General features: G+C 66.3%; 51 protein-coding genes and 1 other RNA gene (1 of these 52 cut by a window edge). 22 read left to right on the top strand and 30 right to left on the bottom strand.

The genetic code is table 11. The features are described from left to right. A protein-coding gene (locus D4Q52_RS03690; protein WP_119855204.1) for a DNA recombination protein RmuC crosses the window boundary here: on the top strand, positions 1–592 show its 3' end. The gene continues 632 nt to the left of window position 1, outside the view; 592 of the gene's 1,224 nt are visible here — the last part of the coding sequence; its start codon lies off the left edge, out of view; the stop codon is at positions 590–592. Positions 593–834: 242 nt separating this feature from the next. After that, positions 835–2,205 carry an AmpG family muropeptide MFS transporter gene (locus D4Q52_RS03685; RefSeq protein WP_119855203.1) on the top strand — a complete coding sequence of 457 codons (1,371 nt, stop codon included), beginning with the start codon at positions 835–837 and terminating at the stop codon, positions 2,203–2,205. 161 nt (positions 2,206–2,366) lie between these two features. On the opposite strand, the gene D4Q52_RS03680 is transcribed toward D4Q52_RS03685, so the two are convergent. From D4Q52_RS03680 to ffs, 5 genes are all read right to left on the bottom strand, one after another. Further along, entirely contained in the window at positions 2,367–2,786 is a 420-nt protein-coding gene (locus D4Q52_RS03680) for a hypothetical protein (RefSeq protein WP_119855202.1), read from the bottom strand. A gap of 21 nt (positions 2,787–2,807) precedes the next feature. Then, a complete protein-coding gene (gene recR / locus D4Q52_RS03675) occupies positions 2,808–3,413 on the bottom strand; it encodes a recombination mediator RecR (RefSeq protein ID WP_119855201.1) in 606 nt (201 codons plus the stop codon). 98 nt (positions 3,414–3,511) lie between these two features. Then, positions 3,512–3,832 (bottom strand): YbaB/EbfC family nucleoid-associated protein, encoded by a 321-nt coding sequence (locus D4Q52_RS03670; protein WP_119855200.1) that lies wholly within the window; start codon positions 3,830–3,832, stop codon positions 3,512–3,514. Positions 3,833–3,862: 30 nt separating this feature from the next. Further along, positions 3,863–5,701, bottom strand: a complete 1,839-nt coding sequence (locus tag D4Q52_RS03665; protein ID WP_119855199.1) for a DNA polymerase III subunit gamma/tau — start codon at positions 5,699–5,701, stop codon at positions 3,863–3,865. A 158-nt stretch (positions 5,702–5,859) separates the two neighbouring features. Beyond that, positions 5,860–5,956, bottom strand: an RNA gene (gene ffs, locus D4Q52_RS03660) — signal recognition particle sRNA small type. Positions 5,957–6,186: 230 nt separating this feature from the next. Between ffs and D4Q52_RS03655 the strand changes: the two genes are divergently transcribed. The 3 genes from D4Q52_RS03655 to D4Q52_RS03645 are packed head-to-tail and all read left to right on the top strand — an operon-like array spanning position 6,187 to position 8,466. Then, entirely contained in the window at positions 6,187–6,603 is a 417-nt protein-coding gene (locus D4Q52_RS03655; protein WP_119855198.1) for an HIT domain-containing protein, read from the top strand. A 4-nt stretch (positions 6,604–6,607) separates the two neighbouring features. Then, the gene (gene nudC, locus D4Q52_RS03650; protein WP_119855197.1) at positions 6,608–7,540 is read left to right on the top strand and encodes an NAD(+) diphosphatase; all 933 of its coding nucleotides are present in this window, start codon (positions 6,608–6,610) and stop codon (positions 7,538–7,540) included. Continuing rightward, positions 7,537–8,466, top strand: coding sequence for a sugar kinase (locus D4Q52_RS03645; RefSeq protein ID WP_119855196.1), 930 nt, complete (start codon positions 7,537–7,539; stop codon positions 8,464–8,466). The genes nudC and D4Q52_RS03645 overlap by 4 nt, the downstream gene beginning before the upstream one ends. A gap of 586 nt (positions 8,467–9,052) precedes the next feature. On the opposite strand, the gene D4Q52_RS03640 is transcribed toward D4Q52_RS03645, so the two are convergent. Next, a complete protein-coding gene (locus tag D4Q52_RS03640) occupies positions 9,053–9,490 on the bottom strand; it encodes a cupin domain-containing protein (RefSeq protein ID WP_119855419.1) in 438 nt (145 codons plus the stop codon). Next, positions 9,490–10,257 carry a hydroxyacylglutathione hydrolase gene (gene gloB / locus D4Q52_RS03635; RefSeq protein ID WP_119855195.1) on the bottom strand — a complete coding sequence of 256 codons (768 nt, stop codon included), beginning with the start codon at positions 10,255–10,257 and terminating at the stop codon, positions 9,490–9,492. Before gloB ends, D4Q52_RS03640 begins: the two co-directional genes overlap by 1 nt. A 173-nt stretch (positions 10,258–10,430) precedes the next feature. Here gloB and D4Q52_RS03630 point away from each other — a divergent pair, with 173 nt between their 5' ends. Beyond that, positions 10,431–11,195 (top strand): class I SAM-dependent methyltransferase, encoded by a 765-nt coding sequence (locus D4Q52_RS03630; protein ID WP_119855194.1) that lies wholly within the window; start codon positions 10,431–10,433, stop codon positions 11,193–11,195. Between the two features lie 66 nt (positions 11,196–11,261). On the opposite strand, the gene D4Q52_RS03625 is transcribed toward D4Q52_RS03630, so the two are convergent. From D4Q52_RS03625 to D4Q52_RS03605, 5 genes are all read right to left on the bottom strand, one after another. Then, complete coding sequence (locus tag D4Q52_RS03625) at positions 11,262–11,978, bottom strand: DUF4167 domain-containing protein (RefSeq protein ID WP_119855193.1); 717 nt, start codon at positions 11,976–11,978, stop codon at positions 11,262–11,264. A 550-nt stretch (positions 11,979–12,528) separates the two neighbouring features. Beyond that, entirely contained in the window at positions 12,529–13,407 is an 879-nt protein-coding gene (gene prmC, locus D4Q52_RS03620) for a peptide chain release factor N(5)-glutamine methyltransferase (RefSeq protein WP_425328449.1), read from the bottom strand. A 35-nt stretch (positions 13,408–13,442) separates the two neighbouring features. Next, the gene (gene prfA, locus D4Q52_RS03615) at positions 13,443–14,531 is read right to left on the bottom strand and encodes a peptide chain release factor 1 (protein WP_119855192.1); all 1,089 of its coding nucleotides are present in this window, start codon (positions 14,529–14,531) and stop codon (positions 13,443–13,445) included. Between the two features lie 68 nt (positions 14,532–14,599). Then, the gene (gene ptsP / locus D4Q52_RS03610) at positions 14,600–16,867 is read right to left on the bottom strand and encodes a phosphoenolpyruvate--protein phosphotransferase (protein WP_119855191.1); all 2,268 of its coding nucleotides are present in this window, start codon (positions 16,865–16,867) and stop codon (positions 14,600–14,602) included. 280 nt (positions 16,868–17,147) lie between these two features. Then, positions 17,148–18,401: an aspartate kinase gene (locus D4Q52_RS03605; protein ID WP_119855190.1), complete on the bottom strand. Its 1,254-nt coding sequence runs from the start codon at positions 18,399–18,401 to the stop codon at positions 17,148–17,150. 190 nt (positions 18,402–18,591) lie between these two features. Here D4Q52_RS03605 and ubiG point away from each other — a divergent pair, with 190 nt between their 5' ends. Then, complete coding sequence (gene ubiG, locus D4Q52_RS03600; RefSeq protein ID WP_119855189.1) at positions 18,592–19,353, top strand: bifunctional 2-polyprenyl-6-hydroxyphenol methylase/3-demethylubiquinol 3-O-methyltransferase UbiG; 762 nt, start codon at positions 18,592–18,594, stop codon at positions 19,351–19,353. 195 nt (positions 19,354–19,548) lie between these two features. Here ubiG and D4Q52_RS03595 read toward each other — a convergent pair whose 3' ends face one another. Beyond that, positions 19,549–20,361: an MBL fold metallo-hydrolase gene (locus D4Q52_RS03595; RefSeq protein WP_119855188.1), complete on the bottom strand. Its 813-nt coding sequence runs from the start codon at positions 20,359–20,361 to the stop codon at positions 19,549–19,551. Positions 20,362–20,515: 154 nt separating this feature from the next. On the opposite strand from D4Q52_RS03595, the gene D4Q52_RS03590 reads away from it, so the two are divergent. Continuing rightward, on the top strand, positions 20,516–21,415 hold the full coding sequence (locus tag D4Q52_RS03590; protein WP_119855187.1) for an EamA family transporter: 900 nt from the start codon (positions 20,516–20,518) through the stop codon (positions 21,413–21,415). Between the two features lie 238 nt (positions 21,416–21,653). Here the strand turns inward: D4Q52_RS03590 and D4Q52_RS03585 are convergent, their stop codons facing one another. Genes D4Q52_RS03585 through D4Q52_RS03570 form a run of 4 tightly spaced genes read right to left on the bottom strand, consistent with a single transcriptional unit; the run spans position 21,654 to position 24,165 of the window. Beyond that, entirely contained in the window at positions 21,654–22,148 is a 495-nt protein-coding gene (locus D4Q52_RS03585; protein WP_119855186.1) for a DUF1178 family protein, read from the bottom strand. After that, entirely contained in the window at positions 22,145–23,023 is an 879-nt protein-coding gene (locus tag D4Q52_RS03580; RefSeq protein WP_119855185.1) for a carbon-nitrogen hydrolase family protein, read from the bottom strand. Before D4Q52_RS03580 ends, D4Q52_RS03585 begins: the two co-directional genes overlap by 4 nt. Next, complete coding sequence (grxC, locus tag D4Q52_RS03575; protein WP_119855184.1) at positions 23,020–23,295, bottom strand: glutaredoxin 3; 276 nt, start codon at positions 23,293–23,295, stop codon at positions 23,020–23,022. The genes D4Q52_RS03580 and grxC overlap by 4 nt, the downstream gene beginning before the upstream one ends. Before the next feature lie 51 nt (positions 23,296–23,346). After that, positions 23,347–24,165: a ComF family protein gene (locus tag D4Q52_RS03570; RefSeq protein WP_119855183.1), complete on the bottom strand. Its 819-nt coding sequence runs from the start codon at positions 24,163–24,165 to the stop codon at positions 23,347–23,349. Positions 24,166–24,272: 107 nt separating this feature from the next. Between D4Q52_RS03570 and D4Q52_RS03565 the strand changes: the two genes are divergently transcribed. Then, complete coding sequence (locus tag D4Q52_RS03565; protein WP_119855182.1) at positions 24,273–24,572, top strand: hypothetical protein; 300 nt, start codon at positions 24,273–24,275, stop codon at positions 24,570–24,572. Between the two features lie 43 nt (positions 24,573–24,615). After that, positions 24,616–25,449 carry a methyltransferase domain-containing protein gene (locus tag D4Q52_RS03560; RefSeq protein ID WP_119855181.1) on the top strand — a complete coding sequence of 278 codons (834 nt, stop codon included), beginning with the start codon at positions 24,616–24,618 and terminating at the stop codon, positions 25,447–25,449. Positions 25,450–25,569: 120 nt separating this feature from the next. Here the strand turns inward: D4Q52_RS03560 and mutT are convergent, their stop codons facing one another. The 3 genes from mutT to D4Q52_RS03545 form a co-directional block, all read right to left on the bottom strand. Next, positions 25,570–25,983: an 8-oxo-dGTP diphosphatase MutT gene (mutT, locus tag D4Q52_RS03555; RefSeq protein WP_182915224.1), complete on the bottom strand. Its 414-nt coding sequence runs from the start codon at positions 25,981–25,983 to the stop codon at positions 25,570–25,572. 91 nt (positions 25,984–26,074) lie between these two features. Continuing rightward, a complete protein-coding gene (gene argJ, locus D4Q52_RS03550; protein ID WP_119855180.1) occupies positions 26,075–27,316 on the bottom strand; it encodes a bifunctional glutamate N-acetyltransferase/amino-acid acetyltransferase ArgJ in 1,242 nt (413 codons plus the stop codon). Positions 27,317–27,584: 268 nt separating this feature from the next. Then, positions 27,585–28,094 carry an OsmC family protein gene (locus D4Q52_RS03545; protein WP_119855179.1) on the bottom strand — a complete coding sequence of 170 codons (510 nt, stop codon included), beginning with the start codon at positions 28,092–28,094 and terminating at the stop codon, positions 27,585–27,587. 159 nt (positions 28,095–28,253) lie between these two features. On the opposite strand from D4Q52_RS03545, the gene D4Q52_RS03540 reads away from it, so the two are divergent. After that, positions 28,254–31,052, top strand: a complete 2,799-nt coding sequence (locus tag D4Q52_RS03540; RefSeq protein ID WP_119855178.1) for a [protein-PII] uridylyltransferase — start codon at positions 28,254–28,256, stop codon at positions 31,050–31,052. A gap of 312 nt (positions 31,053–31,364) precedes the next feature. Here D4Q52_RS03540 and D4Q52_RS03535 read toward each other — a convergent pair whose 3' ends face one another. After that, complete coding sequence (locus D4Q52_RS03535; protein ID WP_119855177.1) at positions 31,365–32,981, bottom strand: sensor histidine kinase; 1,617 nt, start codon at positions 32,979–32,981, stop codon at positions 31,365–31,367. Between the two features lie 309 nt (positions 32,982–33,290). Between D4Q52_RS03535 and D4Q52_RS03530 the strand changes: the two genes are divergently transcribed. From D4Q52_RS03530 to D4Q52_RS03520, 3 genes are read left to right on the top strand one after another with little or no spacing between them, the layout of a single operon-like run. Further along, positions 33,291–33,767, top strand: a complete 477-nt coding sequence (locus tag D4Q52_RS03530) for a MarR family winged helix-turn-helix transcriptional regulator (protein WP_119855176.1) — start codon at positions 33,291–33,293, stop codon at positions 33,765–33,767. After that, on the top strand, positions 33,764–34,210 hold the full coding sequence (locus D4Q52_RS03525) for a hypothetical protein (protein ID WP_119855175.1): 447 nt from the start codon (positions 33,764–33,766) through the stop codon (positions 34,208–34,210). The genes D4Q52_RS03530 and D4Q52_RS03525 overlap by 4 nt, the downstream gene beginning before the upstream one ends. Positions 34,211–34,238: 28 nt before the next feature. After that, a complete protein-coding gene (locus D4Q52_RS03520; RefSeq protein WP_119855174.1) occupies positions 34,239–34,778 on the top strand; it encodes a cytochrome b in 540 nt (179 codons plus the stop codon). Between the two features lie 15 nt (positions 34,779–34,793). Here D4Q52_RS03520 and D4Q52_RS03515 read toward each other — a convergent pair whose 3' ends face one another. Then, positions 34,794–37,523: a hybrid sensor histidine kinase/response regulator gene (locus tag D4Q52_RS03515; protein WP_119855173.1), complete on the bottom strand. Its 2,730-nt coding sequence runs from the start codon at positions 37,521–37,523 to the stop codon at positions 34,794–34,796. Positions 37,524–37,647: 124 nt separating this feature from the next. Continuing rightward, positions 37,648–38,076, bottom strand: coding sequence for a DUF1330 domain-containing protein (locus D4Q52_RS03510; protein ID WP_119855172.1), 429 nt, complete (start codon positions 38,074–38,076; stop codon positions 37,648–37,650). Positions 38,077–38,157: 81 nt separating this feature from the next. Between D4Q52_RS03510 and D4Q52_RS03505 the strand changes: the two genes are divergently transcribed. From D4Q52_RS03505 to D4Q52_RS03495, 3 genes are all read left to right on the top strand, one after another. Further along, the gene (locus D4Q52_RS03505) at positions 38,158–38,520 is read left to right on the top strand and encodes a DUF1304 domain-containing protein (protein ID WP_119855171.1); all 363 of its coding nucleotides are present in this window, start codon (positions 38,158–38,160) and stop codon (positions 38,518–38,520) included. Positions 38,521–38,667: 147 nt separating this feature from the next. Next, positions 38,668–39,888 (top strand): ABC transporter substrate-binding protein, encoded by a 1,221-nt coding sequence (locus D4Q52_RS03500; RefSeq protein WP_119855170.1) that lies wholly within the window; start codon positions 38,668–38,670, stop codon positions 39,886–39,888. 268 nt (positions 39,889–40,156) lie between these two features. Then, positions 40,157–40,363, top strand: coding sequence for a hypothetical protein (locus D4Q52_RS03495; protein ID WP_119855169.1), 207 nt, complete (start codon positions 40,157–40,159; stop codon positions 40,361–40,363). A gap of 465 nt (positions 40,364–40,828) precedes the next feature. Here D4Q52_RS03495 and D4Q52_RS03490 read toward each other — a convergent pair whose 3' ends face one another. Beyond that, entirely contained in the window at positions 40,829–41,080 is a 252-nt protein-coding gene (locus D4Q52_RS03490) for a hypothetical protein (protein ID WP_119855168.1), read from the bottom strand. A gap of 188 nt (positions 41,081–41,268) precedes the next feature. On the opposite strand from D4Q52_RS03490, the gene D4Q52_RS03485 reads away from it, so the two are divergent. Continuing rightward, positions 41,269–43,521 carry a transglycosylase domain-containing protein gene (locus D4Q52_RS03485; RefSeq protein WP_119855167.1) on the top strand — a complete coding sequence of 751 codons (2,253 nt, stop codon included), beginning with the start codon at positions 41,269–41,271 and terminating at the stop codon, positions 43,519–43,521. 221 nt (positions 43,522–43,742) lie between these two features. Here D4Q52_RS03485 and D4Q52_RS03480 read toward each other — a convergent pair whose 3' ends face one another. From D4Q52_RS03480 to D4Q52_RS03465, 4 genes are all read right to left on the bottom strand, one after another. Next, positions 43,743–44,579: a M48 family metallopeptidase gene (locus D4Q52_RS03480; RefSeq protein ID WP_119855166.1), complete on the bottom strand. Its 837-nt coding sequence runs from the start codon at positions 44,577–44,579 to the stop codon at positions 43,743–43,745. Between the two features lie 250 nt (positions 44,580–44,829). Next, positions 44,830–46,158: a polyhydroxyalkanoate depolymerase gene (locus D4Q52_RS03475; protein WP_119855165.1), complete on the bottom strand. Its 1,329-nt coding sequence runs from the start codon at positions 46,156–46,158 to the stop codon at positions 44,830–44,832. Positions 46,159–46,275: 117 nt separating this feature from the next. Continuing rightward, entirely contained in the window at positions 46,276–47,106 is an 831-nt protein-coding gene (locus tag D4Q52_RS03470) for an ABC transporter permease (RefSeq protein WP_119855164.1), read from the bottom strand. A 231-nt stretch (positions 47,107–47,337) separates the two neighbouring features. Further along, positions 47,338–48,132, bottom strand: a complete 795-nt coding sequence (locus D4Q52_RS03465) for an ABC transporter ATP-binding protein (RefSeq protein ID WP_119855416.1) — start codon at positions 48,130–48,132, stop codon at positions 47,338–47,340. Positions 48,133–48,234: 102 nt separating this feature from the next. Here D4Q52_RS03465 and D4Q52_RS03460 point away from each other — a divergent pair, with 102 nt between their 5' ends. Together D4Q52_RS03460 and D4Q52_RS03455 are read left to right on the top strand one after the other, a co-directional pair. Beyond that, a complete protein-coding gene (locus D4Q52_RS03460) occupies positions 48,235–49,560 on the top strand; it encodes an ActS/PrrB/RegB family redox-sensitive histidine kinase (RefSeq protein WP_119855163.1) in 1,326 nt (441 codons plus the stop codon). Between the two features lie 106 nt (positions 49,561–49,666). Continuing rightward, positions 49,667–50,221, top strand: coding sequence for an ActR/PrrA/RegA family redox response regulator transcription factor (locus D4Q52_RS03455; RefSeq protein WP_119855162.1), 555 nt, complete (start codon positions 49,667–49,669; stop codon positions 50,219–50,221). A gap of 186 nt (positions 50,222–50,407) precedes the next feature. Here D4Q52_RS03455 and D4Q52_RS03450 read toward each other — a convergent pair whose 3' ends face one another. Continuing rightward, entirely contained in the window at positions 50,408–50,887 is a 480-nt protein-coding gene (locus D4Q52_RS03450; RefSeq protein WP_119855161.1) for an MmcB family DNA repair protein, read from the bottom strand. Positions 50,888–51,010: 123 nt separating this feature from the next. Here D4Q52_RS03450 and D4Q52_RS03445 point away from each other — a divergent pair, with 123 nt between their 5' ends. Beyond that, positions 51,011–52,129 (top strand): vWA domain-containing protein, encoded by a 1,119-nt coding sequence (locus D4Q52_RS03445; RefSeq protein WP_119855160.1) that lies wholly within the window; start codon positions 51,011–51,013, stop codon positions 52,127–52,129. Positions 52,130–52,181: 52 nt separating this feature from the next. Here the strand turns inward: D4Q52_RS03445 and pcaF are convergent, their stop codons facing one another. Next, complete coding sequence (gene pcaF, locus D4Q52_RS03440; protein WP_119855159.1) at positions 52,182–53,393, bottom strand: 3-oxoadipyl-CoA thiolase; 1,212 nt, start codon at positions 53,391–53,393, stop codon at positions 52,182–52,184. Between the two features lie 168 nt (positions 53,394–53,561). On the opposite strand from pcaF, the gene mutS reads away from it, so the two are divergent. Beyond that, on the top strand, positions 53,562–56,404 hold a 2,843-nt coding region (gene mutS / locus D4Q52_RS03435), incomplete at its 3' end, for a DNA mismatch repair protein MutS (RefSeq protein WP_234831053.1).

Below are 56,404 nucleotides of genomic sequence, written 5' to 3'. Positions count from 1 at the left end.
GGCGGTGACGGCGCTGCGCGAGGCCCGCAGCGATGCGGAGAAGAAAGCCGCCGCCCAACAGCTACGTACCGACGTGATGCGGCATGTCGACGACATCGCCGGCAAGTACCTGATCCCGGGCGAGACCCAGGACACCGCGCTGATGTTCGTGCCGTCGGAGTCCGTCTACGCGGAGATTCACGACGGCTTCGACGACGTCATCCAGAAGGCCTATCGGGCCCGCGTCGTGCTGGTGTCGCCGTCACTGTTGATGCTGGCGATCCAGGTGATGCAGCAGATCCTCAAGGACGCGCGGATGCGCGACGCCGCCGACCAGATCCGCACCGAGGTGCTGCACCTCAGCGACGACCTCGCCCGGCTGCGCGAGCGCGTCAGCAAGCTGCAGACGCATTTCGGACAGGTGAATGATGACGTCCGCCAAATCCTGGTCTCAGCCGACAAGATCGAACGCCGCGCGGCACGGATCGAGGAACTGGATTTTGCAGCGCCCGAGACGCCGGCGCCGCCATCGAACCCCGAGGCGCCACTCGCGCAGGAGCGCGACCTGTTCGCCTCCCGCGCCTTCAAGATCGACGAAGTTTCTGCAGGCTGAGGCCGTTCCCGTTGGGAGCAGCGGCGCATCTGCGATTTTCGGCCTTCCTCTCCACACGTCGTCCCCGCGCAGGCGGGGACCCATACGCCGCAGCGTTTCGATTGAAGCTGTGCGGCTGAGGCTTCCGCGGACGATCCGGGACAAGGGGTTATGGGTCCCCGCCTGCGCGGGGACGACTCGTTGGTGGCGCAGCAGCACCGCGCCTGAATGACCGGCTGCCCTCGAATCTGCTACGAATCGGCATGGCCTCAGCGAAAAACCCGCCCACTCCCGTCACATCGAGCGACGCGCCCAAGCCGAGCTGGCGCGAAGCCTTCGCTGTGTATTTGCAGCCGCGCGTGCTGATCGTGTTGTTTCTCGGTTTTGCTTCGGGGCTGCCGCTGGCGCTGTCGGGCTCGACGCTGCTGGTGTGGATGCGGGAGTCGGGTGTCGATCTCGGCACCATCGGGCTATTCGCGCTGGTCGGCACGCCCTACACGCTGAAATTCATCTGGGCCCCGGTGGTCGATGCGCTGCATGTGCCGGTGCTTTCGCGACTGTTCGGCCGCCGCCGCGGCTGGCTGGTGGCCACGCAGCTGCTGCTGATCGCCGCGATCCTGCTGTTGGCGCTGACCGATCCGGCGCGCGCGCCGGTGTTCGTCGCGCTCGGGGCGCTGTTGGTCGCGGCCGCGTCGGCGACGCAGGACATCGTGGTCGATGCGTTTCGCGTCGAGAGCCTGCCGGAGAACGAGCAGGCCGCCGGCATGGCGTCGTATGTTGCGGCGTATCGGATCGGCATGCTGATCTCGACCGCCGGCGTGCTGTTCCTGGTTAGCGCTTACGAAGGCGCGGGCGTGACGCGCGCCACCGCCTGGATGTGGGGCTACGTCACCATGGCGGCGATGGTGCTGATCGGCACCGTCACGGCGCTGCTGGCGACCGAGCCGGAAGCCTCGGTTCGTGCCGAGGCCGCGACCAGCGCCGACAGCGCTTTTACCCGGGTGATGCGCGCCGCAGTCGGCGCGTTCTCGGAATTTCTCGGCCGCAAGGACGCGCTCGCGGCGCTCGCCTTCGTGGTGCTGTTCAAATTCACCGACGCGTTCTCCGGTACGATGACGGCGCCGTTCGTGATCGACCTCGGCTTCAGCCGCAACGACTACGCGGCGATCGTCAAAGGCGTCGGCCTCGCCGCGACGCTGATCGGCGGTTTCGCTGGCGGCTATCTGGCGCGGCGCTATTCGCTGGTGACGAGCCTGTGGATCGGCGCGGTGCTGCAGGCTATCTCGAACCTCGCATTCGCTTGGCTGTCGACGGTCGGCGTCAATCAATGGGCGCTGGCGCTGGCGATCTCGGTCGAGAATTTCACCGGCGCGATCGGCACCGTGATCTTCGTCGCGTATCTGTCGGCGCTGTGCCAGAACCCGCTGCACACCGCGACGCAATACGCTTTGCTCACGGCTCTCTCAGCAGTGGGGCGGACCTATCTGTCGGCCGGCGCCGGCTATGTGGCACAGGCCACCGGCTGGCCGCTGTTCTTCATGATCAGCGTCGCAGTCGCCGCGCCGAGCCTCGTGCTCCTCGCCTGGCTGCAACGCCGCGACCATTTTTCGGCGCTCGGGCCGGTGAGGGTGTGATCGGTGAGATTGTCAACAAGACGCCCTCCGCGCGTCATTGCGAGCGAAGCGAAGCAATCCAGAAGCACAGTGCACTACGCTGGATTGCTTCGTCGCTACGCTCCTCGCAATGACGGCTTACACGGACGCCTGATGACGGCCATCATTGACGCCGCGCCCACTTAGTTCGCCAGCGTCCACTTCGTCACCACGGCTTCGCTGTACTGCCCGGCCTCTTCGGCGCAGGCGACGGCTTCGACCTTGAGCGACACATGTTTGCCGAGATACTTCTTGAGCTGCGCCGCCTGGCTGTCGCCAGCCGGCACGATCTGGAAGGTCTCGGGGCCGTTCTCGAGATTGCACAGCCCGGCCGGCGGCGGCAGGCGGCGTGGCTCGCTGACCAGCTGATACACCGGGCCTTTCTTGCCCTTGGCCTTCGAGCGCATCGCGGTGAGTTCGCCGCTGAGCACGTCGCCGACTTTCATCGCCGTGGGCTTGGGTAGCGCCGCCTGACTGTCGCTGCCCTGCGCCGCCGCGGGCGGGATGGACAAACAGGCGAACGCAGCGAGAATCAGCGAGGGCTTGAGCAGTCGGTCGATCATCGGGTCCACTTCCGGATTCGTTCAGAACAAGGTGCGCTGCCGCATCGCGGCCGACAGCGTGCCTTCGTCGAGATAGTCGAGTTCGCCGCCGACCGGCACGCCATGGGCGAGCCGCGTCACTTTCACGTTGGCGTCCTGCAGGAGGTCGGTGACGTAATGTGCTGTGGTCTGGCCGTCGACGGTGGCGTTGAGCGCCAGGATGATCTCGCTGACCGCGGGATCATGGGCGCGCGCCACCAGCGCGTCGATGGTCAGATCGTCGGGACCGACGCCGTCGAGGGGAGACAGCGTGGCGCCGAGCACGTGATAGCGGCCGTTCGTGGCGGAAGCGCGTTCGAGCGCCCACAGATCTGCGACGTCGGCCACCACCACGATGATCGCCGGATCACGCCGCGGATCGGTGCACACCGTGCAGGGATTCTGCGTATCGATATTGCCGCAGGTCTTGCACACCTGAATCTTGTCGATCGCGACCTGCAACGCGGCGGCGAGCGGTCCCATCAGCGCGTCACGCTTCTTGATCAGATGCAGCGCGGCGCGCCGCGCCGAGCGCGGCCCCAATCCTGGCAGGCGCGCCAGCAACTGGATCAGACGTTCGATCTCGGGGCCTGCGACCGCAATTGCCATCGGGACGGCACCATTCGTAGAGGTGAATCAAAGCACCGGCAGACGCTGCGGCGACTGCCGGTCGGCGAGTGAGATTGCGAATCGGTATTGAGGGAAGACTAGCCCAGACCGAGCCCGGGCGGCAGGCCGAGCCCGCCGGTCAGCGCCTTCATCTTCTCCTGCATGGCCGCTTCTGCCTTGCGATGCGCGTCGCCGAGCGCCGCCATCACCAGGTCTTCCAGCACGCCGACTTCGTCCGGCTTCACCAGCGACGGATCGATCGAGATTCCGCGCACTTCCATCTTGGCGGTCATGCGCACCTTGACGAGGCCGCCGCCGGACAGGCCCTCGACCTCGATCTGGTCGAGCTCGTCCTGCATCGCTTTCATCTTCGATTGCAGCTGCGCGGCCTGCTTCATCATGCCGAGGAAATCAGCCATGATCGGATTCCTTCTTGAGAGAGCTTGAACCTAAAGGTCGTCGTCTTCGTCGGCCGGCTCGACAGCGCCTTCGATAGCAGCATCGGCCGCGGCCGGCTCGGCGGCGAGCCGCCGCACCTCCATCACCTTGGCGCCGGGAAAGCGCGCCAGCACCTCTTGCACCCGGGGGTCGTTCTCGGCGGCGCGTTCGCGCTCGTTCTTGATCGCCTCGTTCTGCGAGCGCAGCGTCGGCTGGCCCGGCTCGTTGGAGATCACCACGGTCCAGCGCCGGCCGGTCCATTGCTCGAGCTTGCGGCCGAGGTCGCTGACCAGCGCCCGCGAGGCGGTGCGCTCCAAAGCGATCTCGAGCCGGCCGTCTTCGATCCGCACCAGCCGGACGTCGGCTTCCAGCGCCATCCGGGTCATCACGTCGCGTTTTTCGGAAGCGAGCGCGACGAGTTGCGGGAAGCTGGTGATCTTGAGGACGCCGGGATCGGGCTGCGCGGGCGCGCTCGGCTGCGGCCGCGCCATCGACGGCTGGTTCATGGTCGCGCCGCGCGACGACATTGCGACCGGCGCAGAGTAGTTCGACGTTGCTGACGTCATTGCGGAAGGCGCAGCGGGCGACGCCCCGCGCGGCGCACTGCCGCCGGACGGGAGCGATCCGCCGCCGCCCTGCTCGATCATCCGAATCGCCTCATCCGGTGTCGGCAGATCGGCCGCGTAGGCGATCCGCACCAGCACCATCTCGGCGGCCGCGGCCGGACGCGTCGCGCCCTGCACCTCGGCGATGCCCTTCAGCAGCATCTGCCACATTCGCGACAGCACCCGCATCGACAGCTTGGTGGCGAACTCACGCCCGCGCAGCCGCTCGGTCTCGCCGAACGCGACGTTGTCGGCGATCGCCGGCACGATCTTCACGCGGGTGACGAAATTGACGAATTCGGCGAGATCGCTGAGCACCACCACCGGATCGGCGCCGGTGTCGTACTGATCGCGGAATTCGGCGAAGGCCGCCGCGATATCGCCGCGCGCCAGCGCGTCGAACAGTTCGATCACGCGGGTGCGGTCGGCAAGGCCGAGCATCTGCCGCACCGCGTCGGCGCGCACGAGGCCAGCCGCATGCGCGATCGCCTGGTCGAACAGCGACAGCGAATCACGCACCGAGCCTTCGGCGGCGCGGGCGATGATGCCGAGCGCTTCCGGCTCGACCTCAACGCCTTCCTTCTGGGCGATATTGCCGAGATGCGTCATCAGTACGTCGGCCTCGACCCGGCGCAGGTCGAAGCGCTGGCAGCGCGACAGCACCGTCACCGGCACCTTGCGGATTTCGGTGGTGGCGAACACGAATTTGGCGTGTTCCGGCGGCTCCTCCAGCGTCTTCAGGAAGGCGTTGAACGCCGCCGTCGACAGCATGTGGACTTCGTCGATGATGTAGACCTTGTAGCGCGCGCTGGACGGCGCATAGCGCACGCTGTCGTTGATCTGGCGGACGTCGTCGACGCCGGTGTGCGACGCGGCGTCCATTTCCAGCACGTCCATGTGCCGGCTTTCCATGATCGCCTTGCAGTGCACGCCGTGCACCGGCATGTGGATGCTCGGCCCCTTCACCGAGCCGTCCGGCATCTCGTAGTTCAGCGCCCGCGCCAGGATGCGGGCGGTCGTCGTCTTGCCGACGCCGCGGACGCCGGTGAGGATCCAGGCCTGCGGAATCCGGCCGGTGTCGAACGCGTTGGAGACGGTGCGCACCACCGCTTCCTGGCCGATCAGATCCTCGAAACTGTTGGGACGATATTTGCGCGCCAGCACCCGATAGGCGCCGGCCGGCGCGGCCATCTCGGTCGAAGCTGCAGACGCCGGATTATCGGCGGGAACGCCAGAATCGCTCATCGGTCAGTCCGCAATGCTGTGCGTGTCGGGGCCGGATTGCGGAACGCAGCGGGGTGACGGCGGGGCAGGTTCATGCGGCTGACCGGATCACCCCACGCAGACCCGGCTTCCGCCGGGAACCACCACCTTCGAACGGCCGGCGCACGGCCGAAAAACAGGTAGGAGACTGACGAGCGACCCGATCCGGACCTCGTTAGGGCTGCTTCCTTCCGGACCTGACCCGGTTGGCGAGTGGCTCGTCCACCGCCAATCTCCCGGTCCCTATGTGGCGCCAAATTTGCGCGAATGCAAGCGGCCGTAGCCGGCTTTGAACCTTCGGCTAGGCCGAGGCAAAAAAGCCCGGAGCTGCGCGCAGCCGGCATGCGTCAGGCGACGCGTCGGGCGCGTGCCGCCGCTTCCGCCGCCGCGGCCGGCTTGATATGGATGCATTCGGACGCGCCTCACCGCAAGCAAGAGCCCGCCCATACGGGCCGATGGAACCCCCAATGCCTTCCGACTGGTCGCTCAGCTCGCAGCTCGAGAAAGACACCATCAATATCGGCGATCTGCCGCTCAGCCGCGTCCTGGTGATCAAGGACGCGCATTACCCCTGGCTGCTGCTGGTGCCGCGCCGCGCCGGCGCGGTCGAGATCATCGACCTCGACGAGGTCCAGCAGGCGCAGCTGATGACCGAGATCTCCCGGGTCAGTCGCGCGCTGAAGGAGATCACCAAATGCGACAAGCTGAACATCGCCGCGCTCGGCAACATGGTGCCGCAGCTGCACGTCCACATCATTGCGCGACGCTCCGGCGATGCGGCCTGGCCGCGCCCGGTGTGGGGCGTAATGCCGCCGCTGCCGCACGACCCGGAAGAGGTGCAGCAATTCATCAGCGCGTTGCGGCGCAAGATCTGGCTGGGGTGAACCGATGAGCAGCGCATTCCCTCTCGGCCAGCCGGCCTTCGTCAGCAACGGACTCGACCGCGCCGCGCATCTGCGCATGAACGACGCCAAGCTGATGGCGATGGAGGACAAGCCCGACACCCGCGCCTATGTGGTGCATCGCGATTCGCTGCTGGTGAAGCATGAGGACGGCGGCACGCGCGCGCTGTTGACCATCAAGGAAGCGATTTCGCTCGGCGCCAATGCGGGCACGATCTTCCTCGGCCTGCGCGACGGCGCCGCGGTGTTCGGCATGGGCATCGGCGCGCCGGCAGCCGAGAAGCTGATCGGCCGGCCCGACGCCGGCCTTGCCGAATTGCGCGGCATGGCGATGCAGGGCGTGCTGCCACCCGACCAGCTCGCCGCCATCGCGGTGGCGAAGTCGCTGGTCAACTGGCATCAGCGCCACGGCTTTTGCGCCAATTGCGGCACCCGCACGTCGATGTCGCAAGGCGGATGGAAGCGCGACTGCCCGAACTGCAAGGCCGAGCACTTCCCGCGCACCGATCCGGTGGTGATCATGCTGGTGACGGCCGGCGAGAAGTGCCTGCTCGGCCGGCAGAAGCAGTTTCCGCCGGGGATGTATTCGTGCCTCGCCGGCTTTGTCGAAGCGGCCGAGACGATCGAGGACGCGGTGCGCCGCGAGATCTTGGAGGAATCCGGCATCCGCTGCAGCGACGTGCGCTACTACATGACGCAGCCCTGGCCCTATCCCTCGTCGCTGATGATCGGTTGTACTGCGATCGCCACCAGCGAGAACATCACCGTCGATCTCACCGAACTCGAAGACGCCCGCTGGTTCTCGCGCGACGAAGCCGCGCTGATGCTGAGGCGCGAGCATCCGGACGGACTGGCAGGACCGCACCCGTTCGCGATCGCGCATCATCTCGTCGGCCGTTGGCTGGAAGGACATTCATGACCCAAACCGCCAAGCCCCATCCGCGCGTGCTGTGCATCGGCATTCCGGTGCGGGACCTCACCTTCCGGATCGAGGCCGTGCCCGGCCGCGGCTACAAGGTGCCGGCCAGCGCCTATCAGGAAATCTGCGGCGGCAACGCGCTGAATGCGGCGATCGGCATCGCCCGGCTCGGCGGCACCGCGCGGATGTGCGGCCCGATGGGCGACAAGGACGAAGCAGCCGCCACCTTCATCTTCGACAAGCTCGCCGAGGAAGGCATCGCCACCTCCGAGCTGGTGCACATGCCGGGCCTGGTGACGCCGATCTCCGCCGTGCTGGTCGATCCGACCGGCGAGCGCACCATCGTCACTTTCCGCGATCCGAAGCTGTGGGATGTCGAGCTGCCGTCGGCTGACGAGCTATTAGCCGACTGCGACGCCATCATGATCGAGAGCCGCTGCGCCAGCTTCGCCACGCCGCTTTGCGCCGAAGCGCGCAAGCGCGACATTCCGGTGGTGGTCGATATCGACAGCGCGATGTCGCTCAACCAGGGCCTGCTCACCGCCTCGTCGCATCTGATTTTCTCGGCCGAAGCGCTGCACGCCACCGCCGGCATCGAGGACGACGAAGCTTCGCTAAAGAAAGTCGCGGCGCTGACTCACGCCTTCGTCGCCGTCACCCGCGGCCCCAAGGGCACGCTGTGGCTCGACGACAAGCAGCAATTCCAGGAAACACCGGCCTACCCGGTGCACGTCGTCGACACCCTCGGCGCCGGCGACATCTTCCACGGCGGCTTCGCGGTCGCGTTCAGCGAAGGCCAGGACATCCCCAGCGCGCTGCGCTTCGCCTCCGCCGCCGCCGCGCTGAAATGCACCAGGCCCGGCGGCGCCTTTGCGTGCCCGAGCCGCGCCGAAGTCGAGGCGTTTCTGGCTGAGAAGGCGAAGTAATCTTTTTGCGCGCCTGTTAGTCCGGCCGCGCGTTCTCACCACCTCCGTCGTCATTGCCGGGCTTGACCCGGCAATCCAACGTTCTTCGCAAAGACGCGCGCGCGCGCGATGGATGCGCGGGTCAAGCCCGCGCATGACGACGGTGAGTGTGGCAAGGCAGTGCCCGCAAACACGGACTCGTAGGATGGGTTAGGCGCCCTTGCGCCGTAACCCATCACTTCGCACACCGCGCTTGCGGCGATGGGTTACGCGCTTCGCGCTAACCCATCCTACGGGCCTACGATGAGTTCGGCTCACACGCTCTCACCATCACCGTCGTCATTGCCGGGCTTGACCCGGCAATCCATCGTTCTTCGCAAAGACGCGCTGCCGCGCACGATGGATGCGCGGGCCTTCGCCGCGCCGAAGGGGCTACGGCCCCGCAGGCGGGTCAAGCCCGCGCATGACGGCAGTCATGGTGGCAAGGCAGTGGCCGCAAGCACGGACTCGTAGGATGGGTTAGGCGCCCTTGCGCCGTAACCCATCACTTCGCACACCGCGCTTGCGGCGATGGGTTACGCGCTGCGCGCTACCCCATCCCACGGGCCTACGTCTGCGGCGGCGTCCAGCCCGGCGGGGCCAGTTCGAACTTGGCGAAATCGAAACCCGGCGCGACCGTGCAGCCGACCAGCGTCCAGTCGCCAGTTGCCGAGGCGGCCTGCCAGGCGTGCGGCGGCACGATCGCCTGCGGCAGTTGGCCAGCCGTGATGTCCGGCCCGAGCACGAGCGTGCGCGGGCCGTCGTCATCGGCGATCTCCAATGTCAGCGGCGCACCCGCATAGTAGTGCCAGATCTCGACCGCATCGATGCGGTGCCAATGCGAGCGCTCGCCGCGCGCCAGCAGGAAGTAGATCGCGGTCGAGAAGCTGCGGCCGGCGGGGTCGCAGCGCGGATCGCGAAAGCTTTCGCGATAATGACCGCCTTCGGGATGCGGCTTCAGATCAAGCCGCGCGATCACCTCGGCGGCGGTCAGCGACGGACGGATCACGAGTTATTCTTGCGCTCGCGGATCTCGCCGAACACGTCCGCCGCGCTTTCGCCGGCGAGGCCGACCGCGGCCGCGACCGACGGCACGTCGGCGCGCAGGAACACGTTGGCCTGCTTCTCTTCGCCGAGCGTCACCGGAATGGTCGGCTGACCGGCCGCGCGCTGCTGCTCGACCTGTTTGGCGCGCGCCTGCAGCGCGGCGTTGTCGGGCTCGATAGTCAGCGCAAATTCGACGTTGGAGGCGGTGTATTCGTGGCCGCAATAAAGTTTGAAGTCATCCGGCAATTCGCGCAGTTTGAGCAGCGATTCCCACATCATCGGATAAGTACCCTCGAACACCCGGCCGCAGCCGATCGAGAACAGCGTATCGGCGGCAAACAGCGCGCGGTCGTCATCGAATACGTAAGAGATATGATCGAGGGTGTGGCCCGGCGTTTCCAACACTCGCGCCGACAGACCGCCGACCCCAACAACGTCACCTTCCTGCACGCGCAGATCGACATCCGCGATCTTGGCGTTGGCATCGTGCGGCGCGACGACGCGGCAGTGATACTTCTGCTTCAACTCGGCGATGCCGCCGACGTGGTCGGCATGGTGATGGGTGACCAGGATATCCGTCAGCTTCCAGCCTTCCTTTTCCAGTGCGGCGATCAGCGGCGCGGCTTCCGGCGCGTCGATCGACGCGGTGGCACCGGTCGCGGTGTCGTGAACCAGATAGCCGAAATTATCGGACAGGCAGGGGATGATGCGGATGTCGGCAGCCATGAATTCTCCTGGGGATTTCGATAGACCGGCACGGGACGCGAAAGGCGTCAGCCAGTGTCACGACGATAGTCTACCACGGACCGCCGAACGGATGAACCGCGGCGACGCACGGTAGCCACCGCTGCACAAGGCCGCTTTGCCGGAGGCGCTGCCGGCGTGATAAAAGCCGCCCCATGACGATGGATGTGGTCAATCTGCGTGAATTCTACTCCAGCCAGCTCGGCGTGGTCGCGCGGCGCCTCATCAATCGCGGTATCCAGAAACGATGGCAGGATGCGCAAGGCCAGCGCGTGCTGGGATTCGGCTATCCGACCCCGTATCTCGGCCTGTTTCGCGACAGATGCGAGCGCTGCATCGCCTTCATGCCGGCCGCCCAGGGCGTGCTGAAATGGCCGACCGCGCGTGCAACGCTGTCGACGCTGGTCGAGGAGCGCGCGTTGCCTCTTCCTGACGCCGCGGTCGACCGCATCCTGCTGGTGCATGCGCTGGAGATGTCAGACGACCCCGAGGCGCTGCTGCGGGAGGTCTGGCGCATATTGGCGCCGTCGGGACGCTTGCTGGCGGTCGTACCAAATCGCCGCGGTGTCTGGGCGCGCACCGACGCCACCCCGTTCGGCCATGGCCGCCCCTATTCGCGCTCGCAGATTTCCGATCTGCTGCGGCGGACCTGGTTCACGCCGGTGAGTTGGAGCGAGGCGCTGTTCGTGCCGCCGCTGCAGCAGGGCTGGCTGATGCGCTCGGCGCCGGCCTGGGAGCGGATCGGCGGCGCGACTTCGCTGCCGCTGGCCGGCGTGCATGTTGTCGAGGCCACCAAGCAGGTGGTGCGGCCGATCTCCGCCAAACGCGAGCGCATCCGGCTGATTCCGTCGCTCGAGCCGTCGCTGGTGCCGTCGCCGATGCAGGCGGACGATCCCGACCTGCCGGCACGGCCGCGCTGAAACAAACAAGGGCCGCGCCAAGCGCGACCCTTGATATCATCATCCTATCAGACGACAGGCCCGCGCTTATTCGCCGCGCGAGACGTCCTCGGCCGGGGCAGGCGCTGCGGCGGCGGCTTCGCCACGCGGCGTATGTGGACGCCGACGGCGGCGCGGCGGGAAGCGTTCACCGCCACCCGCGCCTTCGAACGCGGCCGGCGGAACCTGCGGCTGCGGGCCGGTGATGAACGACGGCAGGCGATCAACGCCGGCATCGACGGTCGGCTGCGGCTGCTCGGCACGCGGGGTGAACTGCGGCTGCGGACGATGTTCACGCGGCTGCGGCTGTTCGCGCGGCTCCCGGGGCTGATACTGCGGCTGTTCGCGCGGCTGATATTGCGGCTGCGGCTGCACCGGGACGAGGCCCGGCTCCGCACCGAAGTTCGAGTAGTCGGTCTCGTCGTCGTCGCCGTCCGACATGTCGTTGTCGATGCGCGGCTGCTGTTGCTGCGGCTGATTCTGCCGGAATTGCTCCTGCGCCGCCGCGATCAGACGGAAGTAATGTTCGGCGTGCTGATAATAATTCTCAGCCGCAACCGGGTCGCCGGATGAGCGCGCATCTCGGGCAAGCTGAACGTATTTCTCGGCAACGTGAGAAGCAGTGCCGCGGATTTTGATATCAGGGCCGTTGGATTCGAACACCCGGGTCATCGGATTTTGGCCGCGCCGGTTGTTGTTGTTATTATTGCCGCCGCCACCATTGTTCCGATTGCGCAGCCGCTTGTTGTTCTGCCCGTTTCTCATGTCTTACCTTTTTACCGAGTCCCGTACGTCCCGATGGTGGATGTTTGATCGTTGTGGCGCCTGATCGTTCTGGTGCACGCCACGGTCGCGCGCGATGCCGCCGGCGCGCATGGCAGGCCAAAGCCGACTGCGGGCGACAGCCGCCCATCCGCAAAAATTGACCCGTTTGATACCGTCAGCGCCGCATGTCGCGTTCAACAAAGACGCGTTCCCCAACTCCGGAGCGCACCATGCCGCGCTGGCCGGACCCAACCACGAGCCCGCCAAAGCAGGCTCAGCTTCGCTTGCGTGAGTTCTTCAAGCGTAAAATCAGGCTTTCGTTTGCTCCGCGGTCGAGAGCAGCGCGGCTCTGTCCAAGCCCTCGCGCTCAACCGGACCCGCTGCCTGGAACCCTTCGAGCCGGGTTCTCGACAAGACTCGACAAGAACTGTGTTCTTTTCCGGCCTTCGACTACAGATCCGAGGGGCCAGTCACCCTGGCCCGATATCCTGGCCGGAACGTAGTCGCTCTTCTCCGATTTTCCAAGCGTTTTTTGCAATCTATTCCGACGTTAAGCCGGCAAATTGCAACCGAGCGCCACGCGCAGAACACCAGCCAGATCGGCACGCGGCGGCGACGCGACCGTCAGTCCGGCCGCCCGCATGAGGCCAACCACAGCCTCGCTCTGGCCCTGCCCGAACTCCACCACCAGCGCACCTCCTGGACGCAGCAGCCGGAGCGCCTCGGGCACGATCCGGCGATAGGCGTCGAGACCGTCCGCACCGCCGTCGAGCGCGCGGCGCGGATCGTGCTCGCGCACCTCGACGTCGAGCGCCGCGATATCGCCGGCCGGAATATAGGGCGGGTTGGATACGACGAGATCGAACGGGCCGGCGAGCGCCGCCGCATAGTCGCAGGCGACGAAGCGCGCGCGATCCGAAAGGCCGAGTTCTGCCGCATTGACGCGGGCGATCTTTAAAGTTTCAAGGTTGATATCAGTCGCGATGCCGGTGGCGTCACGGCACTCGCTGAGCAGCGCCAGCAGGATCGCGCCGGAGCCAGTACCGATATCGAGAACGCGAGGTTGCGGGCACGCATCAGCGCGAAGATATTCCAGCGCCACCTCGACCACCGTCTCGGTGTCCGGCCGCGGCACCAGCGTGTCGGCGCCGAGCCGCAGCAGCAGCCCCCAGAATTCGCGCGTTCCGAGGATCCGCGCCACCGGCTCGCCGGCGAGCCGCCGCTCCGCAAAGGCGGCGAGCCGCCCGGCTTCGTCCACGGTGAGCGACCGCTCGGCCTGCGACACCAATCCGGTGAGATCGAGACCGGTGACCTCGCCGATCAGCAGCCGCGCGTCGAGATCCGGCGAATCGAGGCCCGCCTCCTTAAATAGTTTGCTGACGGCGCGGCGTGCGGCCCCCACGGGGAAGCCGCACAGCGCCTCTATCACCGAGGCCGCACCCCGCGGCACATCGGCGGCGCTGGTCACGCGGCGTCGCTCTGTGCCGCAAGCTGCGCGGCCTGATGCTCGGTGGTGAGCGCATCGATCAGTTCGCCGAGCGCTTCGCCGGCGATCACTTGCGGCAGCTTGTACAGCGTCAGGTTGATCCGGTGATCGGTGACGCGGCCCTGCGGAAAATTGTAGGTGCGGATCCGCTCCGAACGATCGCCCGACCCGACCTTCTCCTTGCGCTCGGCGGAGCGCGCGGCATCGACGCGCTGGCGCTCGGCGTCGTAGATTCGCGAGCGCAGGATGTTCATCGCGGACGCGCGGTTCTTATGCTGCGAGCGGCTGTCCTGCATCATCACCACGATGCCGGTCGGCAGATGGGTGATGCGGATCGCCGATTCGGTCTTGTTGACGTGCTGACCGCCGGCGCCCTGCGCCCGCATAGTGTCGATCTTCAGATCGTCCGGCTTGATATCGACGTCGACCTCCTCGACCTCGGGCAGCACCGCGACGGTCGCGGCCGAGGTGTGAATGCGGCCCTGCGTTTCGGTGTCGGGCACGCGCTGGACGCGGTGCACGCCGGACTCGAATTTCAGCTTGGCAAAGGCGCCGCGGCCTTTCACTTCGGCGATGATTTCCTTGTAGCCGCCCACCGTGCCTTCGCTGGCCGAGATCACCTCGACGCTCCAACCCTGCAACGCGGCGAATTTCTCGTACATCCGGAACAGATCGCCGGCGAACAGCGAGGCTTCGTCACCGCCGGTGCCGGCGCGGATTTCCAGCATGACGTTGCGCTCGTCCATCGCGTCCTTGGGCAGCAGCGCGACGCGGATCTGCTGGATCAGTTCCTCAAGATGGCCGTCGAGCGCGGAGCGCTCGGCCTCCGCCATCGCACGCAGTTCCGGGTCGGCGCCCGGATCCTCGAGCAGTTCCTCGATCCCGCCCATCTCGTCGCGCACCTGCCGATATGCCTTCACGGCTTCGATCAGTGGGTTGAGTTCGGACAATTCGCGGGTGATCCGCACATAGTCGGCGGCGCCGACATTGCCGCCGACGAGTTGGGCTTCGAGCGAGGCGTGATGCGCGAGCAGAACGTCGAGCTTGGCTTCGGGCAGATTGGACATGGATGATCTCGAACAACGAAAAACGGCAGAACGGCGGGCGGGCGTAGCGCCGGCAGCAACGACAATCGCTACAACGACAACCGATGCGCCTCGGCAAAGTCCGCCAGCTTCTGCCGGATCGACACGCTACCGGACGGCAGATCGAGCAGCGGCGAGATCGCAGCCTCGGCCTTGGCGGCATCGAGTTCGAGGATCATCGCCTTGACCGGGCCGTGTGACAGCGCCGACACCGACAGCGAACGATAGCCGATCGCGATCAGCGCCAATGCCGCGAGCGGCTGCGACGCCATCTCGCCGCACAGCGACACCGAGCGTTTCGCCGCCTTGGCTTTGCGGACGATGTCGCGCAGCGCCCGCAGGATCGGGGCCGACAGCGTGTCGAACCGCTCCGACACTTTGGAATTGCCGCGATCGACTGCGAACAAAAACTGGAACAGATCGTTGGAGCCGACCGAAACGAAGTCGACCTTCTTGAGCAGTTCGTCGAGCTGATACAGCAGCGCCGGCACCTCGACCATGGTGCCGACATCGACGCGTTCCGGCAGTGTGTGGCCGTGCTGGCGCAAGTAAGTCAGCTCGCGCTCGACGATCGATTTGGCGGCGTCGAATTCGGCGACTTCGGACACCATCGGAAACATGATGCGCAGATAGCGTCCGCCGCCGGCGCGCAGCAGCGCGCGGATCTGGCTGCGTAGCAGGCCGGGGCGATCGAGCCCGAGCCGGATCGCCCGCCAGCCGAGCGCCGGGTTCTCCTCGACCACGGTTTCCATATAGGGCAGCGCCTTGTCGCCGCCGATGTCGAGTGTGCGGAACGTCACCGGCTTGCTGCCGGCGGCGTCGAGCACCGCGCGGTACAACGCCAGCTGATCGCTCGACCGCGGCAGGCTCTGGCCGATCATGAACTGCAGTTCGGTGCGGAACAGGCCGATGCCCGACGAGCCGGTGTCCTCGATATGCGGCAGGTCAATGGCGAGACCCGCATTGATCATCAGATCGACCGGCTGGCCGTCCTTGGTAACGCAGGGCCGATCGCGCAGCGCCGAATATTGCGCCTGCCGCCGCGCGCGGAAGCGGACCCGCTCTGCATAGGCGGCTTCGATTTCGGCAGATGGCCGCACATAGATCGAACCTGAAGTCGCATCGACGATGATCGCGTCGCCCGGATCGGCGATCCCCGGCGCGTTCGGCACTTCGCCGACCGCGGCGATGCCGAGCGCGCGCGCCACGATGGCGACGTGCGAATTCGCGGTGCCTTCTTCGAGCACCAGGCCGCGCAGCCGCTTACGGTCGTAATCCAGCAGTGCGGCCGGCCCCATCGAACGCGCGATCAGGATCGCGTTCTCGGGCAGGTGCTCGCGCGACGGCGCGTGGTTCTGGCCGACGAGCTGGCGCATCAGCCGGTGGCCGAGGTCTTCCAGATCGTGCAGCCGCTCGCGCAAGTAAGGATCCGTCGAGCGCAGCATCCGGGCGCGGGTGTCCGACTGCACGCGCTCGACCGCGGCTTCGGCGGTGAGACCGGTGGCCACCGCCTCGTGCAGCTTGTGCGACCAGCCGTGGTCGTTGGCGAACATTCGGTAGGCCTCGAGCACGTCGCGATGCTCGCCGCCGTCGGCGACATCGCCGCGCTCGAGCATGCGGTCGAGGTCGGAGCGGAGATTGGCCAGCGCGGTGTCGAGCCGCTTGATCTCCTTCGGCAGATCCTCGGCGATGTAGTTCGTGATCACCACGCGCGGCTCGTGCAGCACGACGTGGCCGAGCGCGATGCCGTCCGACAGCACCGCGCCGGTCTTGTGGATCGAGTGCCGCGCCGCCGGCTCGGCGCCGGGCTGCGCCAGCGCCGACAATTCACCCGAGGCGATCATCTCGGCCAGCACCATCGCGGTGGTCTGCAGCGCCTCGACTTCTTCCTCGACATAGGTGCGCTTGGCGCGGTTCTGCACCACCAGCACGCCGAGCGTGTTGCCGGCGCGCAAGATCGGCACGCCGAGGAACGAGTGATAGATTTCTTCGCCGGTCTCCGGGCGGAACGAGAATGCCGGATGGCTCTGCGCGTCGGACAGGTTCAGCGGCGTCGCTTCGGAAGCCACCAGACCGACCAGACCCTCGTGCGCGTTGAGCACGGTCTGGTGCACGGCTTCGCGGTTGAGGCCTTCGGTGGCGTAGAGTTCGAGCGTGTTGTCGACGCGCAGCACGTAGGTGGAGCACACCTCCGCCACCATGTTGGCGGCGATCAGAACGACGATCTTGTCCAGCCGTTCCTGCGCGGAGACTTGCTCCGCCATGGTTTCACGGAGCCGTCTCAGCAAGACGCGGGGGCCGCCCGACGTGCTCCGCATGTGCCGACATCTCCCCTGAAATCATCGCCGCCGCCGACCTACACGCCGGCGGCAGAAACCTTCGTCTCAAACATCATCGGGCAGCGGCGGTCCCGCACCCGACGTCAATACTCGATCCGCCCTTCGCATCGCAGCAGAAGGCGGCCGTTCGACCGCCCTGCCGATGCGCAACGCGCTTCTGGCCGTATAGCGAATTGAGGCTTGATTTGCCAAGCAAAACGCCTGCCATCGACGACGCGGACGATGCACGCCCGCCGCGTTCGATCACGCCAAAATTGTTCTAAACTTGATCCAATCCGTACAAAGTATGCAGCGTGCGAACCGCGAGCTCCGTATAGGCCGCGTCGATCAGCACCGAGAATTTGATTTCCGACGTCGTGATCGCCCGAATGTTGATGTTGCGGGCGGCGAGCGCCGCGAACGCCTGGGCGGCGACGCCGGCGTGGCTGCGCATGCCCGAGCCGATCACCGACACCTTGGCGACGTCGGTCTCTGAGTCGAACCGGGCGTAGCCGATCTTGTCCTGCGCCGACGTGATGGTCTGCTTGGCGCGGGCGAAATCGGCCGCCGGCACCGTGAAGGTCAGGTCGGTGGTCTTGCCGTCTTCCGACACGTTCTGAACAATCATGTCGACGTTGATGTTGGCCTCGGCCAGCGGCCCGAAGATCGACGCCGCCACCCCCGGCTTGTCCTCGATCCGGCGGACCGAGATCTGGGCTTCGTCCTTCGAGAAGGCGATGCCGGTGACGACGTGGTTCTCCATGATTTTCTCCTCGCTGCAGATCAGCGTGCCCGGCGGCGTGCCGTGCGGATCGATGTCTTCGGGTTTGTCGAACGAGGACCGCACGAAGATCGGCACGTTGTAGACCATGCCGAGCTCGACCGAGCGGACCTGCAGCACCTTGGCGCCCTGCGAGGCCAGTTCCAGCATCTCCTCGAACGCCACCTTGTCGAGCCGTTTCGCCTTCGGCACCACGCGGGGATCAGTGGTGTAGACGCCGTCGACGTCGGTGTAGATGTCGCAGCGATCGGCCTTCAGCGCCGCCGCGATCGCCACCGCCGAGGTGTCGGAGCCGCCGCGGCCGAGCGTGGTGATGCGGCCGGTTTCGGGATTGATGCCCTGGAAGCCGGCGATCACCGCGACTTCCTTGCGGTCGCCGAACCGCTTGATGATTTCGCCGCCGTCGATATCGACGATGCGGGCCGACGCATGGGCGTCGCTGGTGCGGATCGGCAGCTGCCAGCCCTGCCAGGACCGTGCCTGAATACCAAGCGCCTGCAGGGCGATCGCCAGCAAGCCTGACGTCACCTGCTCGCCGGACGCCACCACCGCGTCGTATTCGCGGGCATCGTGCATCGGCGAAGCCTCTGTGCACCAGGCGACCAGCTCGTTGGTCTTGCCGGCCATCGCCGACACCACCACGGCGACCTCATGGCCGGCGTCGACCTCGCGTTTGACATGGCGCGCGACGTTCTGGATGCGCTCGATATTGGCGACGGACGTGCCGCCGAATTTCATCACCAGCCGGGCCATGACGAATAGTGCAATCCTTGCAGACAACGGATATGGATGGCGCGGAATCCGCCAGTCGGCAGCCGCGTGGCGCGTATACACAGCGCCGCGGTTTCGGGCAAGCAACCGAGCGGCCCCGGACGGAACCGGGGCAAGGTTCAGCTGCCCGCGACGGCGCGAACACGCGAATCTGGGAGCACGGCGAACCGCCATGGCATTGCAACACGAGACCCCCGGCGCGCCGGCGTCGACCGTCGACCCCGCCGAGATCGCCAAATTCTCCAAACTCTCGGCCGAATGGTGGGACCCGACCGGCAAGATGGCGCCGCTCCATCGGATCAATCCGCTGCGCATCAGTTTCATCCGCGACGCCGCCTGCCGGAAATTCGACCGCAACGCCAAGAGCCTGAGCTGCCTGTCCGGGCTGCGGATGCTGGATATCGGCTGCGGCGCCGGCCTGCTCTGCGAGCCGTTCACCCGGCTCGGCGCCCAGGTGATCGGCATCGACCCCTCGGCCACCAACATAGCGGCCGCCAAGCTGCACGCCGACAAGTCGCATCTGGCGATCGACTATCGCAACGTCATGGTCGAGGAGATCGACCCGCGCGAGCGATTCGACATCGTGCTGGCGATGGAAGTGATCGAGCACGTCACCGACGTCGGCGCCTTCCTGTCGCGCTGCGCCGCGCTGATGAAGCCGACCGGCATCATGGTGGTGGCCACCCTCAACCGCAACTGGAAGAGCTTTGCGCTGGCGATCGTCGGCGCCGAATATGTGATGCGCTGGCTGCCGCGCGGCACCCATCAGTGGGACAAGTTCGTCACCCCCGCCGAACTCGAACAGCACCTGAACGGCATGAAGCTGGTCGTCACCGAACAGTCCGGCATGGTCTACAACCCGCTCGCCGACCGCTGGAAGCTCTCGCCCGACATGGACGTGAACTACATGGTGGTGGCCGAGACGGCGCCGTAACATCGCCGTAGGGTGGGTTAGCGCGCAGCGCGTAACCCACCGCCCCCCCGTCAACGCAAAGATGGTGGGTTACGGCGCAAGCGCGCCTAACCCACCCTACGGCGCACGTCCTATCCGTCATTGCGAGCGAAGCGAAGCAATCCAGCTCAGTGCACCGCGCTGGATTGCTTCGCTTCGCTCGCAATGACGCCCCGACTACACCCCTCGCAAAATAATCACCGTCGGCGTCCCCGGCAGCGTGTCGCGCGAGATGCGCAGGCTGCTGTCACTGCGCTGGTCGATTGCGAAGTCCTGGCCGATGCGGCGCATGAAATCGTCGAGCGGGGTCATGAAGCGGTGCATCGGCAGCACCACTGAGGCGCGCAGCCGCTTGGTGATGTCGGAGATGCCGGCGAGCGACATCGTGTAGCTGCCGTCGATCGGCACCATCAGGATGTCGATTCGGCCGATCGCCGCGATATGGCTGTCGTCGAGCGTGGTGTGCAGATGGCCGAGATGGCCGATGCACAGCCCGGCGACCTCGAAGATGAAGATCGAATTGCCGTCCTTGATCATGCCGCCATTGCCGTCGTCGAACATGTAGCGGCGGATGTCGGTGGTGACGTTGCGGATCAGCACGTCGCCGACCCGCTCGTAGATCTTCGCCGGTTGTCCGTCCGTACCCCAGCCGTGCAGCACATGCGCGATCTTCGGATCCGGCGCCAGCGTGTAGTGGGTCGAGTGCGCGCGGTTCATCGTGACGACGTCCGGCGTGCGCCCGGTGTCGTAGGTGCCGCTGTAATCGGTCGCCACCATCACGCCGCCGGGGCTTTCGATCGTGTAGGTGGCGTGGCCCCGATAGGTGATCAGCACCTGCTCGGCGGCTGCCGTGCGCCGCAGGCTGACCGGGATCGCACGCGGCCCCTGCGCCATCGCCAGACATTCACTGCCGCGAAACCCGTCCGCGGCACGCGCTGGTGCGGCGAACAGCGTGACCAGGGCGGCGAGGACGGCAAGGCAGCGCAGCATGGCGGTGTCGCTCCGTTCGAGGTGAACGAAGTGTAGCGGTAAAATCTGCCCGCGCCAGCGCGACAGGGTCGCGCAACGCTGGCATGAGCCTGCTCCGGTTGACCGCGACGGGCCGCGCCGTCACGGTGCCCGGCCCTCCAGCCTCAATCATCGCATGCTCACCCTCGCCTCACTCTGGATTCCGTTCACGCTGATCGCCGCGCTCGGCCAGGTCGCGCGCAACGCGATGCAGCGCTCGCTGACCGGGCCGCTCGGCACCTGGGGCGCCACCAATATCCGCTTCCTGTTCGGGTTTCCGTTCTCGATCCTGTTCTTCGGGCTGGTGATCGCCATGACCGGCGATCCCATCCCATGGCCAAGCGCAGCGTTCTGGCCGTGGCTGCTGGTCGGCGCGCTGGCGCAGATCCTCGCCACCGGCCTGATGCTGGCGGCGATGAACGAACGCTCCTTCGTGGTCACCACCGCGTATTTGAAAACCGAGGCGATCCAGACCGCGATCTTCGGTTTCGTGTTCCTGGGCGATCATCTCAATCTGTGGAAGGTCGTGGCGATCCTGATCGCCACCGTCGGCGTGGTTGTTACCGCGCTCCGCCCCGGTAGCGAGCGCAACCTCGCCAGCCTGCGGCCGACTCTGCTCGGCCTCGCCGCGGCCGCAGCGTTCGCGCTGTCGGCGGTCGGGTTTCGCGGCGCTATCATCGTGGTGCCGGGGGTGACGTTCGTCACCGCCGCGAGCTTCACGCTGGTGTTCGCACTCGGCGTGCAGACGCTGGTGCTGTCGATCTATCTGCTGGCGCGGGCGCCGAATGTGCTGCGCGACATTCTGCGGCTGTGGAAGCCGTCGATGCTGGCCGGATTCGTCGGCGCGTTCTCGTCGCAGTTCTGGTTTCTGGCGTTCGCGCTGACCGCCGCCGCCAATGTGCGGACGCTGGCGCTGGTCGAGGTGCTGTTCGCCCAGGCGGTGGCTTACTATTCGTTCAAGCAGCCGCTGTCGGCACGCGAACTCGGCGGCACCGCGCTGATCGTACTCGGGGTGGCGCTCCTGGTCGCGGCGTGATCACTTCATCACCTTCGTCGCTAAGCCACGCGATGATACAAAGAGTTCGTCATTCCGGGGCGCGAGCGCAAGCTCGCGAGCCCGGAATCCATACTCCGCAGCGTGAGCGGAGAAGACCCGTGCGGGAATCACTTCGGCGATATCGAGAGCGCGGGGGATACGGATTCCGGGCTCGCGCTTCGCGCGGCCCGGAATGACGAATGGGAGGTTTTGCTTAACTAGACTAGCGGCTCCAGCGTCAGTTCCGGTCGTCCGGCAGCACCGGCAGCGGCGCCACTTCGATGCCTTCTTCGATCAGCGCCTTGGCCTCGGTCGGCGAGGCCTCGCCGTAGATCGGGCGGTGTTCGATGTCGCCGTAATGCATCTTGCGCGCCTCCTCGGGGAAGCTGTCGCCGACATTGTCGGCGGTCTTGACGATGTGGTCGCGCAGTTCCTTGAGCTTGGCGCGCAGCTCGCGCTCCTGTGCCATCAGCAGCGGCGTCGGCGACACCTCGGCGCTCGCGGCCGCCTCGGGCGCAGCAGCCGGCGACGGCGCTTCGACCGGCTCCGGCGCCCGACCACGGCCCTTCTTCCCGACGATACGCGGCGCCATGATGGCCTTCTCGACCTTGGTCGAATCGCACGTCGGGCAGTTCACCAGCTTGCGCCGGACCTGCGAGTCATAGGCCGAGGAGCTTTGAAACCAGCTCTCGAACTCATGCCCACCGTCGCAGCGCAGACTGTAACGGATCATGGCTGGCTCCGGACCAGATGCAGATAGTCCGGGCCGGCGTTCGGATCGGCGAGGGTGAAGCGGCGGCCGTGCTGCAGCGACGGGATCTTGCCGCGCGCCTTGGTCACCTCGGCCGGATCGATCCGCGCCATGATGAAGCCGGGGTCGATGCCGCCCTCGGCCAGCACCTTGCCCCACGGATCGATGATCAGCGAATGGCCGTAGGTCTCGCGCTTGTTTTCGTGCAGGCCGCCTTGCGCGGCGGCGAACACGAAGCAGCCGTTCTCGATGGCGCGGGCGCGCAGCAGCACGTGCCAATGCGCCTCGCCGGTCGGCTTGGTGAACGCCGCCGGCACCGCCAGGAACGACGCGCCGGCCTCGGCGAGCGCGCGGTACAGCGCCGGGAAGCGCACGTCGTAGCAGATCGTCAGCCCGATCCGGCCCCACGGCAGGTCGGAGATCACCGCGGTTTCGCCGGGCTGGTAGTTCGCCGACTCGCGATAGCTCTCGCCATTGCCGAGATCGATGTCGAACATGTGGATCTTGTCGTAGCTCGCCAGGATGCTGCCGTCGGGCGCGATCAGGAACGAGCGGTTGACGGCGCGGTCTGGCGAGGCGCGCAGTGCCAGAGAGCCGATATGCAGATGAATGCTAAGCTCACGCGCCAGCTCGCGATAGGCCTTCAGCGACGCGTCGCTGTCCTGCTCGGCGAGGTGCTCGAACAGCTTTTCGCGATTGAGCTGCATCATGTTGCTCACCTCGGGGGTGAGCACATAGTCGGCGCCTGCGGCTGCCGCCTCGCGGATCAGCGCGGTGCCCTGCTCCAGACTCGGCCCAGGCTCGAGGCCGGTGCGCATCTGCACCAGCGCAGCATTGAACGGCGCGGCTTCGCTCATGAGGTGGCCGTTTCGCCGGCGAGCATCGCGTCGAGCTTGCCCTCGCGGTCGAGTGCGTAAAGGTCGTCGCAGCCGCCCACATGGATGCCGCCGATGAAGATCTGCGGATAGGTCGAGCCCGGATGGGTGCGCTCGTCCATTTGCTGGCGATAGGCCGGATCGACCGCGACGTCGTACTCCGTGAACGCCGCCTTCTTTCGGTTCAGCAGCGACTTGGCGGCGCTGCAATAGCCGCAGCCGGGGCGCGTGAAGATCTCGATCGCAGCGGGCATCGCGGCTCCATGGTCGTGAGTGTGGGACGGGCGGTCAAAGCAAGATACGGATTATATGGGAGATTTCAGCATCTCCACAACCCGGGCAAAGACCAAGACGTCGACCGAACGGGCCTTGGCGCGCAGCAGTGCCCGGGCGCAGGCGTCGACCGTGGCGCCCGAGGTCAGCACGTCGTCGACCAGCACCACCCGCCGGCCCTGCACCTCGGCCTTGCGGGCGGGCGGAACCTTGAAGGCGCCCTGGACATTGGCGGCGCGCTCGGCGCGCGACAGCCCGATCTGGTGTGCGGTCGGCCGCACCCGCCGCAACGCGTCGATCGCCACCGGCACGCCCGTTTGCTTGCCGATCACGCGCGCCAGCGCGCCGGACTGGTTGTAGCGCCGCGAGAAGCTGCGCCGCCAATGCAGCGGCACCGGAACCAGCAGGTCGGCATCGCGCAGCAGCGTCTCGCCCGCATGTGCCATCCACCGCCCCATGGTCGGCGCCAGATCGGTGCGATCGTGGAATTTGAGCGCGTGCACCAGCGTCTTGGCGATGTCGTCATAGCGCACGGCGGCGCGGGCCCGCGCATAGGCCGGCGGATCGGCGATCGCCTGCATCGACAGGATGCCGGGGCCGGGGTCGTAGACGAACGGGATGCCGAGTTTTTCGCAATAAGGCGGCGCGATGAACGACAACTGCGACCAGCATTGCGCGCATAGCCCGTCGCCCGCCACCGGCTCACGGCAAGCGACGCACAGTGTCGGCAGCGCGACGTCGAGCGCCAGCTTCGTTGCACGGTGCCAAACCCCGCGCACGGCGCCAAGCGCCCGGCCTAGGCGGCTGCCGTCCGCTGTATGGTCCGAACCCTTTAGCGCGTTCGCCTGCATGGCGAAAGGCTAGCGTCGCGCCATGCGCCGTCAAGGCTGACAAACCGGGTAGTGTCCGGCGCCCGAATGTCGCACAAGGGGGCCCCGCCGCACGCAGGAGAGCGCAGATGTCCGATCGAGACGACAAGACCAGCGATAACATCACGTATGTCGATCTGCCGGGCGCCCCGCACGTCTATTTCGACATCGCGCCGGCGCATGGCGTGATGGCCAACAATGTCGAGATCGAACTGGCCATGCGCACGCTCAATCCGCTGCCGGACGGCAGCGTCGAAGTGAAGTTCGTCACCGCCGGCCGGCTGCGCTGCAGCCAGGCCGGCGCGCTGCATTTGCGCAACGCGCTCGACGCCGTGCTGAAGATGTTCGAGGCCTCGAAGGGCCCGGCTGCCGCCGCCAAGCTGAACTGAGACGACCATTGCCGATGGCCATCATGCTCCCCACCTGCCGGCCATGACCGACGTCGCCCCCATCCTGTTCGACCGCCGCCTGCTCGCCGAGCGTCAGGCTCGCGCCCGCCTCTCCGGCCCCGAGAGTTTCTTGCTCGACCGCGTCACCGAGGAGATGGACGACCGGCTGCACGCCGTGTTGCGCGACTTCAGGCAAGTCGCCGACGTCTGGACGCCCGGCGCGGCGCTGCCGCCGGGGCGCTTCCCGTCGATCCAGCATGTCGACCTCGATGCCGCAGGCGACGAGGCGCTCGGGCTCGCGCCGGGGTCGCTCGATCTGGTGGTATCGGCGCTGGCGCTGCAATTCGCCAACGACCTGCCGGGCGTGCTGGCGCAGATCCGCCGCGCGCTGAAGCCCGACGGGCTGCTGCTGGCGGCGCTGACCGGCGGCGACACGCTGATGGAGCTGCGCGAAGCCTTCTCGGTCGCCGAGGCCGAGGTCGAAGGCGGCGTGTCGCCGCGCGTTGCGCCGGCCGCCGACCTGCGCGACCTCGGCGCGCTGCTGCAACGCGCCGGCTTCGCGCTGCCGGTCACCGATGTCGACCGCGTCGTGGTGCGCTACGACCACGCCTTCGCACTGATGCAGGATTTGCGCCGGATGGGCGCCACCAATGTGCTGGTCGAACGCCGCAAGACCCCGCTGCGCCGCGCCACGCTGACCCGCATGGCCCAGATCTACGCCGAGCGCTTCAGCGACCCCGACGGCCGCATCCGCGCCACCTTCGAGATCATCTGGCTGTCCGGCTGGTCGCCGCACGAAAGCCAGCAGCAGCCGCTGAAGCCGGGCTCGGCGAAGGCAAGCCTGGAGCAAGCGGTGAAGGGGCTGATGCCGAAGTAGTTCGTTCTCTGACGAGGAGCGGATGCTAAATCGTCAGGGTGTGTAGCCCGCATGAGCGAAGCGATATGCGGGTTGTTGCAGGCCCGCATGTCGCTTCGCTCATGCGGGCTACGGTTCGTCCTACATCAACAATTCGACCAGCGGCGGGATCAGCGGGATGTCCGCCGGCGGCATCGGGTAGTCACGGAGTTTGTTGGCGCGGACCCAGGCGAGCTCCTGGCCTTCGCGCGGCATCACCTGGCCGTCCCAGCGCCGGCACACATACAGCGGCATCAGCAGATGGAAAGTCTCATAAGCGTGGCTGGCGAAGGTCAGCGGCGCCAGGCAGGCTTCCTTCACCGTGATGCCGAGTTCCTCGTCGAGCTCACGGATCAGCGCCGCCTCCGGCCGCTCCCCGGGATCGAGCTTACCGCCGGGAAACTCCCACAGCCCGCCGAGCTGCTTGTGCTTGGGCCGCTGCGCGATCAGCACGCGATTATCAGCATCGATCAGCGCGACGGCGACGACGAGAAGGAGGTTCACAGATTTTGTCATTCCGGGACGCGCCTCGAAAGCGCGTTCACGCGCGTCTTCGACGCGCTTCTGGCGCCGGCCCGGAATGACGTTGAAAGTTTGTGCGTGAAACTCACGACCGGTAATCACCATTGATCGCGACGTATTCCTTGGTCAGGTCGCAGGTCAGCACGCGATCACGCCCCTTGCCGAGGCCCAGCGCGACTTTGATCTGAATCTCGGGCTTCTTCATCGCGGCCGAGACTTCCTTCTCGTCGTAAGACGGATCGCGCGCGCCGGCCTTCGCGACGCGGATACCGTTGAACGAGATCGAGAGCTTGTCGCGGTCGGCCGGCTCGCCGGCCTTGCCGACCGCCATCACCACGCGGCCCCAATTGGCATCCTCGCCGGCGATCGCGGTTTTCACCAGCGGCGAGTTGGCGATCGACATCGCGATCTTGCGGGCCGAGGCCGGTGTTTTCGCGCCCTCGACCACGATCTCGACGAGCTTGCGGGCACCCTCGCCGTCTCGCGCGACCTGCTCGGCGAGATCGGCCAACACGGCGTTGAACGCTTTCACGAACGCCTTCAGCCGCGGGTCCGAGGCTCGTGAAATCTTCGGCGCGCCGGCTTTGGCAGCGGCGCCGGTCGCGAACGCCAGCAGCGTGTCGGAGGTCGAGGTGTCGCCGTCGATGGTCACGGCATTGAATGTATCAGCGACGCCGGCCTTCAGCAGCGCCTGCAGGCACGAGGCGGACAGCGGCGCGTCGGTGAAGATGAACGACAGCATCGTCGCCATGTCGGGCGCGATCATGCCGGCGCCTTTGGCCATGCCGTTGATGGTGACCTTGGTGGTGCCGATCTTCACCGTCTTGGTCGCCACCTTTGGGAAAGTGTCGGTGGTCATGATCGCCTTGGCGGCGTCCATCCAGTGGCCTGGCTCGGCGGTCTCGGCGAGCTTGCCGAGCACGCCGTCGAACTTGGTGGCGTCGAGCGGTTCGCCGATCACGCCGGTTGAAGCGAGGAAGACTTCGTCGGTCTTGCAGCCGATCGCCTTGGCGGCGATCGAGGCGGTCAGCGCGGTCGATTGCCGGCCGTTCTTCCCCGTGAAGGCGTTGGCGTTGCCGGAATTGACCACCAGCACCCGCGCGGTGCCGCCCTTCAGCTTGTCGCGGCACCATTCGACCGGCGCCGACGGGCACTTCGATTTGGTGAACACGCCCGCAACCGTGGTGCCCGGATCGAGCGCGACCAGCAGCACGTCGGTGCGCCCCTTGTAGCGGATGCCGGCCGCGGCTGTGCCGAGGCGAACGCCGGCAAGGTCCGGCAGCGTGGGAACGTTGGTGGGCGCGAGCGGCGAAACGGAGCTGGACATCGGAGCGCTTTCGGCAGGTTCAGTGGAGCCCCGCGGCGCGGAGCCCCACCCCTGTCTCACAGCCGCATGGCATTGAGAAGAAAAATTCCGATCGCAGCCACTGCCGCGCCACGAGTCGTCCCCGCGCAGGCGGGGACCCATAAACCCCTGTCCTGCCGATTGACGCAGGGCCTCGACCGCACCGCTCTTATCGAGAGGCTGCGGCGTATGGGCCCCGCCTGCGCGGGGACGACGTGGGGAGAGGGACGTTGCGAAAAACGCCGAGTGCTTACACCCGCTCGAGCGCGACCGAGACCTTCGGGCCATTCTTGATGGTCTGATACACGACGCAATAGCGCTCGGTGAGCTTCAGCAGCAGATCGAGCTTGTCCTGCGGCGCGTCGGTGCCGACCTCGAAGCGCAGCCGGATTTCACGGAAGCCGACCGGGGCCTCCTTGTCGATGCCGAGCGCGCCGCGCACGTCGAGATCGCCTTCGGCGCTGACGCGGGCCACGCTCAGTGGCAACTCGAGCGCGGTGGCGACGGCTTTCAGCGTCACTCCGGCACACGCTACCAGCGCTTCCAGCAGCATGTCGCCGGAGCACAAATCGCCGCCTGAGCCACCGGCCGAAGGATGCAGCCCGGCTGTGGCCAGTCCGCGCCCGGTCTCGAGCTTGCAGGCGATGCTATCGCCGTCGACCGCGCCATTGGCCCGCAGCGTGATCAGCGCCGCGGCCGGGTCCGATTTGAAGCGTTCCTTCAGTGGCGCCTGCGTGGCGCGCAACGTGGCTGCGTCCATGGTCTCCCTCCCGTTTTGCGATTTTTGGGTATCTAATGCCCGAATTCGCCGGCTGTCACCTCGCCTGACGTCCGTCCGGCCGGACCGGACCCGGGCAGGCGCAGCTGATCACGCGGAATTTCGTGACAGCATCCGCGGCGTCCGATATCCGGGATCGTCATGGACAAAGTTGCCACAGCTTCGAAGCCGGCCGCCGACGAGCGGTTCGATACCCAGCGGATCTCCGCCGCGATCGCCGGATTGGCGGAGCAGCACGCCGGCAACGACCAGCTCTTCCGCACCGCGCTGGCGCAATTGATGAAGGCCGAACTGGCAACCGCGCGCGCCGAGGCCGAAGCGCAGCTTTTGCGCGATCGCCATGGCCGGCGCTGCGCCGAACGGCTGTGCCACGTCCAGGACGAGATCATCCGGCTGCTGTTCATGGCGGCCACCAAGTATCTGTACAACTCGCCGACGCCGTCGAGCTCGGAGCGGATGTCGGTGGTGGCGACCGGCGGCTATGGCCGCGGCCTGATGGCGCCGGAGTCCGACATCGATCTGTTGTTCATCCTGCCCTACAAGCAGACCGCCTGGGGCGAACAGGTCGCCGAAGTGGTGCTGTACTCGCTGTGGGACATCGGCCTGAAGGTCGGCCACGCGACGCGCTCGGTCGACGAGTGTATCCGTCAGGCGCGCGCCGACATGACGATCCGCACCGCGATCCTCGAAACCCGCTTCCTCGCCGGCGACGACGCGCTGTACGCCGAGCTGGTTTCACGCTTCGACAAGGAAGTGGTCGAAGGCACCGCCGCCGAGTTCGTCACCGCCAAGCTCGCCGAGCGCGAGGAGCGGCATCGCCGCTCCGGCCAATCGCGCTATCTGGTCGAACCCAACGTCAAGGACGGCAAAGGCGGACTACGCGACCTGCACACGTTGTTCTGGATTGCCAAATACGTCTACCGCGTCCGCGAGACCAGCGAATTACTTGCACGCGGGGTGTTCGATCCGGTGGAATTTCGCACCTTCCGCCGCTGTGAGGATTTTCTGTGGTCGGTGCGCTGCAATCTGCACTTTGTGACGCGGCGACCCGAGGAGCGGTTGTCGTTCGATCTGCAGCGCGAGATCGGCGTGCGGCTCGGCTACACCTCGCATCCGGGCATGCAGGACGTCGAGCGCTTCATGAAGCACTACTTCCTGATCGCCAAGGAAGTCGGCAACCTCACCGCGATCCTGTGCGCCAAGCTGGAAGATCAGCAGGCCAAGCCGGCGCCGGCGCTGACCCGGATGATGGCGCGGCTGCGCCCCGGCACGACGCGCCGCCGCGTGCCGGAGTCCGACGATTTCGTCATCGACAACAACCGCATCAATTGCGCGATGCCGGACGTGTTCAAGCACGATCCGGTCAACCTGATCCGGATCTTCCGGCTGGCGCAGAAGAACAACCTCGCGTTCCATCCCGACGCGATGCGCTCGGTGACGCGCTCGCTGGCGCTGATCAATCCGCAGCTGCGCGACAATCCCGAAGCCAACAAGCTGTTCATCGAGATCCTGACCTCGGACAACGCCGAGCCGGTGCTGCGCCGGATGAACGAGACCGGCGTGCTCGGCCGCTTCATCCGCGCATTCGGCCGCATCGTCTCGATGATGCAGTTCAACATGTATCACAGCTACACGGTCGACGAGCACCTGATCCGCTGCGTCGGCAATCTGCAGGAGATCGAGCGCGGCGGTAACGACGAGTTCATTCTGTCGTCCGACCTGATCCGCAAGATCCGTCCCGACCACCGCGCCGTGTTGTATGTCGCGGTGCTGTTGCACGACATCGCCAAGGGCCAGCCGGAGGATCACTCGGTCGCCGGCGCGCGAATCGCGCGGCGGCTGTGTCCGCGGCTCGGCTTTAATGCGGCCGACACTGAACTGATCGCCTGGCTGATCGACAAGCATCTGGTGATGTCGACGGTGGCGCAGTCGCGCGATCTGTCCGACCGCAAGACCATCGAAAACTTTGCCGCCGTAGTCGAGTCGGTCGAGCAGATGAAGCTGCTCACGATCCTCACCACCGCGGACATTCGCGGCGTCGGTCCCGGCGTCTGGAACGGCTGGAAGGCGCAGCTGATCCGCACCTTGTACTACGAGACCGAGCCGGTGCTGACCGGCGGCTTCTCCGAGGTCAATCGCGCCGAGCGCATCCGCAGCGCGCAGGCCGAATTCCGCGCCGCCTTCACCGAATGGCCCGAAGACGAGCTCAACGCCTATGTGGCGCGGCACTACCCGGCTTACTGGCTCAAGGTCGAACTGCCGCGCAAGATCCGCCACGCCCGCTTCCTGCGTGCCTCAGAACAGGCCGGCCACAAGCTGGCGATCAATGTCGGCTTCGACGAGGCCCGCGGCGTCACCGAACTCACCATCCTGGCGGTCGACCATCCCTGGCTGCTGTCGGTGATCGCCGGCGCCTGCGCGTCGGCGGGCGCCAACATCGTCGACGCCCAGATCTACACCACCACCGACGGCCGCGCGCTCGACACCATCTCGATCAGCCGCGAATACGACCGCGACGAGGACGAGGGCCGCAGAGCCACCCGGATCGGCGAGATGATTGAGGAGGTGCTGGAAGGCAAGCTGCGGCTGCCCGAAGCCGTGGCGCGCCGCGCCACCACTGGCAAGACCAAGCTGCGCGCCTTCGTGGTCGAGCCGGAAGTCTCGATCAACAACAACTGGTCGGACCGCTACACGGTGATCGAGGTCTCGGGTCTCGACCGCCCCGGCCTGCTGTATCAACTGACCACGGCGATCTCGAAGCTCAACCTCAACATCGCTTCGGCGCACGTCGCCACCTTCGGCGAGCGCGCCCGCGACGTGTTCTACGTCACCGACCTGCTCGGCGCACAGATCACCGCGCCGACCCGGCAAGCCGCGATCAAACGCGCGCTGGTGCACTTGCTGGCCAACGGCGACGCTGAGCGGAAGCCGGCGGCCTAGTGCGGCTCTGCTACTAATAGGATCGGAACCGGCAAGGCGGTGTCGCGACCCAGCACGGCCTCATGGAGAGGGGCGCGGTGCGCCGTTTCGATCCATGCGCCGCTGGTGCTGCGTGGCGCCAACTTTCGAGCGCTGGCTTCGCCGCTCCTCAGAGCGGGACCGCAAATGCACTCGAAGCAATCGAGTACTTTGCTCTTAAGTCGTCATGCCCGGCCTTGTGCCGGGCATCTACGCCTTGCAGAAGGAAATGCATCAAAAGGCATGGATGGCCGGGACAAGCCCGGCCATAAGGTCGGCTCCCACAGTGGGCGCTTACTTCTGCAATTCGGCGAGCGGCGCGACGAAATCGGCCTCGACGCCGGATTGGTGATAGGTCACGCGTGCGCCGCCGGTGCCGGCCAAGCCCATCTTCAAGAGCCGCGAGCCGAAACCCTGGCGAGTCGGCGGTGCGACCTCCGGGCCTCCGGTCTCGCGCCAGCGCATGCGGAACACCTCGCCGTCACCGTCCGGCTCGATCGCCCAGGCGATCTCGACCCGGCCGCTGTCGTTCGACAGCGCCCCGTATTTGACGGCGTTGGTGGTGAGTTCGTGCAGCAGCAACGACAGCGACAGCGTCGCACGCGAGCCCAGCGTCACCCACTCGCCCGCAATGTCGAACCGTCCGGCATCGTCGAAGCTGCAGATCGCGGCCTCGACGATGCTGACGACCTGGGCGGGCCGCCAGTCCTGTTGCAGCAGCACGTCGTGCGCCATACTGAGCGCCATCAGCCGGTCGGAAAATGCCCGAACCGGGGTTTGATCAGGCACGTTCTTCAACGTCTGCGACGCCACCGCCTGCACCAGCGCCATGGTGTTCTTCATGCGATGGCTGAGTTCGTCGTTGAGCACCCGCTGCTGCGCCTCGGCGCGAAGCCGCGCCGCGCCCATCTCGATACGGTCGGCGATGTTGCGCAGATAGGTCAGCGTCTCGGGCGGCCAGCTTCGCGGCTCACCGGCGTGAACAATCAGCATCGCCACGGTGCGGCCGTGATCGATCACCGGCACGTTGACCAATGAGCGGATATCCAGCCGCAGCAGTGGTTCGGTGTAGCTCGCCGTCGCCGGATCCGTCGTGACGTCCCCGATCACCAACATCTCGCCGCGCAGCACGCCGTCGAGCAGCTTGTCGCCGTATTCGGCGATGCGGTGACGCCCGGCGGCCGACTGCACGCCCGGAGCGGTCCAGTCCGGCTCGATGTCGACGAATGCGCCGGTCTCATCGAACCGGCCGAACGCGGCACGGCCGACCCTGAGGGTCTGGCCGATCACCGCCGTCGCGGCCCGGGTGACATCGCCGATGCTGGCGGCGTCACGGAGCCGGTCGCCGATCTCGAGCAGACCGTTGCGCCGGATCTCGGCTTCCTTCTGTTCGATCAGCAGGCTGTCGCGCTGCGCCACCGCGCGGCGCAATTCCAACTGCGCGACCACTTGGCGACCGAGAACGCGCAGCGCGCTTGCCTGCGCGGCAGACAGGCCGTTCGGCCGCGGCCGTGTATCGATCGCGCACAGGCTGCCCAGCACATGGCCATCGGCGGTGCGTAGCGGGGCACCGGCATAGAACCGGATGAACGGCTCGCCGGTGACGAGCGGATTATCTCGCGATCGCTCATCGGCCGCGAGGTCGGGTACCACCAGGAGATCGGGTTCTATCAACGCGTGGGCGCATACCGAGCTGTTCAGATCGGTCTGGCATTCGTCGAACCCGATCCGCGCCTTGAACCACTGCCGGTCGTGCGTCACCAGGCTGACCAGCGCTACCGGCGTCTCGCAGATCAGGGTCGTCAGTTCGACGATGTCGTCGAATCCCTGCTCGGGCGGCGTGTCGAGAACCGCGAACCGGGACAGAGCCGCGAGCCTCTCGCGATCGAATGTGTAATCCGGCGGTTCCAACGGAACTCCAACAGGCGTTTGTTAGCGGCCTTTTAGCCGATCCCGGAAGACCGACAAGTGCTATTCGCAACGGCCGCCAGGCGTCGCAAGGCTTCTAGCTCAGCCGATTCGCCTGACCATGCAGCCTGCGCGCCAGCGGCCGGCCGGTCCATTCCCGGCGACCGCTCGACCCGGATCGACGCATGACATGCCAGAGCGACCGGGAGGTGTTTCGGGTCGCCGGCCAGCTTGCGCGTTGTGACGGCGGACCACGCAGAACGCGGAACCGCGCCTCTTGACAGCACTCTGTCAATTCGACAGCATGCTGTCATGTCAAAAGGTCAGTTGCCCCCATTCGACCACCCGACTAACGCGTTGGTGCTGGAAGTTTTCCGGCTCAATGGCGCGCTGATTCGGATCGGTGACGCGCTGGTCAAGCCGCTCGGCCTCACCAGCGCGCGGTGGCAGGTGTTGGGCTCGATCGCGCATGGCGGCGGGACGTTCTCTGTGGCGCGGCTGGCGGACAATATGGGCCTGGCCCGGCAGTCGGTTCAGCGCATCGTCGACGAACTCGCCGAAGCCGGCCTGGTCGGCTTCGAACCCAATCCGGCGCACAAGCGCGCCAAGCTGGTGGTGATGACCCCGCGCGGCCAGCGCGCCTTTTCCCGTGCGACCGAGCTGTGGCAGCCGATTGCCGAAGCTTTGGCTGGCGAGCTCGGGTCACGCGATATCCGCAAGACTACCGACAACCTGGCCGCTCTGCGGACGCGGCTGGACGATCACTCGCAACAAGGAAACCCGGAATGATCAAGAAGATTCACCCGGTGGCGGGGTTCATCGCCTTTTTCACCATTCTCAGCTTCTGGCTGTCTACCATCGTTTCCGAGATCCAGGGCGATGTCGCGACGATCGCGGCTGTCAAGCTCGCGATCGTGCAAGGACTGCTGTTGCTGGTGCCGTCGATCGCCCTCGCCGGTGCCACCGGCTTCAAGCTCGGCGGCAAGTCGCCCCATCCCGACATCGTCCGCAAACGCAGGCGGATGCCGATCATCGCCATCAACGGCATCGTCGTTCTGATCCCATGCGCAATCTTTCTGCAGCAACGCGCCGCCGCCGGTCAGTTCGACCAGAGCTTCATTGTGGTGCAGGCGATCGAGCTCGTCGCAGGCGCGATCAACCTGGCGCTGCTCGGCCTCAACATCCGCGACGGCTTCCGGCTGACCCGCCGCTTCGCACCGGCGCGGGCCTGACTCCACCTGACAGGCAGGGAGAGCAGCCGTGACACCAGAAAGCACTCCAGATCGCTACGGCTTCGTCGCGGTCTCGATCCATTGGCTCAGCGCGATCCTGATCCTCGTCCTGCTGGTTTCAGGTTTCGGGGCCGCCGGGACTGACGACGTCGCCGCAAAAGCTGCCGCGTTGCGTATCCATCTGCCGATCGCCGCATTGGTACTGGTGCTCACGGCGCTGCGGATTGCGTGGTGGCTCGGCTTCGACCTCAAACCGGATCCGCTGCCCGATGTCCCGGGCGGGTTGCGGGAGAGCGCCGCGCGCGTCGTGCACCTGCTGCTGTATGTCGTGCTGCTCGGGATGGTCGCGAGCGGCATCGGCATGATGCTGCGAAGCGGCGCCGTTCCGATCGTGTTCGGAGCCGACCCTGCGGCACTCCCCGACTTCTGGCGCTATCGGCCGCGCGTGCCGCATGGCCTGGGTGCGCGGCTGCTGGTCGGCCTGCTGACATTTCACATCGCGGCTGCCCTGTACCATCACTATATCCGTCGCGACGGAATGCTGCGGCGGATGTGGTTCACGCATTGAGCTGCCGCGGGTCGATCACGACCGGCTGTTACGCCCCACCGGACCGTCAAGTGCGAGCCGCAACATGCGTGCGAGATCGGCGCGGCGATACGGTTTCTCAAGCAGCGGGGCACCCTGCGCGCCAACGCTCTGCTGCTCGAGAACCCTGTCGCCGTAGCCCGATGTAAACAGCACCTTGAGGTGCGGCCGATACTTGCGCAGCTCATCGGCGAGTTGCGCGCCGTTGATCGCACCGCCCAACATCACGTCGGTGAACAGCAGATCGAACTCGATCTCGTCGTAGACCATCGCCATCGCCTGGGCGGCGCTGGCGGCCGCATGTGTGGTGTAGCCGAGCGCCGCCAGATCGGTCAGCACGTAGCTGCGTACCAGCACGTCGTCCTCGACCACCAGGATCGCTTCGCGGCCGCCTTGCGCGGCCGGCGCCGGCACAGTGGCGGCGCTACCCTGCGCAGAAGCCGACGGCAAATACAGCCGGATCGCAGTCCCGGTGCCTTCCTGGCTGTGGATTTCGATGTGACCGCCCGACTGCTTGACGAATCCGTACACCATGCTGAGCCCGAGCCCGGTGCCTTCGCCGACCGCCTTGGTGGTGAAGAACGGCTCGAACACGCGGTCGCGGATCGAGGCCGGGATACCGGTGCCGGTGTCGGTGATAACCAGGACGACGTAGCACCCCGGCGTGACCTCGTCATGCTGCTCGGCATACACCTTGTCGAGATTGACGTTGGCGGTCTCCAGCAGCAAGCGCCCGCCGCCCGGCATGGCGTCGCGCGCATTGATGGCGAGGTTGAGCAGCGCGCTCGACAGCTGTGACGGATCGGCCAACGCCGGCCACAAGCCGGGCGCCGGGCGAAAATCGATCTCGATCGTGCCGCTGAAGGTCGAGCGGAGCAGCCGCGCGGTTTCCTCCATCAGCGCGTTGACGTCGATGCTGCGCGGCTGCAGTGGCTGCTTGCGGGCGAAGGACAGCAGGCCGTTGGTGAGATCGCTGGCACGCGCCACCGCCTGATCGACCATCAGCGCCACCTCCTTGAGGGCTGGCCGATCACTGACGCCCTCGGTGAGGATTTCGATGCCGCCGGTCAGCACCGTGAGGATGTTGTTGAGATCATGGGCGACACCGCCGGTGAGTTGGCCGATCGCCTGCATTTTCTGCGCCTGACGCAGTTGCCGCTCGGCTTCCTTGAGCGCGGTGATGTCGCGATACACGATGACGGCGCCGCCGAAGCTGCCGTCGGGGTTCTCGATCGGTCGGGCGCTGGCGACGAGCTGGATCAGCGGCGCGTCGTCGCCCTGGCGGATCCCGAGATCGACATTGTCGAAGCTCTCGCCGCGGCGTGCCCGCGACGACGGGCTGTCGTCATCGGGCATCGGCGTCACGCCGTCGGCCTTGAACCGCTTGTATTTGCTGCTCCACTGGTCCGAGCCGATTTCGGCCGCCTCGCCGAACAGTGCGAGGCAGCGAGGATTGGCGAACACGCGATTGCCATTGCCGTCGATCACCGCGACCGCGTCGGCCATGCTGGCGATGATCTTGTCGAGCTGCTCAGATTTGGCGCGTAGCGCCTCGGTGGCGCTGTCGATCTCCGACGTCATGTGCTCGAACGCCGTGGCGAGCCGCAGCGTCTCGCCGCTCAGCCCGCGAGGCACCGCGATCTGTCCGGTGTGTGCGAACTGCTCCACCGCGGCGGTGAGTTGCACCACGGGCCTGGCCAGTGAGCGCGACAGCAGCACCGAGACCAGCACGGCCACCAGGCCGGCGACCAGCGCGACGATCAGGCTGGCGCTCTGCAGCGCTTTCGCGGGCGCCATGATGGTGTCGAACGCGATGGTTTCGATCACGCCCGCACGCATGCCGTTGGGAAAGCGGACCAGGCCGATCACTGCCGCGACGCGCAGCCCGTCGGGCGCAGTGAGCACGGCGGCCGCGCCGTTCTTGTTACCAAGCGCCGCCGCCAGGGCCGGGAAATCGTCCTGCCAGCGGCCGGCCGCATAGGTCGGTACGATGCGGCCCTCGCGCAGATTGGCCAGATACGGCCCGTCGCCGTCGACAATGTAGGATCGCGTGTCTTCGCTCAGCGCGGCCCGAATGCGCTCGAAGGTCGGACGCATATCGACCTCGAGCACGATCAGCCCGAACGGCTCATTGGCGGCCGTACGGACAGGCGTCGCAAAGATCACCACCGGCGCCGCAGTCGTTGCATCCGCCGGATCGCCCCTGGTCCACGTCATTTCGACCTCGCGCTCGGCCAGCGCGATGCCGCGGCGAAAGAACTCTTCGTGACCGAGCCGCCGCAATTCGGCCGCCGACACGATGCGCGGCGAGCGATCAGAGGTGTTGCGATCGACCCGAACCAGCTCCCGCCCACCATCGGCAACGCCGATGTAGCGATAGCGCAAAATGCCGGGCTTGGCCGTCATCTGCCCGGCATAGATCTCGGCGAGCGTGCGCCGTGCCGACTCCTCCGCCAAGCCGTCCTGCGGATCGATGCCGCCGCTGGCCTGCGCGCGCTGGATCCGCTGGTGCGACGGAAACGTCCGAGCCGCAAGCGTTTCATTGCGCACTGTACTGAGCAACGCGTCGATGCCGCCGATCCGCGCCTTGGTTTGATCCGCGAGGCGCTGAATGCCGGCCGGCACCATCGCGTGCCCGATATTGGCGTAGGAGAGCAGGCCGAGCGCCGCCACCGTGCATAACACCAGCGCCGTCATCGCCAGCATCAGGCGCACCGACAAACGCATCGTCCGGCCTCCTGATGTCGGGGAAGTCCGCAACCTACCGGAACGCGGCGCCGTGCGCCACTAAGGCAGACTTAGTCTGAAGATTTAGCCGGACTGCGAAACGAACGTCACCTTAATGCATCGCTTACTCCGGGATCTGGCCAAATCCCTCCCCGACCGGCAATGGCCGGGTGCGGATCAGCCGGGAATCTTCGACCGCAGCCTGACGATGTTTCACCGCCTCGCGATACACCGGATCGCGGATCATCTCGACGAACGCCGACACGCTCGGATATTTGGCGATGAACATGTGATCCCAGCGCTCGCTCTGCGGGCCGATCAGCATCAGTTCGAACGCACCCTGCCAGACCACTTTGCCGCCGAGCCTGGAGAACACCGGCAACGAATCGCGGCCGTAAGCGGCGTAAGCCTCAGCTCCGGTTGCCTCGCGGCCATCCGGGTAGGTCGCCCGCGGTTTCAGCCGCACCAGATTGAGCATATGGATCGGCCCGGCGCGATCGTTGTCGCGAAACTGCGCAAAAATCTCCTTGGTCGGATCGATATGCCCCGTCATGCGCCACCTCCGGTTTGCTTTGAATCGGTTTGGTCGTGCTAGTATCACACCGAAGCCGTCGATGTCTGCGGGAGCCTGCGCGTGAACCTTGTTGCCGCCCTTCTCGTCGCGCTGATCGCAGCGCTGCACGTGTTCTTCCTCGTGCTGGAGATGTTTCTGTGGACCAAGCCGCTCGGCCTCAAGGTGTTTCGCAACACCCCCGACAAGGCCGCGGCCTCCGCCGTATTGGCCGCCAATCAGGGGCTGTACAACGGCTTCCTCGCCGCCGGACTGGTCTGGTCGCTGCTGAATCCCAATCCCGCGGTGGCGCAGCAGCTCGCAACGTTCTTCCTCGGTTGCGTCGTCGTCGCCGGATTGTACGGCGCATGGACCGTGAGTCGCCGCATTCTCTACATCCAGGCGGCGCCCGCCGTGCTCGCGCTGATCACGGTCTGGATCGCGTAGTCGGCAACGCATGCTGCATCGCACAGAGCAACAAAGTGGAACAGACAGCCCCGACGGCATTGCCAGCCTCCGGGCGCTGATCCACACTCCCTGCTAACGGCGGCAGGCAAACGCCGCCGGTCATAAGCCAGAGGGAGTAGACCAGCGATGAAGAGCCTGTATCAGGCCGCCGTAGCGGCTCTTGCGACCGTTGCGCTGACCGCCGCGCCCGCCGCGGCGCAGAAGAAGTACGATCCCGGCGCCACCGACACGGAGATCAAGATCGGCCAGACCGTGCCGTTCTCGGGCCCCGCCTCGGCCTATGCGGGCATCGGCAAGACACAGGCCGCCTATATGCGGATGATCAACGAGCAGGGCGGCATCAACGGCCGCAAGGTCAATCTGATCCAGTACGACGACGCTTACTCCCCGCCCAAGGCCGTCGAGCAGGTCCGCAAGCTGGTCGAAAGCGACGAGGTGCTGCTGACCTTCCAGATCATCGGCACGCCGTCCAACGCTGCGGTGCAGAAATATCTCAACCAGAAGAAGGTGCCGCAGCTGCTGGCCGCCACCGGCGCGACGCGCTTCACGGATCCGAAGAACTTCTCCTGGACGATGGGTTTCAACCCCAACTACCAGACCGAAGGCCGGATCTACGGCCGTTACATCCTGCAGAACCATCCCGACGCCAAGATCGGGATCCTGTTCCAGAACGACGATCTTGGTCGTGACTACGTCGCCGGGCTGCGAGCGGCGCTCGGCGACAAGGCCGACAAGATGATCATCGCGGAGGCGTCCTACGAACTCACCGACCCGACCGTGGATTCCCAGATCGTCAAGCTGAAGTCCGCCGGCGCCACGCTGCTGTACAACGCCTCGACACCGCGCTTCGCCGCGCAGGCGATCAAGAAGGTCGCCGACCTCGGTTGGAATCCGGTGCATATTTTGGACATCAACGCCAGTCCGGTGTCGGCGACCTTGAAGCCAGCCGGCCTCGACATCTCCAAGGGCATCATCAGCGTCAATTACGGTAAGGACCCCGCTGATCCGCAATGGGCCAATGACGAGGGCGTTAAGAAGTATTTCGCCTTCATGGACAAGTACTATCCCGAGGGCGACAAGCTCAACACCGTCAACAGCTACGGCTACAGCACCGCTGAGCTTCTGGTGACGATCCTGAAGCAATGCGGCGACGACCTCACCCGCGACAACGTCATGAAGCAGGCCGCCAACATCAAAAATTTCGTCGGTGACCTGGCGTTGCCGGGCATGGCGGTGAATACCTCGCCGACCGACTTCCGCGTCAACAAGCAATTGCGGATGATGAAGTTCAACGGCGAACGCTGGGAACTGTTTGGACCGATCATCGAGGACAATGCCGCGATGTAAGATCGAAGGTGTCCCGGTGCGATGCCTGCCGCATCGCACCGGCGCTCATCCCAAAGGTACCTTTCATCCGACGTCATCAGCACGGGGCACCAGCCCCGGACAACTAATCAGTAACTGCGTCATCGGCAATGCGTAGCCTCCCCCTGAGTCCGGCTGACGTCGTTCAAAACACGACAGACAGGTCTTCCGAATCGTCGTCGAATGCGGCGGTGGCAAACGCTATCTCAGCGAGCGAATCGGGAGCGCCGCGCGTCGCGGCGAAAACACGATGAACGCAGAAACCAGCCGCTATTTCACCGTCGAACAACTCGAAGAGCTGGCCGTCGCCAAATACATCGAAGCGGCGCTGACGCCGGAAGGCGACGAGCGTGAAGAACTGCTTCTGGCGGCCAAGCGCTTCGCCAGCCGCGCCAAGATGAAGAGCTGGCTGATGGGCGAAATGGGCATCGCCCCGCCGCGGCGGGACTATCATTAAGGGGCGAGACAAGCGGCGCCGCCGCGTCGACCGGATCCGGTTGTGGTTCAACCGTATTGGCTCTCGGACAGCTTGCCACAAGCACCACCTCATGGTGAGGAGGCGCATAGCGCCGTCTCGAACCATGTAGCCTCGGGCGTTGCCTGGCCCCATCCTTCGAGACGCCCGACTTCGCCGAGCTCCTCAGAGCCTGGCTCAAAACTAAAGCCGGCTTCACAGCCGCATTTTACGGTCGGCTAATTTGCTCACAAACTTCGTCATGGCCGGGCTTGTCCCGGCCATCCACGCCTTTTCTGCATTTCCTTCAGCAAGGCGTGGATGCCCGGCACAAGGCCGGACATGACGCGTGGATAGGAACGTGCCTAATTTTAAGGGCCGCATTTTCGGCCAGCCTCTCAGGATGAGGACTCGGTGCAAGTGGAGAGGGTGGTCTGCTTCCATCAAGCGACGCAGCGCCTAAGTGGCTTACTCCCACGGGATCAGGCTGACTTCACGCTGCAGGCGGTCCATTGCGATCATCACTGCGGCGCCGGCGAATTCGCGGCTGGCGCCGCCGGGATCGACCGAAATGACCTTCCAATTCGCGCGGTTGTTGTCGTCGTCCGGCAGGCAACCAGCGATGCGGATCGCCTCCACCTTGTCGCAATGACGCTGCTGGCGGACATCGATCAGCATCAAATGTTCGATCTCGTCGGCGGTCTTGAGCACGCGGGTCATGGCTCGCTTTCTTGGCAGCGCTGCCCAGCCTGTATTGCAGCTCCATGCGCCGGCCATTTGAGATGTCTCAATTCGCCGGCTCGGCGCGACCCGCTGCCGCGTTGTGGAACCCGGTTTTAACCATGGCTTTACCAGGCCTTAAACCCGGTCCGCTACGGTCCGCTGATCGATCGGCACGGGCGTGGCGTATGGCGTTGGGCAAAAAGAAAGCCGGCGAACGGCGGGAGCCGACATTTGGCGGCTTCGCGGAATCGCTTGCGGGCCTGCGTATCAGTCCCGACGACAGGGTGAACGTGGCCGACGACGACATGCCGAAAAAACCGAAAGCGTCAGCCGGCAAATCGACCGGCCGCAGCAAATCCAAAGCCAAACCGCGCCGCAAAGGCGGGTTCCGCCGCTTCGTCACCGGCACGGTGTACTGGACTGCCGTGGTCGGGATCTGGGGCGTGCTCGCCGTGGTCGGCGTGATGGTCTGGGTCGGCGCCCATCTGCCGCCGATCCAATCGCTGGAGATTCCCAAGCGGCCGCCGACCATCACGATCGTGGGGATGGACGGCACCCAGCTCGCGGTGCGCGGCGAGATGGCCGGCACCAATGTGTCGCTGAAGGAGTTGCCGCCATATCTGCCGAAGGCGTTCATCGCCATCGAGGACCGGCGGTTCTATCAGCATTTCGGCGTCGATCCGGTCGGCATCGCCCGCGCCGCGGTCGCCAACGTGCTGCACCGGGGCGTGTCGCAGGGCGGTTCGACGCTGACGCAGCAGCTCGCCAAAAACCTGTTCCTGACCCAGGACCGCACCATCACCCGCAAGCTGCAGGAAGTCGAGCTGGCGCTGTGGCTGGAGCGCAAGCACTCCAAGACCGAGATTCTCGAACTGTATCTCAATCGGGTCTATTTCGGCTCGGGTGCCTACGGCATCGAGGCGGCGGCGCAGAAATACTTCGGCAAATCCGCCAGGGAGGTTTCACTGGTCGAGGCCGCGATGCTGGCCGGCTTGGTCAAGTCGCCGTCGCGGCTGGCGCCGAACCGCAACCCCGAAGGCGCCGAGAAGCGCGCCCAGATTGTACTGGCCGCGATGGCCGACGCCGACTTCATCACCGACAAGCAGGCGCGGACCGCGATCGCCAATCCGGTCTACACGGTCAAGCCGACCGGCGCGGGCACCATCAATTACGTGGCCGACTGGATCACCGAAGTGCTCGACGATCTGATCGGTCAGATCGACCAGTCGGTGGTGGTCGAGACCTCGATCGATCCGAAGCTGCAAGCAGAAGCCGAGGCCGCGATCATCGACGAACTCGCCGCCAAAAGCGTCAAGTTCAAGGTGTCGCAGGGTGCGCTGGTGGCGATGACGCCGGGCGGCGCGGTGCGCGCCATGATCGGCGGCCGCAACTACGCCGACAGCCAGTTCAACCGCGCCGTCACCGCCAAGCGCCAGCCCGGCTCGGCGTTCAAGCCGTTCGTGTACCTGACCGCGGTCGAGGCCGGGCTGACGCCGGAGACGATCCGGCAGGACGCGCCGCTCGATCTCAAGGGCTGGAAGCCGGAGAACTACACCCACGAATATTTCGGCTCGGTGACGCTGACCCAGGCGCTGGCGATGTCGCTCAACACCGTGGCGGTGCGGCTCGGACTCGAAGTCGGGCCGAAGAACGTGGTCCGCACCGCGCACCGGCTCGGCATTGCCTCCAAGCTCGAAGCCAACCCGTCGATCGCGCTCGGCACCTCCGAAGTGACGCTGCTCGAGCTGGTCGGCGCTTATGCGCCGTTCGCTAATGGCGGGCTGACGGTGTCGCCGCATGTGGTGACCCGGATCCGCACCGCGCAAGGCAACAAGGTCGTTTACGCGCGGTCTTCCGATGCGCCGGCGCGCGTCGTCGATGCCCGCGCGGTCGGGATGATGAACACGATGATGCAGGAGACGCTGCAGTCGGGCACGGCCAAGAAGGCAGACCTGCCGGGCTGGAGCGCCGCCGGCAAGACCGGCACCAGCCAGGATTTCCGCGATGCCTGGTTCATCGGCTACACCGGCGCGCTGGTCACGGGCGTCTGGCTCGGCAATGACGACAACTCGCCGACCAAAAAGGCGACTGGCGGCGGCCTGCCGGTCGACGTCTGGACCCGGTTCATGCGCGAGGCCCTGAAGGGCACGGCGCCGCAGCCGCTGCCGGGCGGCTGGAGCGGCGGGCCGCTGGTGGCGAGCGGCGCCGCCGCGCCTACGAGCTCCGGCATCGGCGGTGCGATCGGCGGCTTCCTGACCGGCGGCGCGGTGCCGGCAGGCGGCACCATCGCGCAGGCCGGTCCGCGCGGCGAAGCCCAGGTCACCAACATGCCTCCGCCAAACGCAAACCGCACGCCGCCGCCGACGCGTGCGAACGTTCGGCCAGAGGCGGATGCGGGGCTCGATGGCTGGCTGATGGATCGGTTGTTCGGGCGGTGATGCGCTGGCCGGCAGCTGATCTCAGCATGCGCGGCAGCCCTCACCCCAACCCTCTCCCGCAAGCGGGAGAGGGAGCGCGCCGCAAGCGGAGCAACGTCTGCTTTCGTGTTAGCACCCTAAGTAGTTTGAACCCTCCCCGACCGCTGCGAGCCCCCTCTCCCGCTTGCGGGAGAGGGCTGGGGTGAGGGCGACGCGGTCACGGCGTCCGCGATCAGAACACCTCAGTCGCTGATGCCGAAGCGGTGCAGGTCGTTGCCGTGGGTGTCGAGCCAGCTCTTGGCGCGCTCCATCTGCGGGCAGACCTTGCCGACCACCCGCCAGAACCGTGCCGAGTGGTTCATCTCGACCAGATGCGCGACTTCATGCGCGGCCAGATAGTCCAGCACATAGGACGGCGCCAGGATCAGCCGCCACGAGAACGACAGCGATCCGGCCGAGGTGCACGAACCCCAACGACTCGACTGGTCGCGGATCGACAGCCGCGTGACCTTGACGCCGAGCTCCGGCGCGTAGCGGTCGCAAGCCTTCTGCAGATCCTTGCGTGCCTCGCGCTTGAGGAAGTCGTGGACGCGGCGATCGATATGCTGGGCCTCGCCAGCGACGCAGATGATCCGCTCGCCGGACTCGCGCGTTTCGGTCCACACCGTACCGCGGCCGGTGCGGTGCACGATCTTGTGGTCGTGGCCGCGCAGCGGCACCAGCGTGCCGGGCTGGAACGGCGCCGCCTTTGGCAGACGGCCGAGACGCGCCGCGATCCAGGCGCCGTGACGCTGTGCAAACTCCTTCGCGTCAGCCAGCGTGCCGCGTGGCGGCATCGTCAGGATCGCTTCGCGGTCGCTCGGATGAATGCGCAGCGTATAGCGGCGGGCGCGGCGATGACGCCGAATGCGGACGGCGAAGAACTGCGAGCCGTGACGAACGGCGATGGTCGACGGCTCAGTGGGCCGCCGATAGAGAAGTGCGCGGAAGGCCATTTCTACAGATCCGGACAACGAAAGGTCGCCTGGAGTCTGCCATATCCGCCCCCAATGGAAGCGCTCGGCGCAAAAACAAATCATTTGCCCAATATACAGGGTTTGGCGAAAGCCAGCCCCCTACAAGATGGGCCCGGGAACTCAAAAATTCATCGAATTTAGATTCAGATAATGCGCATGAATCGTGACTCACAACTCACTCGTTTGGAACTCGGTGAATCCGGATTTCCCGCCTCCCGCACCCGCGGACCTAAGCACGCTCCGGTTTGATTTGGCTTCACAAATCCAACTCATCCTGCGGCTTATCCACAATCATCAGCTGTCGTGTTGCTGATTACTCCGCCGCAGCACTCGCACGCGCGCTGTTCGCAGCCGACATCATGAAATCGGAGATACGCGGCACGATTTCCGAACGGAATCGCGAGCCGTTGAACACGCCGTAATGACCGACGCCCTTCTGCACGTAGTGCACGCGCCGATCATCCGGGATCGAGCTACACAGTTCATGCGTCGCTTCCGTCTGCCCCAGTCCGGAGATATCGTCCTTCTCGCCTTCGACCGTCATCAGCGCAACGCGCGTGATCTTCGACGGCTCGACCAGTTTGCCACGATGCATCATCTCGCCCTTGGGCAGCGCGTGCTTGACGAACACCTGGTCGACGGTCTGCAGATAGAACTCCGCCGTGAGGTCCATCACGGCCAGATACTCGTCGTAGAATTCACGATGCTTGTCGGCGAGGTCGCCGTCGCCTTGCACCAGATGATTGAACAGGTTTTTGTGCGCGTCGACGTGGCGGTCGAGGTTCATGCTGATGAAGCCGTTGAGCTGCAGGAAGCCCGGATAGACGTCGCGCATCACCCCCGGATGCGGGAACGGCACCTTGGTGATGACGTGGCTGCGGAACCAGTCGATGCCCTTCTCGGCCGCGAGATTGTTGACCGCCGTGGGGTTGCGGCGGGTGTCGATCGGACCGCCCATCAGCGTCATCGACAGCGGCACGAACGGATCCTGATTGGCTTCCATCACCGACACCGCACTCAGCACCGGCACCGACGGCTGGCACACCGCAACGACGTGGACGTTGCCGCCCAGCACCTGCAGCATCTCGATGACGTAATCGACATAGTCGTCGAGATCGAACCGGCCGGCCGCAACCGGCACCATCCGGGCGTCGGACCAGTCGGTGATGTAGACCTCGTGGGTCGGCAGGAAGGCCTCGACGGTGCCGCGCAGCAGCGTCGCGTAGTGGCCCGACATCGGCGCCACAATCAGTACCCGCGGGTGCGGGTGGCGCAGCGGACGCTCCAGCTTGCGCTCGAAATACAGCAACCGGCAGAACGGCTTTTCCCACACGCTGTGGATCTCGATCGGCACGCGCATGCCGTTGACGTCGGTGGTGTCGAGCCCCCATTCGGGCTTGCCGTAGCGCCGCGTGGTGCGCTCGAACACCTCGCAGGCGGCGGCGATCTGCTTGCCGAAGTCGGTATGGCTCCAGGGATTGAGCGGATTTTTCAGCGCCAGCTTGGTGGCGTCCGACATCGCGCGCGCCGGATTGAGCGAGGCGTGCGCGAGTTCGTAGAACCAGTACATCGGCGTGGTCATCGCCGGGCTGACTTCGGCCGGCATCTCCGGCGGGCGGCCAAATTCACCAATCACTGGCATAGTATCTGTCCCTTGAGCTCTTTCGCGCCGCAGCATAGTGGCCGCTGGGCCGGGGGGCGTCAATCGATAGATCGAAATATGAGCACAACGCCCCGGCCAATGCTGTCCGGAAACAGCCTATTCACCGCTCTGAATTAACGAGCCGTGGCGGCGCGCACTATTCAGCATCACCAGAAAGCTCACGAAGGAGGCAGCGAACAGCACCACGTTGAGTCCGAGCGACCACAGCATCAGGTCGACACGGAACACGTGCTGCATCAACAGCGCCCGCATGCCCTCGAACACGTAGGTCGGCGGCAGCGACCAGGCGATCACCTGTAGCCAATGCGGCAGCACCGACACCGGATAGTATACACAGGCCAGCGGCATGATGCCGAACATCAGCGACCAGACGATGCTCTCGGCGCCGAGCCCGTTGCGCAGCACCAGGCCCGACACGAAGATCCCGAGCGCCCAGCTGGTGAAAATCAGGTTGCAGAAGAAGGCGATCAGCGGCAGTCCGAAGCCGAGCAGATTGAAGTCGAAGAAGATCATCGCCAGCAGCGTCATCGGCACGATGCCGATCGCCAGCCGGATCAGGCTCATGATCATCAGCGCGATCAGGAACTCGATCGGCTTCAGCGGGCTCATCATCAGGTTGCCGAGATTGCGCGCCCACATCTCTTCGAGGAACGAGATCGAGAGGCCGAGCTGACCGCGGAACAGGATGTCCCACAGGATCACCGCGCCGATCAGCGTGCCGCCGGCCCGCGCGAAAAACCCGGCGTTTTCGGCGATGTAGCTCTGCAGAAACCCCCAGGTGATGATCTGCAGCGCCGGCCAGTACACCAGCTCCAGCAGCCGCGGCCACGACGACAGCAGCAAGTACCAATAGCGCTGCACCATCGCGGCGATGCGGTGCCAGGCGAGGCCCTGGCCGAACTCGAGGCTGCCGATCAGCGATTTCATGGCGCTAGACCTGTGTGTTTGGAAAGAGTAGCGCGAGCTCATCAAAGTTCCCGGGAAGTATCTTCGTCCGATTTGCGCGCAGCCTCTCACCAAGTCGTTCCCGCGCAGGCGGGGACCCATACTCCGCAGCGGCGCGGTAAAAGGACTGAGGGCAGACACCATCTTTCAATCGAGAAGCCAGGGGATATGGGTCCCCGCCTTCGCGGGGACGACGTGTGGTGAGTTCTTGCCTCATAGCAAGCTGCCTTCCTCGCGATCCCGGCCGCGCGCAACGTCGAGGAAAACTTCCTCGAGCGTTGCACGGTTGTAGCGCGCCAGGATGGCGGCCGGGGTGTCGTCGTCCTCGATCAGGCCGCGCTTCATGATCACTACGCGATCGCACAGCCGCTCGACCTCGAGCATGTTGTGCGAGGCGAGCAGGATCGAGGCGCCGCGCGCCTTGCGGTAGGTCTCGAGGTGACCGCGGATCCAGTCGGCGGTGTCGGGGTCGAGCGAGGCGGTCGGCTCGTCGAGCAGCAGAAGCTCGGGCCGGTTGATCAGCGCCTTGGCCAGCGCCACGCGGGTCTTCTGCCCGGCCGACAGCTTGCCGCTCGGCCGGTCGAGAAACTCGGCGAGGTCGAGATCAGCCGCCAGTTCGGCGATCCGGCCGCGCAAATCAGGCACGTCGTAGAGCCGGCCGAACACGCTGAGATTCTGCCGCACCGTCAGCCGCGACGGCATATCCACATAAGGACTCTCGAAATTGATCCGGCCCAGCACCGCGGCGCGCTGCTCCGGCATGGCGTGGCCGAGCACGCGGATGCGACCCTCGGTCGGCAGCACCAGCCCCATGATCATCGCGATCGTGGTGGTCTTGCCGGCGCCGTTGCCGCCGAGCAGGCCGGTGATGCTGCCGCGCGGCACGCAAAACGAAATACCGTCGACCGCGCGGGTCGTCTTGTACAGCTTCACCAGGCCAGCGACCTCGATCGCAGCGGCGGCGTCGACGGTCGCTGGAAGCGGCCGGGATGAGGGCTCGACAGTCATGGCAGGCGTTTTGACGAGTGCGGCGCCGCTGTGCAAGCCATTGCGGCGCCGCGACGACGGCGCGAATTGTGAACACCCGGCGCGGCGAGTAGTGTCCGGCGCATGTCCGACGATCTAATCTCCGCCGATTTCCGCCACCCCCGCCGCCATGTCCGGCTCGACACCATCCTGCGGCTGCGCTGGCTGGCGGCGCTGGGCCAACTGGCAGCGATCTTCATCGTCGCCCAGGGACTCGAGTTCGATTTTGCGGTACTACCCTGCCTCGCCATCATCGGCGCCTCGGCGCTGGTCAATCTCGCGCTGCAGATCGCCTTCAACCCGATGCAGCGGCTGGAACCGGTCCATGCGGCCGCGCTGCTGGCGCTGAACATCTCCGAACTCGCCGGCCTGTTGTATTTCACGGGCGGGCTGCAGAATCCGTTCGCGTTCCTGTTTCTCGGTCCGGTGCTGATCGCCGCCACCGCGCTGCCGACCCGGATGACCATCGCACTCGGTATCTTCGCGGCCGGCTGCGCGGCGCTGCTCGGCTATAGCCACCAGCCGCTGCCCTGGGCCGGCGACGAAGCCGTGCAACTGCCGGAAATCTACCTGATTGGCGTCTGGCTCTCGATCCTGCTCGCGATCGGGGTCACCAGCGTCTACACCTTCCAGGTCACCGAAGAGGCGCGCAAGCTCGCCGACGCGCTGTCGGCGACCGAACTGGTGCTGGAGCGCGAGCAGCATCTCACCCAGATCGACGGCCTCGCCGCCGCCGCCGCGCACGAACTCGGCACGCCGCTGTCGACCATCTTCCTGATCTCGCGCGAGTTGGAAAAATCCGCGCCGCCCGAGATGGCCAGCGACCTGCGCACGCTGCGCGAGCAGGCGCAGCGCTGCCGCGAGATCCTCGCCAAGATTTCGCATCTCAACGCCGCCGGCGCGCCGTTCGACAAGATGCCGCTGTCGACCCTGATCGAGGAGGCGGTCGAGCCGCACCGCGATTTCGGCGTCACAATCAAGGTCCGGGTGGCGGTGTCGGGCGTCGCCGAGCCGGTGGTGATGCGCAACCCGGCAATCCTCTACGGCATCGGCAACATCCTGGAGAATGCCGTCGATTTTGCCCGCGATACGGTCGAGGTCAACGCCTGGTGGAATACCGAGACGGTGCAGATCATGATCTCGGACGACGGCCCCGGCATCAAGCCGGACCTGCTCAAGCGCATCGGCGAGCCGTATCTGTCGCGCCGCCGCCATCCCGACGACGACGGCCCGTCCGATCGTGCCGGCTTGGGGCTGGGCGTGTTCATCGCCCGCACGCTGCTGGAACGCACCGGTGCCAAGGTGTCGTTTCGCAATAAGCTGTTTCCGGACCACGGCGCGGTGGTCCAGCTGACATGGCCGCGCAGCCGCTTCGAAAACACCGAAAGCGTCGTCGCGACAGAGACTTGAACGGGGGCGCGCGGTCCGGTCGCAGGGCTCGGGCTTTGCCCGGGCCTTGGCATTGTCGCACCCGGTCGCCATATCTTTTGAATTGACGCTCAGGAGACCCCACGCCGTGAACGCCATCCCCGAACTGAACGACCACACCGACCGCTCGCTGCTGATCGTGGAGGACGACAAGCCGTTCCTCGAGCGCCTGTCGCGCGCGATGGAGACCCGCGGCTTCGCGGTCACCTCCTGCGACAGTGTCTCCAGCGGTCTGGCGCAGATCGGCAAGCAGGCGCCGGCCTTCGCGGTGGTCGATTTGCGGCTCGGCGACGGCAACGGCCTCGACGTGGTGTCGGCGCTGAAGAAGGAGCGCCCGGACGCCCGCGCCATCGTGCTGACCGGCTACGGCAACATCGCCACCGCCGTGACCGCGGTGAAGATGGGCGCCGTCGACTATCTGTCGAAGCCGGCCGATGCCGACGACGTCGTCGCAGCGCTATTGGCGAGCGGCGACGAGAAGTCCGAGCTGCCCAATAACCCGATGTCGGCCGACCGCGTGCGCTGGGAGCACATCCAGCGCATCTACGAGATGTGCAACCGCAACGTCTCCGAAACCGCCCGCCGCCTCAATATGCACCGCCGCACCCTGCAGCGCATCCTGGCCAAGCGCGCCCCGCGCTGAGGCCCCCCTCCAGCCTCTCCGTCATTCCGGGGCGCGCGCAGCGCGAACCCGGAATCTCGACGCGTTCATCACAACCTCTCCCCGCGCACTCCTCTCCACGAGTCATGAGCTCATTGCCTGGGGCGCCCTCACCCCAGCCCTCTCCCGCAAGCGGGAGAGGGAGCGCGCTGCGGCTCGGGGAGAAGCTTACCCTTCCCCAAATCCCTGCGGATCGCTCAGCCGCCCCAGCCGCTGTGCCGCGGCCAGTGCGAAGCGCAGCATCATCAGTTTGCGGGTCGGCGCCGGGAGTTTGTGCTCGGGGGCTTCGCAATGCAGGTGGGCGCCATAGGCGTCGGCGACGATCAGGCCGGTGTCGCCGGGAAAGATGTCGCACGGCAGATCCTGCGTGAAGGCGAAGAACAGCCGGTCGCAATGCGCCCGGTACTCCGGCCATTTTTGGTCGGCCCGCAGGTCCGCCAGCGACGATTTGATCTCGACGATCCAGATCTCGCCGCGCTCGTTCAGCGCCACCAGATCGGCGCGCCGCCCGGACGGCAGCGGCAGTTCGCTGACGCAGGCAAAGCCGAGCGAGCGCAGCAGCCGGGTGGTGCCGCGCGCGATCTGCAGCGCGGTTTCCGACTGCCGCAAATCGGGCGGCACCAGCATGTGAACGGCATTCGTTTTCATCGCGACGAAGTCTAGCCGATTCCGACGCCGGCTCCCAAGCGGGGCGTGCCGGAACCGCGCCGTCGCCGCGCGCCGCGCAGCGATGCTTTGAGGCATGGCTGCGGGGGCAGTTGGAGACGATTAATGAAACGCATCACCCTGTTCCGGGCGCTGATCCTCGCGGCCCTCGCCGCGCCGCTGGCTTTTCAATCGACCGCACAGGCCAAGCCGGCGGTCGAAGTTGCCTTCGTACTCGACACCACCGGCTCGATGAGCGGGCTGATCGAAGGCGCCAAGCGAAAAATCTGGTCGATCGCCACCGCGATCGTCGACAGCAATCCCGACGCCGACATCCGCATGGGCCTGGTCGCCTACCGCGACATCGGCGACGACTACGTCACCCGCAGCGTCGACCTCACCTCCGACATCCAGGACCTCTACGCCCGGCTGCTCGACCTGCAGGCGCGCGGCGGCGGCGACTGGCCGGAGAGCGTCAACGAAGCGCTCGACGTCGCCGTCAATAAGATGCGCTGGAGCAGCGGCGGTGAAACCCGCCGCATCGTGTTCCTGGTTGGCGACGCGCCGCCGCACATGGACTACGCGCAGGACACCAAATATCCGACCACGCTGGCAGTGGCGCGGCAGAAAGACATCATCGTCAACGCCGTGCAGGCCGGCAGTGCGCAGGACACCGCGCGCATCTGGCACGCCATCGCCGAGGGCGGCCGGGGCCGCTATATCCCGATCCCGCAGGACGGCGGCCAGGTGGTGATCATCGAGACGCCGTATGACGACGACATCATCATCCTGCAGAAGGAGATCAACGGCACCGTGATCCCCTACGGCCCGGCACCGCTGCAGAAGCGGACGGAAAACAAGATGCGGCAACTCTCCGAAGTCGCCGCCGCCGCACCGGCCGCCGCCTCCGACATGGCGAGCTATCTCAACAAACGCGCCGCGACTTCGTCCGAGGCCGTCACCGGTGGCGGCGATCTGGTCGGCGACGTTGCTGCAGGACGGCAGAAGCTCGGTGATATCAAGATTGCAGAATTGCCCGACAGTCTGCGCGCCCTACCCGCCGAGCAACGCGCCGCCAGGATTGACGACCAGATCAGCAAACGCCAGGCGCTCAACATCAAGCTCGCCGCCCTGGTCAAGCAACGCGACGAGTACCTGCGGGCTCACCGCAACAAACAGCCGAAGCAAGCGTCATCATTCGATCGCGAAGTGGAGGCCACGCTCAAGGCGCAGTTGCAACGGTAGCTCCTCGGCTGCCTTGCCCCGAACGAGCGGGGCGAGGCAGCGGGTTGAGGGCTCAGTTCACCTTCTCGATCGCCATCGCGACGCCCTGGCCGACGCCGACGCACATCGTGGCGAGTGCCAGCTTGCCGCCGCGGGCTTCCATGCCGTGGACGGCGGTCAGTGCCAGCCGCGCGCCGCTCATGCCGAGCGGGTGGCCGAGCGCGATCGCGCCGCCGTGCGGATTGACGAAGTCGGCGTCGTCCGCGACGCCGAGCTGGCGCATGCAGGCGATGCCTTGAGACGCGAAGGCTTCGTTGAGTTCGATCAGGTCGAAATCGCTGATCTTGAGGCCGAGCCGCTCCATCAGCTTGCGGGTCGCCGGCACCGGGCCGATCCCCATGATGCGCGGCGGCACGGCGGCCGAGGCGAGGCCGAGAATTTTGCCGCGCGGCGTCAGGCCGTATTTCTTCACCGCCGCTTCAGAGGCGATCAGCATCGCCGCGGCGCCGTCATTGACGCCCGAGGCGTTGCCGGCCGTCACCGTGCCGGGATTGCGCACGATCGGCTTCAGCTTGGCGAGGCCTTCCAGCGTTGTCTCCGGGCGCGGGTGCTCGTCCTGGTCGACCACGGTCGGACCAGCCTTGCCCTTGCCGGGGATCGTCACCGGCGCGATTTCCTGCGCGAAGTAACCAGCCGCGATCGCCGCGCCGGCGCGCTGCTGGCTGCGGATCGCGAAGGCGTCCTGGTCGGCGCGCGACACCTGGAATTCCTCGGCGACGTTCTCGCCGGTCTCCGGCATCGAATCGACGCCGTATTGCTGCTTCATCAGCGGGTTGATGAAGCGCCAGCCGATCGTGGTGTCGAAGATCTCGGCCGAGCGCGAGAACGCCTCGGAGGCCTTACCCTGCACGAACGGCGCGCGGGTCATCGACTCGACGCCGCCGGCGATCGCCAGATCGATTTCGCCGCCGCGGATCGCACGGCCCGCCGCGCCGACCGCATCGAGGCCGGAGGCGCACAGCCGGTTGAGGGTCTGGCCGGGCACGGAGTCGGGCAGGCCGGCGAGCAGCGCGGCCATGCGGGCGACGTTGCGGTTGTCTTCGCCGGCTTGGTTGGCGCAGCCGAAGAACACTTCGTCGACGGCGCTCCAATCCATGGTCGGATGCTTGGCCATCAGCGCCCGGATCGGAACCGCCGCGAGGTCGTCGGCGCGGACTTTGGCAAGCGAGCCGCCGAACCGGCCGATCGGAGTGCGCACTGCGTCGCAGATGAAGACGTCGGCCATCGAAACTCTCCCTTGTGGCGATCCGGGCTGGGCCGGATTTGTGCCCGGGTTTTAGGAAGCAAGCCCCGGGCGGTCAATGCACACGCCACGCACAACCACATGCGGAAACCGTGCATGACCGGCGTGCTGCGGTGGAGCGGGCCGGGTGAAGTTTGCTAGACATCGGCCATGACCATCCATGCCGACATCGCCGCGCCGCCCGATCCGTCCCCGCCCGTCGAGGCACCGGCGAAGATGTCGCCGATGATGGAGCAGTACCACGAGATCAAGGCGGCCAATCCGGGCCTGCTGCTGTTCTACCGGATGGGCGATTTCTACGAATTGTTCTTCGAGGACGCCGAGATCGCCTCGCGCGCGCTCGGCATCACGCTGACCAAGCGCGGCAAGCATCTCGGCGCCGACATTCCGATGTGCGGCGTGCCGGTCGAGCGCTCCGACGACTACTTGCACCGGCTGATCGCGCTGGGGCATCGCGTCGCGGTGTGCGAGCAGACCGAGGATCCGGCGGCGGCGCGCGCCCGCAAGAGCGTGGTGCGGCGCGACGTGGTGCGGCTGATCACGCCGGGTACGCTGACCGAAGACACTCTGCTTGACGCCCGCGCCAACAACTATCTGTTGGCCATCGCTCGCGCCCGCGGCTCGTCCGGCGCCGACCGCATCGGGCTTGCCTGGATCGACATTTCGACCGGCGAATTCATCGTCACCGAATGCTCGACCGGCGAGCTGCCGGCGACGCTGGCGCGGATCAATCCGAACGAAGCGATCGTCGCCGACGCGCTGTATAGCGACGCCGAGATCGGCCCGCTGCTGCGCGAACTCGCCGCGGTGACGCCGCTGACCCGCGACGTGTTCGACAGCGCCACCGCCGAGAAGCGGCTGTGCGATTACTTCGCGGTCGCTACCATGGACGGCCTCGCCGCGTTGTCGCGGCTCGAGGCCACCGCGGCAGGCGCCTGCGTCACCTATGTGGACCGCACCCAGCTCGGCAAGCGCCCGCCGTTGTCGCCGCCGTCGCGCGAGGCGATCGGCACCACCATGGCGATCGATCCGGCGACCCGTGCCAATCTCGAACTGACCCGCACGCTCGCCGGCGAACGCCGCGGTTCGCTGCTCGACGCCATCGACTGCACCGTCACGGCCGCCGGTTCGCGGTTGCTCGCCCAGCGCCTTGCCGCGCCGCTGACCGATGCGGCCGCGATCGCGCGGCGGCTCGATGCCGTCGAGGCCTTCGTGGTCGAACCGACGTTGCGCGAACAGATCCGCAGCGCGCTGCGGGCCGCGCCGGACATGGCGCGTGCGCTGGCGCGGCTGTCGCTCGGCCGCGGCGGCCCACGCGATCTCGCCGCGCTGTGCAGCGGCATCCGCGCCGCCGACGAGGTTCTGGCGCAACTGTCGCGCCTCGCCGAGCCGCCGCAGGACATCGCCGGCGCGATGGCGGCACTGCAGCGGCCGTCGCGTGATCTTTGCTCGGAACTCGGTCGTGCGCTCGCCGACGATCTGCCGCTGCTCAAGCGCGACGGCGGCTTCGTGCGCGACGGCTATGAGCCGGCGCTCGACGAGACCCGCAAGCTGCGCGATGCGTCGCGCCTCGTCGTGGCCTCGATGCAGGCGCGCTACGCCGACGACACCGGCATCAAAGGTCTGAAGATCCGGCACAACAACGTGCTCGGTTACTTCGTCGAAGTCTCGGCGCAGCACGGCGACAGACTGATGGCGCCGCCGCTCAACGCCACCTTCATCCATCGCCAAACGCTGGCCGGCCAGGTCCGCTTCACCACCGCCGAGCTCGGCGAGATCGAGGCCAAGATCGCCAATGCGGGCGACCGCGCGCTCGGGCTCGAGCTGGAAATCTTCGACCGGCTGGCAGTAATGATCGATGCCGCCGGCGACGATCTGCGCGCCGCAGCGCACGCTTTTGCGCTGCTCGACGTCGCCACCGCGCTGGCCAAGCTGGCGTCTGACGACAACTACGTGCGGCCGGAGGTCGACGAGTCGCTGAGCTTTGCGATCGAAGGCGGCCGGCACCCGGTGGTCGAGCAGGCACTGCGGCGCGCCGGCGAACCATTTATCGCCAATGCGTGCGACCTGTCGCCCGGGCCCGCGCAGAAAAGCGGTCAGATCTGGCTGCTGACCGGCCCGAATATGGCCGGTAAGTCGACCTTCCTGCGCCAGAACGCGCTGATCGCGCTGCTGGCGCAGGTCGGCAGCTACGTGCCGGCGGCACGTGCGCGGATCGGCGTGGTCGACCGGCTGTTCTCGCGCGTCGGCGCCGCCGACGATCTGGCGCGCGGCCGCTCGACCTTCATGGTCGAGATGGTCGAGACCGCCGCGATTCTCAACCAGGCCTCCGAGCGGGCGCTGGTGATCCTCGACGAGATTGGCCGCGGCACCGCCACGTTCGACGGCCTGTCGATCGCCTGGGCGGCAATCGAGCATCTGCACGAACAGAACAGGTGTCGTTCGCTGTTCGCCACGCACTATCACGAGCTGACGGCGCTGTCGGCCAAGCTGCCGCGGCTGTTCAACGCCACGGTGCGGGTCAAGGAATGGCGCGGCGAGGTGGTGTTCCTGCACGAGGTGCTGCCGGGCTCCGCCGACCGCTCCTACGGCATCCAGGTCGCCAAGCTGGCCGGTCTTCCCGCGAGCGTGGTGTCGCGCGCCAAGTCGGTGCTGGCCAAGTTAGAAGCCAACGACCGCGGTCAGCCCAAGACGCTGATCGACGACTTGCCGTTGTTCGCCATCACGGCCCGCGCGCCGGCCGAGGCCGCACCGCCGAGCGAAGCCGAGCAACTGATCGTAGCAGTGAAAGCGCTACATCCCGACGAGATGTCCCCGCGCGAAGCGCTCGAGGCGCTGTATGCGCTGAAGGCGAAGCTACCGCAGTCGTTGGGGTTGGTTTTGGGGGGGGGGGGGGGGGGCGCCCCCCCCCCCCCCCCCGCCGCCCCCCCCCCCCCGAGCGTGGGGGGCGAGCTCAGAGAGCCCCTCAAGCCCGCCGACGCGGAGGAGGATGG

Source organism: Rhodopseudomonas palustris (assembly GCF_003591005.1).
GTDB lineage: Bacteria > Pseudomonadota > Alphaproteobacteria > Rhizobiales > Xanthobacteraceae > Rhodopseudomonas > Rhodopseudomonas palustris_K.
Note: the sequence above shows the minus strand (reverse complement) of the source record. Positions and strands in the feature narration are given on the sequence as shown.

Bases quoted from the DNA above. Each gene is read 5' to 3' on its own strand.
- D4Q52_RS03685 (WP_119855203.1), top strand. From the start codon at position 835: ATGGCCTCAGCGAAAAACCCGCCCACTCCCGTCACATCGAGCGACGCG.
- D4Q52_RS03680 (WP_119855202.1), bottom strand. From the start codon at position 2,786: ATGATCGACCGACTGCTCAAGCCCTCGCTGATTCTCGCTGCGTTCGCC.
- recR (WP_119855201.1), bottom strand. From the start codon at position 3,413: ATGGCAATTGCGGTCGCAGGCCCCGAGATCGAACGTCTGATCCAGTTG.
- D4Q52_RS03670 (WP_119855200.1), bottom strand. From the start codon at position 3,832: ATGGCTGATTTCCTCGGCATGATGAAGCAGGCCGCGCAGCTGCAATCG.
- D4Q52_RS03665 (WP_119855199.1), bottom strand. From the start codon at position 5,701: ATGAGCGATTCTGGCGTTCCCGCCGATAATCCGGCGTCTGCAGCTTCG.
- D4Q52_RS03655 (WP_119855198.1), top strand. From the start codon at position 6,187: ATGCCTTCCGACTGGTCGCTCAGCTCGCAGCTCGAGAAAGACACCATC.
- nudC (WP_119855197.1), top strand. From the start codon at position 6,608: ATGAGCAGCGCATTCCCTCTCGGCCAGCCGGCCTTCGTCAGCAACGGA.
- D4Q52_RS03645 (WP_119855196.1), top strand. From the start codon at position 7,537: ATGACCCAAACCGCCAAGCCCCATCCGCGCGTGCTGTGCATCGGCATT.
- gloB (WP_119855195.1), bottom strand. From the start codon at position 10,257: ATGGCTGCCGACATCCGCATCATCCCCTGCCTGTCCGATAATTTCGGC.
- D4Q52_RS03630 (WP_119855194.1), top strand. From the start codon at position 10,431: ATGACGATGGATGTGGTCAATCTGCGTGAATTCTACTCCAGCCAGCTC.
- D4Q52_RS03625 (WP_119855193.1), bottom strand. From the start codon at position 11,978: ATGAGAAACGGGCAGAACAACAAGCGGCTGCGCAATCGGAACAATGGT.
- prfA (WP_119855192.1), bottom strand. From the start codon at position 14,531: ATGTCCAATCTGCCCGAAGCCAAGCTCGACGTTCTGCTCGCGCATCAC.
- ptsP (WP_119855191.1), bottom strand. From the start codon at position 16,867: ATGCGGAGCACGTCGGGCGGCCCCCGCGTCTTGCTGAGACGGCTCCGT.
- D4Q52_RS03605 (WP_119855190.1), bottom strand. From the start codon at position 18,401: ATGGCCCGGCTGGTGATGAAATTCGGCGGCACGTCCGTCGCCAATATC.
- ubiG (WP_119855189.1), top strand. From the start codon at position 18,592: ATGGCATTGCAACACGAGACCCCCGGCGCGCCGGCGTCGACCGTCGAC.
- D4Q52_RS03595 (WP_119855188.1), bottom strand. From the start codon at position 20,361: ATGCTGCGCTGCCTTGCCGTCCTCGCCGCCCTGGTCACGCTGTTCGCC.
- D4Q52_RS03590 (WP_119855187.1), top strand. From the start codon at position 20,516: ATGCTCACCCTCGCCTCACTCTGGATTCCGTTCACGCTGATCGCCGCG.
- D4Q52_RS03585 (WP_119855186.1), bottom strand. From the start codon at position 22,148: ATGATCCGTTACAGTCTGCGCTGCGACGGTGGGCATGAGTTCGAGAGC.
- D4Q52_RS03580 (WP_119855185.1), bottom strand. From the start codon at position 23,023: ATGAGCGAAGCCGCGCCGTTCAATGCTGCGCTGGTGCAGATGCGCACC.
- grxC (WP_119855184.1), bottom strand. From the start codon at position 23,295: ATGCCCGCTGCGATCGAGATCTTCACGCGCCCCGGCTGCGGCTATTGC.
- D4Q52_RS03570 (WP_119855183.1), bottom strand. From the start codon at position 24,165: ATGCAGGCGAACGCGCTAAAGGGTTCGGACCATACAGCGGACGGCAGC.
- D4Q52_RS03565 (WP_119855182.1), top strand. From the start codon at position 24,273: ATGTCCGATCGAGACGACAAGACCAGCGATAACATCACGTATGTCGAT.
- D4Q52_RS03560 (WP_119855181.1), top strand. From the start codon at position 24,616: ATGACCGACGTCGCCCCCATCCTGTTCGACCGCCGCCTGCTCGCCGAG.
- mutT (WP_182915224.1), bottom strand. From the start codon at position 25,983: ATGACAAAATCTGTGAACCTCCTTCTCGTCGTCGCCGTCGCGCTGATC.
- argJ (WP_119855180.1), bottom strand. From the start codon at position 27,316: ATGTCCAGCTCCGTTTCGCCGCTCGCGCCCACCAACGTTCCCACGCTG.
- D4Q52_RS03545 (WP_119855179.1), bottom strand. From the start codon at position 28,094: ATGGACGCAGCCACGTTGCGCGCCACGCAGGCGCCACTGAAGGAACGC.
- D4Q52_RS03540 (WP_119855178.1), top strand. From the start codon at position 28,254: ATGGACAAAGTTGCCACAGCTTCGAAGCCGGCCGCCGACGAGCGGTTC.
- D4Q52_RS03530 (WP_119855176.1), top strand. From the start codon at position 33,291: ATGTCAAAAGGTCAGTTGCCCCCATTCGACCACCCGACTAACGCGTTG.
- D4Q52_RS03525 (WP_119855175.1), top strand. From the start codon at position 33,764: ATGATCAAGAAGATTCACCCGGTGGCGGGGTTCATCGCCTTTTTCACC.
- D4Q52_RS03515 (WP_119855173.1), bottom strand. From the start codon at position 37,523: ATGCGTTTGTCGGTGCGCCTGATGCTGGCGATGACGGCGCTGGTGTTA.
- D4Q52_RS03510 (WP_119855172.1), bottom strand. From the start codon at position 38,076: ATGACGGGGCATATCGATCCGACCAAGGAGATTTTTGCGCAGTTTCGC.
- D4Q52_RS03500 (WP_119855170.1), top strand. From the start codon at position 38,668: ATGAAGAGCCTGTATCAGGCCGCCGTAGCGGCTCTTGCGACCGTTGCG.
- D4Q52_RS03495 (WP_119855169.1), top strand. From the start codon at position 40,157: ATGAACGCAGAAACCAGCCGCTATTTCACCGTCGAACAACTCGAAGAG.
- D4Q52_RS03490 (WP_119855168.1), bottom strand. From the start codon at position 41,080: ATGACCCGCGTGCTCAAGACCGCCGACGAGATCGAACATTTGATGCTG.
- D4Q52_RS03485 (WP_119855167.1), top strand. From the start codon at position 41,269: ATGGCGTTGGGCAAAAAGAAAGCCGGCGAACGGCGGGAGCCGACATTT.
- D4Q52_RS03480 (WP_119855166.1), bottom strand. From the start codon at position 44,579: ATGATTTGTTTTTGCGCCGAGCGCTTCCATTGGGGGCGGATATGGCAG.
- D4Q52_RS03475 (WP_119855165.1), bottom strand. From the start codon at position 46,158: ATGCCAGTGATTGGTGAATTTGGCCGCCCGCCGGAGATGCCGGCCGAA.
- D4Q52_RS03470 (WP_119855164.1), bottom strand. From the start codon at position 47,106: ATGAAATCGCTGATCGGCAGCCTCGAGTTCGGCCAGGGCCTCGCCTGG.
- D4Q52_RS03465 (WP_119855416.1), bottom strand. From the start codon at position 48,132: ATGACTGTCGAGCCCTCATCCCGGCCGCTTCCAGCGACCGTCGACGCC.
- D4Q52_RS03460 (WP_119855163.1), top strand. From the start codon at position 48,235: ATGTCCGACGATCTAATCTCCGCCGATTTCCGCCACCCCCGCCGCCAT.
- D4Q52_RS03450 (WP_119855161.1), bottom strand. From the start codon at position 50,887: ATGAAAACGAATGCCGTTCACATGCTGGTGCCGCCCGATTTGCGGCAG.
- D4Q52_RS03445 (WP_119855160.1), top strand. From the start codon at position 51,011: ATGAAACGCATCACCCTGTTCCGGGCGCTGATCCTCGCGGCCCTCGCC.
- pcaF (WP_119855159.1), bottom strand. From the start codon at position 53,393: ATGGCCGACGTCTTCATCTGCGACGCAGTGCGCACTCCGATCGGCCGG.